This window comes from Salinibacterium sp. CAN_S4 (genome assembly GCF_015752305.1).
GTDB lineage: Bacteria > Actinomycetota > Actinomycetes > Actinomycetales > Microbacteriaceae > Rhodoglobus.
Genome location: NZ_JADOVB010000005.1, coordinates 170,654 through 226,072, shown reverse-complemented (window position 1 = coordinate 226,072; position 55,419 = coordinate 170,654). Strand labels below are relative to the sequence as shown.

Annotated in this window: 59 protein-coding genes (2 of these 59 only partly in view); 33 read left to right on the top strand and 26 right to left on the bottom strand. The window is 67.7% G+C overall.

The annotated features are described in order from the left end of the window. A protein-coding gene (locus tag IWX81_RS13330; RefSeq protein WP_199281807.1) for a TetR/AcrR family transcriptional regulator crosses the window boundary here: on the top strand, positions 1–393 show its 3' portion. It extends 156 nt beyond the left edge of the window; the window shows 393 of its 549 coding nt (coding positions 157–549); the start codon falls outside the window, past its left edge; it ends in the stop codon at positions 391–393. Between the two features lie 62 nt (positions 394–455). Continuing rightward, positions 456–710, top strand: coding sequence for a DUF6458 family protein (locus IWX81_RS13325; protein ID WP_199281806.1), 255 nt, complete (start codon positions 456–458; stop codon positions 708–710). 84 nt (positions 711–794) lie between these two features. On the opposite strand, the gene serA is transcribed toward IWX81_RS13325, so the two are convergent. From serA to IWX81_RS13300, 5 genes are all read right to left on the bottom strand, one after another. After that, positions 795–2,387: a phosphoglycerate dehydrogenase gene (gene serA / locus IWX81_RS13320; RefSeq protein WP_199281805.1), complete on the bottom strand. Its 1,593-nt coding sequence runs from the start codon at positions 2,385–2,387 to the stop codon at positions 795–797. 114 nt (positions 2,388–2,501) lie between these two features. Further along, the gene (locus IWX81_RS13315) at positions 2,502–3,464 is read right to left on the bottom strand and encodes an iron-siderophore ABC transporter substrate-binding protein (protein WP_199281804.1); all 963 of its coding nucleotides are present in this window, start codon (positions 3,462–3,464) and stop codon (positions 2,502–2,504) included. Positions 3,465–3,577: 113 nt separating this feature from the next. Beyond that, positions 3,578–4,399 (bottom strand): ABC transporter ATP-binding protein, encoded by an 822-nt coding sequence (locus IWX81_RS13310; RefSeq protein ID WP_334594212.1) that lies wholly within the window; start codon positions 4,397–4,399, stop codon positions 3,578–3,580. Continuing rightward, the gene (locus tag IWX81_RS13305; protein WP_199281803.1) at positions 4,396–5,445 is read right to left on the bottom strand and encodes a FecCD family ABC transporter permease; all 1,050 of its coding nucleotides are present in this window, start codon (positions 5,443–5,445) and stop codon (positions 4,396–4,398) included. Before IWX81_RS13305 ends, IWX81_RS13310 begins: the two co-directional genes overlap by 4 nt. After that, positions 5,442–6,479: a FecCD family ABC transporter permease gene (locus tag IWX81_RS13300; protein WP_199281802.1), complete on the bottom strand. Its 1,038-nt coding sequence runs from the start codon at positions 6,477–6,479 to the stop codon at positions 5,442–5,444. Before IWX81_RS13300 ends, IWX81_RS13305 begins: the two co-directional genes overlap by 4 nt. Before the next feature lie 52 nt (positions 6,480–6,531). Between IWX81_RS13300 and IWX81_RS13295 the strand changes: the two genes are divergently transcribed. Continuing rightward, on the top strand, positions 6,532–6,930 hold the full coding sequence (locus tag IWX81_RS13295) for a DoxX family protein (protein WP_334594208.1): 399 nt from the start codon (positions 6,532–6,534) through the stop codon (positions 6,928–6,930). Positions 6,931–6,966: 36 nt separating this feature from the next. Here the strand turns inward: IWX81_RS13295 and IWX81_RS13290 are convergent, their stop codons facing one another. The 3 genes from IWX81_RS13290 to IWX81_RS13280 form a co-directional block, all read right to left on the bottom strand. Further along, a complete protein-coding gene (locus IWX81_RS13290) occupies positions 6,967–7,302 on the bottom strand; it encodes a hypothetical protein (RefSeq protein WP_199281801.1) in 336 nt (111 codons plus the stop codon). Continuing rightward, positions 7,299–7,589 (bottom strand): hypothetical protein, encoded by a 291-nt coding sequence (locus tag IWX81_RS13285; protein ID WP_199281800.1) that lies wholly within the window; start codon positions 7,587–7,589, stop codon positions 7,299–7,301. Before IWX81_RS13285 ends, IWX81_RS13290 begins: the two co-directional genes overlap by 4 nt. A 118-nt stretch (positions 7,590–7,707) precedes the next feature. After that, on the bottom strand, positions 7,708–8,835 hold the full coding sequence (locus IWX81_RS13280) for a mannitol-1-phosphate 5-dehydrogenase (RefSeq protein ID WP_199281799.1): 1,128 nt from the start codon (positions 8,833–8,835) through the stop codon (positions 7,708–7,710). Between the two features lie 244 nt (positions 8,836–9,079). On the opposite strand from IWX81_RS13280, the gene IWX81_RS13275 reads away from it, so the two are divergent. Continuing rightward, entirely contained in the window at positions 9,080–9,856 is a 777-nt protein-coding gene (locus IWX81_RS13275; protein ID WP_199281798.1) for an FAD binding domain-containing protein, read from the top strand. Then, complete coding sequence (locus IWX81_RS13270; protein ID WP_199281797.1) at positions 9,853–12,465, top strand: molybdopterin-dependent oxidoreductase; 2,613 nt, start codon at positions 9,853–9,855, stop codon at positions 12,463–12,465. The genes IWX81_RS13275 and IWX81_RS13270 overlap by 4 nt, the downstream gene beginning before the upstream one ends. Before the next feature lie 21 nt (positions 12,466–12,486). On the opposite strand, the gene IWX81_RS13265 is transcribed toward IWX81_RS13270, so the two are convergent. Together IWX81_RS13265 and IWX81_RS13260 are read right to left on the bottom strand one after the other, a co-directional pair. Beyond that, positions 12,487–13,416 (bottom strand): XdhC family protein, encoded by a 930-nt coding sequence (locus IWX81_RS13265; RefSeq protein ID WP_199281796.1) that lies wholly within the window; start codon positions 13,414–13,416, stop codon positions 12,487–12,489. 34 nt (positions 13,417–13,450) lie between these two features. After that, positions 13,451–14,275, bottom strand: a complete 825-nt coding sequence (locus IWX81_RS13260) for an SDR family NAD(P)-dependent oxidoreductase (protein WP_199281795.1) — start codon at positions 14,273–14,275, stop codon at positions 13,451–13,453. A 103-nt stretch (positions 14,276–14,378) separates the two neighbouring features. Between IWX81_RS13260 and IWX81_RS13255 the strand changes: the two genes are divergently transcribed. Next, entirely contained in the window at positions 14,379–15,647 is a 1,269-nt protein-coding gene (locus tag IWX81_RS13255; protein ID WP_199281794.1) for an amidohydrolase family protein, read from the top strand. A gap of 8 nt (positions 15,648–15,655) precedes the next feature. On the opposite strand, the gene IWX81_RS13250 is transcribed toward IWX81_RS13255, so the two are convergent. Further along, complete coding sequence (locus IWX81_RS13250; protein WP_199281793.1) at positions 15,656–16,609, bottom strand: PDR/VanB family oxidoreductase; 954 nt, start codon at positions 16,607–16,609, stop codon at positions 15,656–15,658. Between the two features lie 259 nt (positions 16,610–16,868). Between IWX81_RS13250 and IWX81_RS13245 the strand changes: the two genes are divergently transcribed. From IWX81_RS13245 to mmuM, 10 genes are all read left to right on the top strand, one after another. Further along, entirely contained in the window at positions 16,869–18,125 is a 1,257-nt protein-coding gene (locus tag IWX81_RS13245; protein ID WP_199281792.1) for an amidohydrolase family protein, read from the top strand. A gap of 13 nt (positions 18,126–18,138) precedes the next feature. Then, entirely contained in the window at positions 18,139–18,921 is a 783-nt protein-coding gene (locus tag IWX81_RS13240; RefSeq protein ID WP_199281791.1) for an ABC transporter ATP-binding protein, read from the top strand. Further along, positions 18,921–19,754 (top strand): ABC transporter permease, encoded by an 834-nt coding sequence (locus IWX81_RS13235; RefSeq protein ID WP_199281790.1) that lies wholly within the window; start codon positions 18,921–18,923, stop codon positions 19,752–19,754. The genes IWX81_RS13240 and IWX81_RS13235 overlap by 1 nt, the downstream gene beginning before the upstream one ends. A 94-nt stretch (positions 19,755–19,848) precedes the next feature. Continuing rightward, entirely contained in the window at positions 19,849–21,018 is a 1,170-nt protein-coding gene (locus IWX81_RS13230) for an ABC transporter substrate-binding protein (RefSeq protein WP_199281789.1), read from the top strand. 35 nt (positions 21,019–21,053) lie between these two features. Beyond that, positions 21,054–21,800 (top strand): SDR family NAD(P)-dependent oxidoreductase, encoded by a 747-nt coding sequence (locus IWX81_RS13225; protein WP_199281788.1) that lies wholly within the window; start codon positions 21,054–21,056, stop codon positions 21,798–21,800. Between the two features lie 48 nt (positions 21,801–21,848). After that, complete coding sequence (locus IWX81_RS13220; RefSeq protein ID WP_199281787.1) at positions 21,849–23,165, top strand: FAD-binding oxidoreductase; 1,317 nt, start codon at positions 21,849–21,851, stop codon at positions 23,163–23,165. Further along, complete coding sequence (locus tag IWX81_RS13215; RefSeq protein WP_199281786.1) at positions 23,162–23,932, top strand: creatininase family protein; 771 nt, start codon at positions 23,162–23,164, stop codon at positions 23,930–23,932. The genes IWX81_RS13220 and IWX81_RS13215 overlap by 4 nt, the downstream gene beginning before the upstream one ends. Beyond that, entirely contained in the window at positions 23,929–24,474 is a 546-nt protein-coding gene (locus IWX81_RS13210; RefSeq protein WP_199281785.1) for a pyridoxine/pyridoxamine 5'-phosphate oxidase, read from the top strand. Before IWX81_RS13215 ends, IWX81_RS13210 begins: the two co-directional genes overlap by 4 nt. A 289-nt stretch (positions 24,475–24,763) precedes the next feature. Further along, the gene (locus tag IWX81_RS13205; RefSeq protein ID WP_199281784.1) at positions 24,764–26,395 is read left to right on the top strand and encodes an ABC-F family ATP-binding cassette domain-containing protein; all 1,632 of its coding nucleotides are present in this window, start codon (positions 24,764–24,766) and stop codon (positions 26,393–26,395) included. Beyond that, complete coding sequence (mmuM, locus tag IWX81_RS13200) at positions 26,392–27,306, top strand: homocysteine S-methyltransferase (RefSeq protein WP_199281783.1); 915 nt, start codon at positions 26,392–26,394, stop codon at positions 27,304–27,306. The genes IWX81_RS13205 and mmuM overlap by 4 nt, the downstream gene beginning before the upstream one ends. 12 nt (positions 27,307–27,318) lie before the next feature. Here the strand turns inward: mmuM and IWX81_RS13195 are convergent, their stop codons facing one another. After that, positions 27,319–28,335: a methylenetetrahydrofolate reductase C-terminal domain-containing protein gene (locus IWX81_RS13195; protein ID WP_199281782.1), complete on the bottom strand. Its 1,017-nt coding sequence runs from the start codon at positions 28,333–28,335 to the stop codon at positions 27,319–27,321. A gap of 47 nt (positions 28,336–28,382) precedes the next feature. Here IWX81_RS13195 and allB point away from each other — a divergent pair, with 47 nt between their 5' ends. The 4 genes from allB to IWX81_RS13175 are packed head-to-tail and all read left to right on the top strand — an operon-like array spanning position 28,383 to position 31,791. After that, positions 28,383–29,699, top strand: a complete 1,317-nt coding sequence (allB, locus tag IWX81_RS13190) for an allantoinase AllB (RefSeq protein ID WP_199281781.1) — start codon at positions 28,383–28,385, stop codon at positions 29,697–29,699. A 40-nt stretch (positions 29,700–29,739) separates the two neighbouring features. Further along, on the top strand, positions 29,740–30,633 hold the full coding sequence (gene pucL / locus IWX81_RS13185; protein WP_199281780.1) for a factor-independent urate hydroxylase: 894 nt from the start codon (positions 29,740–29,742) through the stop codon (positions 30,631–30,633). Beyond that, a complete protein-coding gene (locus IWX81_RS13180; protein WP_199281779.1) occupies positions 30,630–31,103 on the top strand; it encodes a nucleoside deaminase in 474 nt (157 codons plus the stop codon). The genes pucL and IWX81_RS13180 overlap by 4 nt, the downstream gene beginning before the upstream one ends. A gap of 49 nt (positions 31,104–31,152) precedes the next feature. After that, a complete protein-coding gene (locus IWX81_RS13175; protein ID WP_199281778.1) occupies positions 31,153–31,791 on the top strand; it encodes a DUF1294 domain-containing protein in 639 nt (212 codons plus the stop codon). 7 nt (positions 31,792–31,798) lie between these two features. Here the strand turns inward: IWX81_RS13175 and uraH are convergent, their stop codons facing one another. Continuing rightward, a complete protein-coding gene (gene uraH / locus IWX81_RS13170; RefSeq protein ID WP_199281777.1) occupies positions 31,799–32,122 on the bottom strand; it encodes a hydroxyisourate hydrolase in 324 nt (107 codons plus the stop codon). Beyond that, entirely contained in the window at positions 32,119–32,601 is a 483-nt protein-coding gene (locus IWX81_RS13165) for a 2-oxo-4-hydroxy-4-carboxy-5-ureidoimidazoline decarboxylase (RefSeq protein WP_199281776.1), read from the bottom strand. The genes uraH and IWX81_RS13165 overlap by 4 nt, the downstream gene beginning before the upstream one ends. Positions 32,602–32,620: 19 nt before the next feature. Between IWX81_RS13165 and IWX81_RS13160 the strand changes: the two genes are divergently transcribed. Next, the gene (locus tag IWX81_RS13160; RefSeq protein WP_199281775.1) at positions 32,621–33,178 is read left to right on the top strand and encodes a nucleotidyltransferase family protein; all 558 of its coding nucleotides are present in this window, start codon (positions 32,621–32,623) and stop codon (positions 33,176–33,178) included. Positions 33,179–34,341: 1,163 nt separating this feature from the next. Here the strand turns inward: IWX81_RS13160 and IWX81_RS13155 are convergent. Next, complete coding sequence (locus IWX81_RS13155) at positions 34,342–35,562, bottom strand: allantoate amidohydrolase (protein ID WP_334594196.1); 1,221 nt, start codon at positions 35,560–35,562, stop codon at positions 34,342–34,344. Between the two features lie 5 nt (positions 35,563–35,567). Next, entirely contained in the window at positions 35,568–36,785 is a 1,218-nt protein-coding gene (locus IWX81_RS13150; RefSeq protein WP_334594194.1) for a pyridoxal-phosphate-dependent aminotransferase family protein, read from the bottom strand. 126 nt (positions 36,786–36,911) lie between these two features. On the opposite strand from IWX81_RS13150, the gene IWX81_RS13145 reads away from it, so the two are divergent. Then, positions 36,912–37,595, top strand: coding sequence for a GNAT family N-acetyltransferase (locus tag IWX81_RS13145; RefSeq protein ID WP_334594254.1), 684 nt, complete (start codon positions 36,912–36,914; stop codon positions 37,593–37,595). 13 nt (positions 37,596–37,608) lie between these two features. Here the strand turns inward: IWX81_RS13145 and IWX81_RS13140 are convergent, their stop codons facing one another. Both IWX81_RS13140 and IWX81_RS13135 read right to left on the bottom strand, forming a co-directional pair. Continuing rightward, entirely contained in the window at positions 37,609–39,132 is a 1,524-nt protein-coding gene (locus IWX81_RS13140) for an AtzH-like domain-containing protein (RefSeq protein ID WP_199281773.1), read from the bottom strand. Next, on the bottom strand, positions 39,125–40,180 hold the full coding sequence (locus tag IWX81_RS13135; protein WP_199281772.1) for an acetamidase/formamidase family protein: 1,056 nt from the start codon (positions 40,178–40,180) through the stop codon (positions 39,125–39,127). The genes IWX81_RS13140 and IWX81_RS13135 overlap by 8 nt, the downstream gene beginning before the upstream one ends. Positions 40,181–40,236: 56 nt before the next feature. Between IWX81_RS13135 and IWX81_RS13130 the strand changes: the two genes are divergently transcribed. Further along, positions 40,237–40,929, top strand: a complete 693-nt coding sequence (locus IWX81_RS13130; protein WP_334594188.1) for a YoaK family protein — start codon at positions 40,237–40,239, stop codon at positions 40,927–40,929. Between the two features lie 408 nt (positions 40,930–41,337). Here the strand turns inward: IWX81_RS13130 and IWX81_RS13125 are convergent, their stop codons facing one another. From IWX81_RS13125 to IWX81_RS13110, 4 genes are read right to left on the bottom strand one after another with little or no spacing between them, the layout of a single operon-like run. After that, complete coding sequence (locus tag IWX81_RS13125; protein ID WP_199281771.1) at positions 41,338–42,060, bottom strand: ATP-binding cassette domain-containing protein; 723 nt, start codon at positions 42,058–42,060, stop codon at positions 41,338–41,340. Further along, entirely contained in the window at positions 42,057–42,869 is an 813-nt protein-coding gene (locus tag IWX81_RS13120) for an ABC transporter permease (RefSeq protein WP_199281770.1), read from the bottom strand. Before IWX81_RS13120 ends, IWX81_RS13125 begins: the two co-directional genes overlap by 4 nt. Continuing rightward, a complete protein-coding gene (gene modA / locus IWX81_RS13115) occupies positions 42,847–43,611 on the bottom strand; it encodes a molybdate ABC transporter substrate-binding protein (RefSeq protein WP_199281769.1) in 765 nt (254 codons plus the stop codon). Before modA ends, IWX81_RS13120 begins: the two co-directional genes overlap by 23 nt. Then, positions 43,608–44,027, bottom strand: coding sequence for a TOBE domain-containing protein (locus tag IWX81_RS13110; RefSeq protein ID WP_199281768.1), 420 nt, complete (start codon positions 44,025–44,027; stop codon positions 43,608–43,610). The genes modA and IWX81_RS13110 overlap by 4 nt, the downstream gene beginning before the upstream one ends. A gap of 96 nt (positions 44,028–44,123) precedes the next feature. On the opposite strand from IWX81_RS13110, the gene IWX81_RS13105 reads away from it, so the two are divergent. From IWX81_RS13105 to IWX81_RS13085, 5 genes are read left to right on the top strand one after another with little or no spacing between them, the layout of a single operon-like run. Continuing rightward, a complete protein-coding gene (locus IWX81_RS13105; protein WP_199281767.1) occupies positions 44,124–45,191 on the top strand; it encodes a ThiF family adenylyltransferase in 1,068 nt (355 codons plus the stop codon). A gap of 15 nt (positions 45,192–45,206) precedes the next feature. After that, a complete protein-coding gene (locus IWX81_RS13100) occupies positions 45,207–46,409 on the top strand; it encodes a molybdopterin molybdotransferase MoeA (RefSeq protein WP_199281766.1) in 1,203 nt (400 codons plus the stop codon). Continuing rightward, complete coding sequence (moaCB, locus tag IWX81_RS13095) at positions 46,406–47,347, top strand: bifunctional molybdenum cofactor biosynthesis protein MoaC/MoaB (RefSeq protein WP_199281765.1); 942 nt, start codon at positions 46,406–46,408, stop codon at positions 47,345–47,347. Before IWX81_RS13100 ends, moaCB begins: the two co-directional genes overlap by 4 nt. After that, positions 47,340–47,753: a molybdenum cofactor biosynthesis protein MoaE gene (locus tag IWX81_RS13090; RefSeq protein ID WP_199281764.1), complete on the top strand. Its 414-nt coding sequence runs from the start codon at positions 47,340–47,342 to the stop codon at positions 47,751–47,753. The genes moaCB and IWX81_RS13090 overlap by 8 nt, the downstream gene beginning before the upstream one ends. Before the next feature lie 10 nt (positions 47,754–47,763). Then, positions 47,764–48,213 (top strand): nitroreductase family deazaflavin-dependent oxidoreductase, encoded by a 450-nt coding sequence (locus IWX81_RS13085; protein WP_199281763.1) that lies wholly within the window; start codon positions 47,764–47,766, stop codon positions 48,211–48,213. Between the two features lie 597 nt (positions 48,214–48,810). Here the strand turns inward: IWX81_RS13085 and IWX81_RS13080 are convergent. Both IWX81_RS13080 and moaA read right to left on the bottom strand, forming a co-directional pair. Next, entirely contained in the window at positions 48,811–49,047 is a 237-nt protein-coding gene (locus IWX81_RS13080) for a MoaD/ThiS family protein (RefSeq protein ID WP_334594182.1), read from the bottom strand. Beyond that, positions 49,040–50,119: a GTP 3',8-cyclase MoaA gene (gene moaA, locus IWX81_RS13075; protein ID WP_199281761.1), complete on the bottom strand. Its 1,080-nt coding sequence runs from the start codon at positions 50,117–50,119 to the stop codon at positions 49,040–49,042. The genes IWX81_RS13080 and moaA overlap by 8 nt, the downstream gene beginning before the upstream one ends. Positions 50,120–50,165: 46 nt before the next feature. Here moaA and IWX81_RS13070 point away from each other — a divergent pair, with 46 nt between their 5' ends. Beyond that, positions 50,166–50,759, top strand: a complete 594-nt coding sequence (locus tag IWX81_RS13070) for a molybdopterin-dependent oxidoreductase (protein WP_199281760.1) — start codon at positions 50,166–50,168, stop codon at positions 50,757–50,759. A 21-nt stretch (positions 50,760–50,780) separates the two neighbouring features. Further along, on the top strand, positions 50,781–51,476 hold the full coding sequence (locus IWX81_RS13065; protein WP_334594179.1) for a ferredoxin reductase: 696 nt from the start codon (positions 50,781–50,783) through the stop codon (positions 51,474–51,476). Here the strand turns inward: IWX81_RS13065 and IWX81_RS13060 are convergent. Continuing rightward, positions 51,473–52,150: a Pr6Pr family membrane protein gene (locus IWX81_RS13060; RefSeq protein ID WP_334594177.1), complete on the bottom strand. Its 678-nt coding sequence runs from the start codon at positions 52,148–52,150 to the stop codon at positions 51,473–51,475. The two genes, IWX81_RS13065 and IWX81_RS13060, sit on opposite strands and share 4 nt — an antisense overlap. Positions 52,151–52,299: 149 nt before the next feature. Here IWX81_RS13060 and IWX81_RS13055 point away from each other — a divergent pair, with 149 nt between their 5' ends. Genes IWX81_RS13055 through IWX81_RS13045 form a run of 3 tightly spaced genes read left to right on the top strand, consistent with a single transcriptional unit; the run spans position 52,300 to position 55,137 of the window. Further along, complete coding sequence (locus IWX81_RS13055) at positions 52,300–53,373, top strand: LolA family protein (RefSeq protein ID WP_199281758.1); 1,074 nt, start codon at positions 52,300–52,302, stop codon at positions 53,371–53,373. Then, positions 53,370–54,314, top strand: a complete 945-nt coding sequence (locus IWX81_RS13050) for an ABC transporter ATP-binding protein (RefSeq protein ID WP_199281757.1) — start codon at positions 53,370–53,372, stop codon at positions 54,312–54,314. Before IWX81_RS13055 ends, IWX81_RS13050 begins: the two co-directional genes overlap by 4 nt. Then, positions 54,301–55,137: an ABC transporter permease gene (locus IWX81_RS13045; protein WP_199281756.1), complete on the top strand. Its 837-nt coding sequence runs from the start codon at positions 54,301–54,303 to the stop codon at positions 55,135–55,137. Before IWX81_RS13050 ends, IWX81_RS13045 begins: the two co-directional genes overlap by 14 nt. A 3-nt stretch (positions 55,138–55,140) precedes the next feature. Here IWX81_RS13045 and IWX81_RS13040 read toward each other — a convergent pair whose 3' ends face one another. Next, positions 55,141–55,419, bottom strand: partial view of a Pr6Pr family membrane protein gene (locus IWX81_RS13040; protein WP_199281755.1) — the end only. Its footprint extends 369 nt past the window's final position; only the last 279 of its 648 coding nucleotides appear in the window; its start codon lies off the right edge, out of view; the stop codon is at positions 55,141–55,143.

The following is a 55,419-nucleotide window of genomic DNA, read 5'->3' as shown; positions in this document are numbered from 1 at the left end:
CTCGTCGACGGCGAGATCCAGCGGGTCATGACGCTGGCCGAAGAAGAAGTGGCCGAGTTGATCGCAGCTCCCGACGGGATGGTCTCACGGTTCATGCGCCTCTCGGTAGCCGAGAACACCCCACTCGACCGCGCCTTCACCATTGCCAGCCGCCTCGCACAGTCCGGCCAGTATCCCGGCATCATCGCCGCCCTCGAGACCGTGGAGAGCTCCTGGCTCAGGATGCTCACCGACGCGCTCGGGGACCCGGTGGTGGCGCGCATCGTGCTGCTGATGAGCGACGGACTGTATTACCGCTCTGCGCTGTTTCCGAGCGGAGAGAACGTGACACCCGACACCGACGAACTGCTGGCCGCCGTCGACCAGTTGATCGCCGCGAGATCACGCCTCTAGCGCACTCCAGACAGGCGACACAAGCCCCTGGCGCCAGCCTGCCAGCGGCCTAGGCTGTGCGCATGAGTATCGGAACCGGAATCGTCCTTTTTGTCATCGGCGCAATCCTCGCCTTCGCCGTCAACCTGCAGGTCGACTTCATCGACCTCCAGCTGGTCGGTTACCTGCTGATGGGAGCCGGTGCGCTCGTTTTCATCCTCGGCCTCGTGCTGATGCTGCGTAAGCGCCAGTCGGTCACGACCGTGCACTCCGGCGTCGACGGCAGCGGCCGCTCTGTCCAGGAGCGTCGCACCAGCACCACCCCTGACGAGATCTAAACTCCGCAGTCTTCACAACTCAGGCCCGGCTCGTTCTTTCGAACGAGCCGGGCCTGAGTGCGTGTGGCCCTGGAGCCTGTCGGGCTAGGCCTCGACGATGTCGATCTCCGTAAGAAGTGTCGCGTCGATCGCGGTGCGCACCGTGTCGAGAAGCTCAGTGGGCACCGGCGAATCCACGGTCAGGACGCTTAGTGCCTGGCCGCCAGCCTTCCGACGGGCGATCTGCATGCCGGCGATGTTGATGTTGGCGTCGCCGAACTCCTGGCCGTACACAGCCACGATGCCGGGGCGGTCGACGTACGTCATCACGATCAGGTGCTCAGCGAACGGCACCTCCACGTCATAGCCGTTGATCTCCACGATTTTCTGCGCCTGCTTGGTGCCCGTGAGCGTGCCAGAGACCGAGACCTGCGTTCCGTCGGCAAGGGCGCCGCGGATCGTGAGGAGGTTGCGGTATTCCTCGCTGACGGCATCCGTGACCAGTCGCACGGTGATGCCGCGCTGCTCGGCCAGAAGGGGAGCGTTGACGTAGCTGACCGACTCGCTGACGATGTTCGAGAAGATGCCCTTGAGCGCAGCGAGCTTGAGCACATTGACGTCGAACTCGACGATCTCGCCGCGGACCTCGATGTCGATATTGGTGATCGGGTCGTCGGCGAGCGCCGAGAAGACCTGGCCGAGCTTCTCCATGAGCGGGATGCCGGGACGCACGCTCGGGTCGATGACCCCACCGGCGACGTTGACGGCATCGGGCACGAGCTCACCGTCGAGGGCGAGCCGCACGGAACGTGCGACCGAGACCCCGGCCTTCTCCTGCGCTTCATCGGTCGAGGCACCGAGGTGCGGCGTGACGACGACGTTCTCGAGCGCGAGAAGCGGCGAATCGGTCGGCGGCTCGTTCACGAAGACGTCGAGCCCTGCTCCGGCGATGCGCCCGGACTTGAGCGCCGTATAGAGGGCATCCTCGTCGATCAGGCCGCCGCGGGCGACGTTGATGATGAACGCCGTCGACTTCATCCGCGCGAGCTGATCGGTCGAGATCATCCCGGTCGTCTCGGGGGTCTTCGGCATGTGGATGGTGATGAAGTCGGACTGGGCGAGCAGTTCATCCAGCGGCAACAGCGTCACGCCGAGCTGCTGGGCGCGAGCCGAGGTCACATAGGGGTCGTAGGCCACGACGTTGGTGCCGAAGGCCTGCATCCTGGCGGTGATGAGGGCGCCGATACGACCGAGCCCGATGATGCCGATGGTCTTCTCGTAGAGCTCGACGCCCGTGTACTTCGAGCGCTTCCAGAGACCCTGGGCGAGCGCGCCGTGCGCCGCGGGGATGTGGCGGGCGAGGCTCAGGATGTGACCTACGGTCAGCTCGGCTGCCGAGATGATGTTCGAGGTCGGGGCGTTCACCACCATCACGCCGGCGGCCGTTGCCGCCCTGATGTCGACGTTGTCGAGACCGACGCCTGCACGGGCGATCACCTTGAGCGTGGAGCTGGCCGCAATGGCCTCCTCGTCCATCCTCGTCGCGGAACGGATCAGCACGGCGCTGGCCCCCGCGAGTGCGGCGAGCAGCGCTGGCCTGTCGGTGCCGTCGACGGAACGCACGTCGAAATCGGGGCCGAGGGCCTCGACGGTAGCTGGGGAGAGTTCTTCGGCAATCAGCACGATCGGCTTGGCCACGGGATCGAGTCCTTCGATGGGGTGGAAGTTGGATGGCGCGATGACCGCAGCCCCAGCAAACTTTACTGCAGGCCGAGTGGGTGTCCCGGCGCGCTACGCCGGGCGACCCTCGCTTCAGCTTGCGGCGGCAGCGAGTTCGGGCACCAGCTGGTCGAGTACGACCGGGATGCTCAGCACGCTCGCGGCGCTGTACGCACCCGACAATTCCGAGTCGGGGTCGATGAACACGGCGCGGTCATCCTTCACGACCTGGAGGCTCGCGATCAATGGATCCGACTCGGTCTCGGCCAGGGTGTATCCGATCGGGAGCATGACGATGACGTCGGCGTCGAAGGCCGGCACATTCTCGGCTGACACGGCCACGTAGAAGCCCTCAGAGCCCAGGGCTTCGATGGCGGGGTTACTCACGAACCCGAGATCGGACAGGATGTCGAACCGGCCATCACCGGAAAGGTAGGCCCCGTAGGCGTCGCCGAACTTGGCGGCAGAAGCCGTGGTCTTCCCGGCGAATTCCGGATGAGCCGCAGCGGCATCGGCGATCGACTGTTCGGTCGACTCGATGAGCGACTGCCCGTCGTCGGCCAGCCCGAGCGCCTCTGAGACGCTCGAGAGCTGGGTCGCCCAGTCCGTCGCAAACGCTGCAGTGCCCTCCGGCGCGGAGACGGTGGGAGCGATCTGGCTCAGTCGCTCGAATTCCTTCTCGTCGTTGCTGCTCCTGGTGTTCAGGATGAGGTCGGGCTCCAGCAGCTCGATCTGCTCGAAGTTGAGGTTGTCCGAGCTGCGTTCGATGATCTGCGGATCTGTGTCGCCGAAGAGGGACGTGGCCCACGGACCGACGCCCTTGTTCTCTGCGCCGAAGCCCTGCCAGTCGTAGACCGCGACGGGCACGACACCGAGGGAAAGCGCCATCTCGGCGTCAGACCATCCGAGAGCAACCACGGTCAGCTCCCCATCGGCGGGGGTGGGAACGTCGACGGTGCCGAACATCGTGTCGACAGAGCCGAGCAGGTCGCCCTGCGCGCTCTCGGGTGACGGCGTTGCCGCGCATCCACTCAGGACAAGGATCGCTGCGGCCACGGCGGCAGCCGCGGAAAGGGTGTGACGGGACGTCGAGCGCAAGAGGGGCCTCCGGTTGATGGGCTTGGTATTAGTTAGGTTAGCCTATCCAAACTAAATTCGCGACCCAGCCTCTACCGCCGGCTGGCCAGCGGGATCACCAGCGGAGTGCCGGACTCGGGATCCGAGATGATGCGGGCACGCAGTCCGAAGACGTCCTCGACCAGCTCGGCCGTGACCACCTCCGCTGGCGCGCCCTCGGCGACAACGGCGCCGTCTTTCATGGCGATGAGGTGCGTGGCGTACCGGGCGGCCTGGTTCAGGTCGTGGAGCACGGCCACGAGAGAGTGCCCGCGCTCGCGGTTGAGCCTGTCGAAAAGATCCAGCAGCTCGACCTGGTGGGCGATATCCAAAAAAGTGGTCGGCTCGTCCAGGAGCAGGATCGACGTCTCCTGCGCGAGCGCCATCGCGACCCATACCCTCTGCCGCTGGCCGCCCGACAGCTCGTCGACGTGGCGCAGCGCAAGCTCGGTCACATGGGTCGCTTCCATCGCCGCGGTCACGGCACGCTCGTCGGACTCGCTCCACTGGCGCAGGAATGACTGGTGCGGATACCGGCCGCGCGACACGAGGTCGACCACGGTGATGCCCTCCGGCGACACCGAGGATTGCGGCAGCAGCCCGACCCTCTTCGCGACCTCCTTCGACGGGAGCCGGGCGATATCGCTGCCGTCCAGCAGCACCGCTCCGGCCGACGGCGTGAGCACCCGCGCGAGTGCGCGCAGCAGCGTGGACTTGCCGCAGGCATTCGGCCCGACGATGACGGTGAATGCGTGATCAGGAATCCGCAACGACAGCGCGCTGATGATCTCCCGCTGGTCGTAGCCGACGCTGAGCCCGTCGGTCTCGAGCCTGGCGGGAGACGACGCCTGCGGGTTCGAAGCTGGCACTGTCACAGCGATGACCTCCTGGCCTGGGATATCAGCAGCGCGACGAGATAGACGCCCCCGACGACGACGGTGACGATTCCGACGGGCAGTTGCGTCGGCGCGAGCAGCCGCTGCGCGATGATGTCGCTCCCGAGCGTCAGCAGGGCTCCGGTCATCGCCGCGGGGATGAGCACGACGGAGGGCGAGCCCGTCATCCGTTTGGCGATCTGGGGAGCCGCGAGCGCGATGAACGCCACCGGGCCGACGGCTGCCGTGACAACCGCCACCAGTGCGATCGCAGCCAGCAGTGACACTATGCGCGTGCGTTCCGCCGACACTCCGAGGGCTATGGCGGCGTCATCACCGAGTTCCAGCACCCGCAAGCGGCGACTCGACCACAGCAGGGCGGGAATGGTCAGCACGATGACGGCCGCCACCACGAGGTTCTCGCGCCAGTCGACGAGGTTGAAGGAGCCGGCACCCCAGCTCGCCGCGGCGAGCGCGCTGTTGAGATCGGCCCGGATGATGAGCCAGCCGTTGATCGCCTGCAGGAAGAATGACGCGGCGATCCCCACCACGATGAGCCGGTAGCCGTGCACTCCCCCGCGGCGATAGGCGAGGGCGTACACCACGAGGGCGGTCACGAGTCCGCCGAACAGCGCACCTCCCGCGATCTGCAGGTAGTTGCCGCCCACGACGAGGATCACGACGAGTGCACCGGTGAACGAGCCGGAGGTGAAGCCGATGATGTCGGGGCTTCCGAGAGGGTTGCGAGTGACGGATTGGAAGACGGCACCGCTGACCCCGAGAGCGGCTCCGGCGATCACGGCGAGCACGATGCGGGGAAGGCGGCCCTCGACCACGATGCGGCGGACCGCGTCGGAACCATCCCCGCCGATCGCCGCCAGGATCTGCCCGATGCTGATCGGGTACTCACCCAGGGTCACCGCAACAGCCCCGAGCCCCACGAGGAGCGCGGCGACGGCGACAATGAAGACGATCGGGCGGACACTCACGCGCGAGCTGACCCCACCGATGCGCAGCACCCGGCCGAATATCCTCTGGGCACTCACAGTGACCTGGCCTTCGACGACCGGATCAGGATGACCAGCAGCGGTGCCCCGACGAACGCCGTGACCAGGCCCACCGGCACCTCGCCCTGAGCGAGCACCCGCCCGAGCATGTCGGCGAGCAGGAAGATGATAGGCGCAATGACCGCTGTGAGCGGGATGAGCCAGCGCTGGTCCGGTCCGACCACGGCACGTGCGACGTAGGGCGCCATCAGACCGAGGAACGCGATCGGCCCCGCGGCCGCGGTCGCCGCCCCGCACAACAGCGTGATGGCGAGCAGCCCGATGATCCTGATGCGCAATGGATGTGCGCCGAGGGACGCCGCGAGTTCGTCACCGAGAGCGACGATGTTGAGAGAGCGGGCGAGCACGAGCACGACGGCGATACCGACGGCGAGGAACGGCAGCACGCCGAGCAGGACGTCGAGCTGGCGTCCCTGCAGCGAGCCTGCGCTCCAAAAGCGGATCTTGTCGAAGACCTCGGGGTAGACCAGCGTGATTCCGAAGCTGATTCCGTTGAGCAGGTACGACACGGCGACTCCCGCGAGCACGAGTCGCACCGGGGTGACGCCGGCGCCGCGACTCCACCCGATGAGGTAGACGGCGATGGAGACCACGACCGCCCCGACGAACGACCACCACACGTAGCTGGTGACACTGGTGGCGCCGAACCACGTGATCGCGATCACGACGGCGAGATAGGCGCCGGCGTTCACGCCGAGGATCCCCGGGTCGGCGAGCGGGTTGCGCGTGATGACCTGGATGACGGCGCCCGCGAGACCGAGGGCCGCTCCCACGACGAGGGCGATGAGCATCCTGGGCACGCGGAAATCGTTGATGAGCAGTGCCGTCGTGTCGGTGCCGCCCTCGGTGAGGGCGCGCCACACCTCCCGCGGCTCGATCGCGCCGGAGCCGACGAACAGGCTCGTGGCCGCGATCACAGCGAGCAGCGCCGCGAGACCTGCGAGCCACGACGCGCGCTGCCGGTTCGAGCGGGAGAGGCTTCGAGCGGGCGCTGCAGGGACGCCGGGGCTCATTAGGTAAGCCTAACCTATGTAGGCCCAAGCCTCGATCCAGAGAGAATGGATCGTGCCTCCCACAGTCGTCGACGTCATCCGGTTCATCGTGCTTGCCGCCATCGTCGCCGTGTTCGTGGTGATGGGGCTGAACCACTTCAGGCCGAAACCGGCGCGCATCATGGCGAAGATGATCCCGCCGTTCCTCAGGTTCGAGGGCGCCTTCCGGCCGATCTCCCTCGTCTACATCACGGGAGTCTGCGAAGTGCTCGGCGGTATCGGACTGGCCGTGCCCATCACGCGACCCGCCGCCGCGATCGCGCTTTCACTGTTTCTCGTGGCCGTGTTTCCGGCGAACATCTATGCGAGCCAGCATCCTGACACCTTCAGGTCGCTGTCGATCCCGTTCTGGCCGCGCCTGGCCGCGCAGGTCGCCCTGATCGGCCTGATCATCTGGGTCGGCCTGTTCTAGCGGCGCGGCTCTAGCGCGCGGTTCTCGCGAGCGGTGTTAGCGCGGCACCAGCAGGATCGTCGGCCGCAGCACGTCTTCGAGGCCGATCACCCCGAGACCGAGGGCCGAGGTGACCGCGAGTCCCACCACGAGCAGGATTGCCTTCACGAGCAGCGGTCGGCCCCGACCGAGCAGCAGCGCCGCGGCGAACACGACCACGGGAATCGCCACACCGATGATCAGCAGCCACCACGGCACATTCTCGCTGCCGAATCCCGCGTAGTCGTAGAAGCCGGGAAGCGCGACGAGGTTCGAGACGGCCTCCCAGGTGTCCCAGGCGAAGAACAGCCCGAACACCACGGCGAGCGCCACGGCCGGAATCACGCGCCTCATGCCGTCCACGCTCCCAGCACGAACGGCCATGGTGCGACCACCACGAGCCCGGCCAGCAGCCACAACAACCTCACGATCGGGCGGCGACCCCTGGTGAGCATGAACGCGGCGGCGAACCACGCGACCGGGCTGACGATCGCGAGCGCCTCCCCCAGCTGGAACATGATTTCCGTCAGCGCGTCGTTCGACGGCACGCTCAGGGCATTCAGTCGCTGCAGGGCGACCACCCAGCCTGCGAGATAGATCAGGTGGATGCCCCCCAGGATGCCGTACGTCACGAGAAGCACGGCGGGCAACTGTGGCGCGGCCTCGACCTGCCGTCGAACGCGAGCCGGGGTGGGTTCCGGCTTCTCGTCGCCCGCCCAGGCGAAGGCGTCTTCCTCGGGCTCGGACGGCCCGGAGCCGCTAACGGGCCAGCCTCAGTTCGATGACCTCGACCACGTGAGGAAACAGCGGATGCGTCGGCTCGAGCCCGGTGATCGACCCGGCCAGGGCATCCGCCGCCGCTCCGCCGTCCAGCATCGCCTGCAGTTCGACGCTCTCTGCGTCGGCCTCCACGTCGAAGCGGAGTGCTGCGCCGACCGCGTTGAGCAGGTTCCAGACCTCGAGGCCACGCTCCGCGAGCTCTGCGGCCGGCCCGATGAAGCGCTCGTGGCGGCTGAGTTTGCGCAGCGGGCTGCGGCCCACCCGCTCGCAGGTGTCGGGCAGCGCGGGATTGGAGATGCGCATGAGGGTCTTCTCGATGTACGCCTGCTGCTCGTCGGGGTCGAAACCGTGTTTGACGACCAGCAGTTCCTTCGTCTCCGCCAGCACGGCACGGATCTCGGCCTGAAGTTCGGGGGTGGCCAGCGCCTCACGAATCGAGACCCAGCCACGGTCGATGCCGTGATAGGCCGCGGCGGCATGAGCCGTGTTCACGGTGAACAACTTGCGCTCGATGAACGGCTCGAGGTCGTCGACCCAGGTCACGCCGACGATGTCGGGGGTCGAACCGTGGAACGGGGTGCGGTCGACCACCCATTCGAAGAACGATTCGATCGTGACATCCAGCCCGCCGTCCTGTTCGGGCACGATGCGATCGATGGCACAGTTCGCGAAGATCGCGTTCGTCGCGGGGTCGTGTTTGCGCACTTCTGCCGCCAGCAGGTCTGTGCCGCCGATGGCGTTCTCGCAGGCGATGACGGCCAGCGGCTCGGGATGGGTGCGGGCGGCGAGGCCTTTCGCGATCACCGGTGCGACGAACTGCAGGATGCGCGCTCCCACGGCCGTCGTCACGATGTCGGCGGCCGCGATCTCGGCGATCACGTCGGCCTCGTGCGTCTTCGAGTTGATGGCGCGGTAGTTGTCGACGACCCTGGTCCTGGCGCCATCGCCGACCTCGATCACCTCGTAGCTGTCGCGGTGCTGGAGCGCGCCGATGAGCTCTTCGCTCACATCGGCGAACACGACCTCGTATCCGCTCTCATGCAAAAACTGCGCGACAAAACCGCGCCCGATGTTGCCTGCCCCGAAATGTACAGCCGTCTTCGCCATGCCCCCGATCCTATTCTCGTGGGCTGGGTGTTGGTGGGCCGGGCCCCGCGCTGCTGTCGGAAATTCAGGAACCGCGGGCACTGATACCGGCTCCCGCCGCGCGCCGTGACGCGCTTCGCGCTGAGTTCCTGAATTTCCGAAAGGGGAGGTCGCAGGAGGTTGGCAGCAGACACGCACCACGGCGTTACACCGGCGACACATCCATGCTGTTGACTCGGAGGCCATGCTGTTGACTCGGAGGACTATGGATCTGATCGACGTTCGCGAGGTGCGGGTGGCCCACTCCCGCGCCGACGTGGTGCTGGGCCCGGGCGAGCGCGCCATGGGCGGCGGCACCTGGCTGTATTCCGAGCCACAGCCCGGGCTGACCGGGATCCTCGACCTCACCGGCATGGGCTGGGAACCGGTCACGCGCACTACGGACACCCTCACCATCGCCGCGACCTGCACGATCGAGACGCTCAGGGCGCTGCCCGAGCCGCTGTTCGAGCAGTGCGCGGACTCCCTGCTCGCATCCTGGAAGATCCAGCGCACAGCGACAGTCGGCGGCAACATCGCCCTCGCCCTGCCCGCCGGCCCGATGACCTCCCTCGCCTCGGCCCTCGACGGCGTCGCCGTGATCTGGACCGCGGACGGCGGCGAGCGCCGCGAACCCGTCGCCGAGTTCGTGACCGGGGTCGTCACAACCACGCTCGCTGCCGACGAGATCCTGCGCGCCATCGAGATTCCGGCGGCATCCCTTCATCGCACAGCCTTCCGGCGCATCTCCCGGTCGTCGATGGGGCGCACCGGCACGCTCGTGATCGGTCGGATGGATGCCTCGGGCGAGACGGTCATCACCGTGAGCGGTGGCACGACCCGACCCCGGCAGCTGAGGTTCGGCGTCGCACCGAGTGCTGAGGATGTGGCATCCTCCGTCGATGCGATCGACGACTGGTACGACGACCCGCACGGCTCCCCCGACTGGCGCCGGGCGATGAGCCTGCTCTTCGCCGAGCAGATCCGGCAGGAGCTGTCATGAAGTTCAGCGTGAACAATGAGCCCGTCGAGACCGTCGCGCAGCCGGGCCAGGTGCTGCGCAGCCTGCTTCGAGAGCTCGACCACTTCGAGGTCAAGAAGGGCTGCGACGCCGGCGACTGCGGCGCGTGCACCGTGCTGCTCGACGGCGGCCCCGTGCACTCCTGTTTGGTCCCCGTGCACAGGCTCGAGGGTTCCAGCGTCACCACGGTGTCCGGGCTCGGAACCGTGGATGCTCCACACCCCATGCAGCAGTCGTTCGTGGCGGCTGGCGGGTTCCAGTGCGGATTCTGCACGGCCGGGCTCGTGGTCACGGCATCCACCTTCACCGAAGACGATCACGACGACCTGCCGCGGCTGCTGAAGGGCAACCTCTGCCGCTGCACCGGCTACCGGTCCATCCACGACGCGATCACCGGGGTCTCCAACACCGTCACGGCGAGCGCGGGACACGCGGCAGGGACATCCATCGCTCCCCCGGCAGCCATGCGCGTCGTCACCGGCACCGAGCCGTACACGCTCGACGTGAAGACGACGGGGCTCGTGCATCTTGCGGTGCTCGGCAGCCCCCATCCGCACGCCAGGATCGAATCGATCGATGCGACGGCCGCCGAAGCCATGGACGGCGTACATGCCGTGCTGACCCACCTCGACTCTCCCGGCGTGCACTTTTCGACGGGCCGACACGAGGATCGCAACGATGATCCGGATGATTCGCTCGTCTTCGACCGGGTGCTGAGGTTCCGCGGCCAGCGGGTCGCCGCAGTGGTTGCCGACACCGTCCGCATCGCCGAGCTCGCTCTTGCGGCCATCGCTGTCGACTACGAGGTGTTGCGCGCGGTCTTCGATCCCCGGCTCGCACGGGAGCCCGGCGCACCGCTGGTGCACGGCGATAAGGGACCGGAGGCGCGCATCGCTGCCCCCGAACGCAATACCGTGGCCGAGTTCCACGGCGAGCTCGGTGACGTCGACGCCGCGGTCGCAAGCGCCGCGGCCTCCGTCAGCGGCACCTGGACCACCCAGCGCGTCAACCATGTCGCGCTCGAGACCCACGCCGCGAGAGGGTGGATCGACGGGGACGGCCGGCTCGTGCTGCGCACGTCGAGCCAGGTCCCCTTCCTGGTCCGCGACGAGTTGTGCCACATCTTCGGGCTCGAGCCGGAGGGTGTGCGCGTGTTCACGGCCAGGGTCGGGGGCGGATTCGGCGGAAAGCAGGAGCTGCTCACCGAAGACCTCGTCACCCTCGCCGTGCTGAAGACCGGGAGGGCCGTGCAGTACGAGTTCACCCGCGAGGACGAATTCACCCTGGCTCCGACGCGGCATCCGATGCAGGTCTCTGTGACCGTCGCCGCGACCGCCGACGGCACGCTGACCGCCCTCGCCGTCGACCAGCTCATGGATACCGGTGCATACGGCAACCACGGCATCGGCGTCATGTTCCACTCGATCCATGAATCAGTCGAGGTGTACCGCTGCGCCAATAAGCGGGTGGATGCGCAGTCGGTCTACACGAACAACCTGCCGTCGGGTGCCTTCCGCGGCTATGGGCTCGGGCAGGTGATCTACGCGATCGAGTCGGCGCTGGATGAGCTGGCCCGGGAGCTCGGCATCGATCCGTTCGAGCTCCGCCGCCGCAACGTGATCGTCCCCGGCGACAACTTCGTCGTGACCGACGCCGAGGCCCAGAGCGACCTGTCGATGGCCAGCTACGGCCTCGACCAGTGCCTGGATCTCGCCGAGGCCGCACTCGACCACAGTCTCACGGGGCCGCAGGGCTGGCAGGTCGGCACGGGTATGGCCCTCGCGATGATCGCGACCATCGCCCCGCGCGGGCACTTCGCGACGGCGACGGTGACGGTGCTGGAGGCCGGGCCCGAACCCGTCTTCGAGATCGCGGTCGGCACTGCCGAGTTCGGTAACGGCACGACCACCGTGCATACCCAGCTCGTCGCGACGGCGCTCGGAACCACGGTCGACCGCATCCGGATCAGGCAGTCCGATACCGATGCCACGAGCTACGACACCGGCGCCTTCGGCTCGGCCGGGGTCGTCGTCGCGGGCAAAGCCCTGCTGGTCGCGGCGGAGCAGCTGCGCGACGCGATCGCGAGCGACGGTCTCTCCGTCGGGCTGTCTGCCACGGCGGATCACGACGGCACCCCGCGCAGCGTCTCCTTCAACGTGCACGCGTTCAGGGTGGCCGTGAACCCGGCGACCGGCGAGGTGCAGATCCTGCAGTCGATCCAGGCGGCGGATGCCGGGGTGGTGCTCAACCCCGAGCAACTGCGGGGGCAGATCGAGGGCGGCACGGCGCAGGCCATCGGCAGCGCGCTGTTCGAGGAGGTGCTGCTCGACGGCGAAGGCCGGGTCACGACCACCGCCCTGCGCAACTACTACGTGCCGAGATTCGTCGACCTGCCGGTCACCGAAGTGCTGTTCGCCGAGACCTACGACCCCCTGGGACCGCTCGGGGCGAAGTCGATGAGTGAAGCTCCGTACAACCCGGTAGCGCCGGCCCTCGCCAACGCGATCAGGGATGCGATGGGGGTACGCAGCTTCGAGCTGCCCATGTCCCGCGATCGGCTCTGGCGGCTGGCATCCACTCAGCAAGGCTGAGACGCGCAGCAAGGCTGACTCTCAGGCGCTGACCTCGCGCGAGACTGTGTGGATCGCTCCGGTCGTCACGGCCAGCGGCAGGGCCGTGCTGTCGGTTCGCGCGACGAGCACCTCGGCGAGGATCGATACCGCCGTCTCCTCGGGGGTGCTGGCACCGAGGTCGAGCCCGATCGGCGAGTGCAGGCGCAGCATCGCAGACTCGCTGACACCGCGTTCGTGCAGCGAGGCCACGCGACGGTCGTGAGTGTTGCGGGAGCCCATGGCGCCGACATAAGCGACGGGGAGTTCGAGCGCGAGCGCGACGAGTTCGGCGTCGAACCTGGCGTCGTGGCTCAGGATGCAGATGGCAGTGTGCTCGTCGACCTCTGTCGCCGCCAGGTAGTCCGTAGGCCACGAGACCACGACCTCTGCCGTGGGGAACCTGGCGGATGTCGCAAACAGCGGCCGGGGGTCGCATACCGTCACGCGGTAGCCGAGTGCCGCCGCTGCCGGGGCCAGGGCAACCGAGAACTCCATGGCCCCAAAGATGATCATCCTGGGCCTGATCGGAGGGTGCTCGACGAACACGTCTGTGGTGTTCCCGTCGCTGTCGCACACGATGGTGGTGATGCTCGTACGGTCGCGGAGCGCGGCAACGATCGCCGCCGTGACGAGCTGGACGTGGATGCGCAACGCCCCGCCACACGTGAGACCCACGCTGAACGCGGTCTCGTCACTGACGCCGAAGTCGATGGTGCGGGCCACGCCATCCTCGAGCACGAGCTCGCAGGTCTCGACCACGGAACCCTCGACGCAGCCCCCGGCGATGCTGCCGATGACCTCGAGGCCGTCGAACGCCATCGACGTTCCGACGGTGCGGGGCGCGCTGCCATCGATCGCGACGGCCGTCGCCACGACGAGCGTGCGCCCGGCATCCACTGCGGCGAGAAGACGATCGGCGATGTCGAACATGCGCCAAGCGTCGCACATTCGCGTTTCGTTGTCGTTACGAAAGCCCCACCATGTCGGCGCTGCGCTCCCACAGTCCGTTCGCGAGGCCCGATTCGTAGGCCTGGGGATTGGCCTTCGTCACCCGACGCTTGCTGAAGTACTCCCCCAGTGGCCAGTCCACGCCGGGGCGGGTGGTGGCGAGCCACACCAGGGTGTCGGCGCCGGTCTCGGCAGACCCGAGGAACCTGTTCAACACCGAGCGGTAGACGATGCGCAGGGGGCTCGAGCTGTCGGCGGCGAAGTTGGTCGCGATCACCCCGGGGTGGAAGGACGCAGCGTGGATGCCCTGCTCGCGGTAGCGGAAATCCAGTTCCCTGGCAAACAGGATGTTGGCCAGCTTCGCGTCGCCGTACGCCTTGTTCGGCGAGTATTTCCTGGCGTTCTGCAGGTCGTCGATGTCGATCTTCGCATAGAGCTTGTTCGCGATACTCGCCGTGCCGATCACCGTGGCAGTGCTTGCCACCAGGGTGGGCATGAGCAGGTTGGTGAGCAGGAACGGTGCGAGGTGGTTGACCTGGAAGGTCTTCTCGAAACCGTCGACCGTGATCTCCCTCGCGCCCATGATCCCGCCGGCGTTATTCGCAAGAACATCGATGCGGGGGAAGGCGGCTTCGAGGGTCTCAGCGAGCTGGCGCACGTCATCCAGCTTCGAGAAGTCGGCGACGTGAAAGGGAGCGCCGAGTTCTTTCGCGATCGCCTCGGTCTTCTGCGGCGAACGCCCGACGAGCACGATCGTGTCGCCCGTGCCAGTCAGCTTCCTCGCGGCGGCTGCCCCGATGCCATCGCTGGCGCCGGTGATGATGATGGTCCTGCCTGGCATTCACGTGCTCCTGTCGTAGCGAGCTTTCAGCGTAAGCGTTCGCGTCACCCCCACCTGACTGCCCGTCATACGCCCGACACATCACGGTGCTAGAAACGACACCATGCTCTCCCTCACGAATGCGGCAGCGATCGTCATCGACGTCGTCACGGAATCGAGCGGCGACCTGCACTTCGCCGAGGCTCCGGATGAGGTCATCGACGCGACCGGCTGCGTCGTCACCCCTGGCCTCGTCAACGCGCACCACCATCTTCTGCAGAGTGCGTTCCGCACGCTGCCCGGCACTCGCGGGGTGCCGATGGCGCACTGGTTGCCGACGATGGCCGCAGCGTACGCGCGAGTCGGAGTGGATGCGGAACTGGCCGCCGCCGCCGCCTCCGTCGGGGTCGCTGAAGGGCTCCTGAGCGGGGTGACCACCGTGGCAGATCACCACCTCACGTGGCCGGCCGGTGCAGATTCCGTCGCCATCGCGACCGCGGTCGCCGACGCGGCCCGGTCACTCGGCGGCCGGCTCGTGTTCGTGCGCGGCGCCGCCCGCGACGACCCGCAGGAGGCAGCGGCATCGTCCGAGGCCATAGTTCGGGCGCTCGTGCCGGGTTCGGGCGGAGTCAGTGGCGACGGAATGTTGCAGCTCGCCGTCGGCCCGGCCGGTGTGCACAGCGACCCCCGCGAGACCTTCGAACTGCTCGGCGAGGTGGCGCTGAAACACGGGCTGCGCCGACGCACGCAGGCCAACGAACAGGTGGATGTCGCGATCGCGCTGGAGAAATACGGCAGGCGACCGATCGAGCTGCTCGAGGAGTGGGGCTGGCTCGCCGCCGACGTGACTCTCGCGCACCTCTGCGACGTGACGGCCGACGAGATCCTCAGGTTGGCGGCATCCGGGATCACGGCGACCCACGCACCGGGCTGCGACCTGCCGATGGGCTGGGGAATCGCTCCCGTCGCCGCCCTGCAGGCTGCAGGAATCACGGTCGGTCTCGGAACGAGCGGCGGTGGCAGCAATGACGCCGGGCATCTTCTCGCCGATGCGAGGCTCGCCATGCAGGTGGCTCCGCTGGTCGGTGCGCCGCTGCCGGCTCGCACTGTGCTTGCGATGGCGACCGCGGGCTCGGCCGCCGGGCTCGGGCGCCAGGAGCTCGGGCACCTGCGCGAGGGCTCGGCCACCGACCTGTGCGTCTGGGACGTCTCCGGGGTGGCGGATGCTGGAGTAGCCGACCCCGTTGCCGGGCTGCTGTGGGCGAATCCGGGCAGGCGCCCGAAGCATGTCGTGGTCGCCGGTCGGGTCGTCGTGCGCGATTACCGGCTGGTCGCTGCGGACGAGAGGGACATCGTCGATGCCCTCGATCGACGCCTCGCGCGCTGTGCCTGAAGCGAGGCCTAGAGCTCGAGCGTCAGCTTCGGCCCCGCCGAGCGCGAGACACAGATGTACATCACGTCGTTGGCGGCCTGCTCGTCGGGCGTGAGAATCGAGTCGCGGTGATCGATCTCGCCATCCATCACCCGCACCTCACAGGTGCCGCACGTGCCCTCACGACAGCTCGACAGCACGAGCACGCCAGCCTCCTCCACGACGTCCAGGATGCTGCGCTCGGGTGGCACCGTCAGTTCCAGTCCCGAGAACGCGAGTTCCACCTCGAACGGTTCAGCCAGCACCGGCTCGCCCAGCTCCTTCGGCTCGAAGCGCTCCACCTTCAGCTGCCTGCCGGTCGCGGCGACTTCGACGGCGTCGATCAACCGGGCGGGGCCGCAGCAGTACGTGGTCGTGAAGGGCGGAAGATCGGCGAACAGGGTGGCGAGATCCATCCGCTGGCCCTCGTTTCCGGCGTAGACGGTCACCCTGCCGGCATACGCCTCCACGAGTTCGTCGACCAGCGCCATCGTTTCGCGCGAACGCCCGGCGTACTCGAGCCTGAAGTCGACGCCGACGGCCGCGGCCGAGGCCAGCATCGCCGAGAGCGGGGTGATGCCGATGCCACCGGCGATGAACAGATACCTCGTGCCGCGCTCCGGAATGAATTCGAAGTGGTTGCCCGGGCCGGATACCCGCACGGATGCCCCGACGAGCAGTGAATCGTGCACCCAGAGTGATCCGCCGCGCCCGTCAGGCTCGCGCAGTACACCGACGCGCCACGTGTCAGAACCCGGTATGCCGCACAGGGAATATTGGCGAGAATCTCCATCCGGAAGCAGGAGGTCGATGTGCGCACCGGGCTGCCAGCGGGGAAGCGGGCCGCCGTCCGGCAGCTGGAGGTCGATGAATTCGACCTCGGCCGCGCCCTTCGTGCGGGCGGTCACGACCATGTCGAATGCGGAATCGTCGAGAGCGTTCATAGTGGGTGTGGTTTCTCCTTGAGAGCACACGGCCGGAATGCGGTTGCACACCGGAGTCCATCTTCGTCGAGAACGCATGCTTTTTTACCACGGAGTATTGTGGCCAGAGCCGGGAATTAATACGTGGAAATGATCGCGTCACACGCCAGAAACGTGACCTCCGTAGATTCGCTCCTGTTGAACACATCAACATTCGCGCGCAGCCAACCCGACGGTGAGGGGGCTGCGCTTCCGCCCGCTCCCCCAGAGACGATGTACCGTGACCTCACTTCCTCGCCAGCTGTCCGTGCTGAGGAACGCCACGCTGTCGGACGGCTCGATCGTCGATGTGGAGCTGAGCGGCGACATCGTGGGCGAGGTGCGACCCGCGACCGGTCGGCCGGTCATGGAAGGGCAGCTCGACCTCGAGGGCTTCGTGCTTCTCACCGCGCCGGCGGAACCACACGCCCACCTCGACAAAGCTCTCTCCTGGGACCTCATCAACCCTCCGGCTGGCGACCTGGGCCGCGCCATCGAATCGTGGCGCGCGTATTCCAGCGTCATGACGGTGGAGAGCATCGCCGACCGGGCCCGCGAGCAGGCGCTGGCGATGCTGCGCAACGGCACGACCGCCATCCGGTGCCACGTCGACATGCTCGTCGGCGCAGAACCGCTGCGCGGCGTCGAGGCTCTCGTGCAGGTGCGCGCAGAGCTTGCCGACCTCATGGACATCGAGCTGGTGGCGCTTGCCGGCCCGGATGCCACGGATGACACGGTCGAGGCCGCACTCGACCTCGGGGTCGACCTCGTCGGCGGGGCACCGCACCTCGCACCGTCGCCGGGCCACGATCTCCGGCGCCTGCTGGCGATCGCTGAGCGCCGCGGAGTCGGCGTAGACCTGCACACCGACGAAGGACTGGGCGGTACGCCGACGATCGTCGAGCTCGCGCGGATCGTGCGGGACTGGACGGTTCCGGTGAGCGCCGGCCACTGCGTTCGTCTCGGCACCCTCGAACCTGACGAGCTCGCCGAGGTGATCGTCGAGATCCTCGCGAGCGACATCGGCGTCATCAGCCTGCCGATCACCAACCTCTACCTGCAGGGCTGGGATCACCCGGTCTCCACACCGCGTGGCATCACCGCGTTGCGCAGCCTGATCGATGCCGGGGTGCGGGTGGGAGCCGGCGCAGACAACGTCCGCGACCCCTTCAACCCGGTGGGCCGCAGTGATGCGCTGGAGACGGCATCGCTGCTTGTCACGGCGGCACATCTCTCGCTCGATGAAGCGTACGATGCGGTGTCGACTGGCTCGCGCTCGGTGATGTCACTTCCGTTCGCCGGAGTCGAGGTCGGCGCCAGGGCGGAGCTGCTCGCGGTGCGCGGGTCCAGTCTCTCCGAGGTGATCGGTGCGGCATCCGCCGACAGGTTCGTCATCCACGCCGGGCGGCTCGTCTCGCAATCCCGCGTGACGCACGACATCGCAGCCCCCAGGCTGATCGACACCCTCGCACTCGAACTATCCCCCACATCGAATTGAGGTGACATCACACATGTCTTCCACCACCACCATCGCCAGTGACGCGATGCCGGCCACAGACCCAGCGACGCTTCTCGACTTCCGTGACGTGGCCATGACCTTCCCTGATGGCACGGTGGCGCTTTCAGGCGTCGACCTGACCGTCAAACGGGGAGAGTTCGTGACCGTCGTGGGTCCATCCGGCTGCGGAAAGTCGACCCTGCTGCGCATCGCGTCGGGGCTGGAGACGGCATCCCACGGCTCGTTCGAGCTCAACACCGACCGGATCGGCTACGTGTTCCAGGACGCGACGCTGCTGCCGTGGCGGCCCGTGCAGGCCAACGTGGAACTGCTCGCAGAGTTGCACGGCGTGCCCAGGGCGGCTCGCGCCGCGAAGGCGAAGGAAGCCATCGACCTTGTCGGGCTCACCGGATTCGAGAAGCACCTGCCCAGGGCGTTGTCCGGCGGAATGCGGATGCGCACCTCGCTCGCCCGCTCGTTGACGCTCGACCCCGAGATTTTCCTGTTCGACGAGCCCTTCGGTGCGCTCGACGAGATCACGCGCGAACGACTCAACGACGAGCTGCTGAGGTTATTCGCCGAGAAGCAGTTCGCCGGGCTGTTCATCACGCACTCCGTGACCGAGGCCGTCTACCTCTCGACGAAGGTGATCGTGATGTCCGGTCGACCCGGCAGGATCGTCGACACCTTCGAGGTGCCGTTCGACATGCCGCGCGATCCCGAGATCCGATTCACCGGGGAGTTCGCCGAACTCGTCGGCAAGGTCTCGCACGCCCTGAGGGAAGGACACCGCTGATGGCCGACACTATGGCTGACACCGTGACCACGCAGCGCCTGCGACGCCGCGGCAGGAACTTCGGCCCGGCGAAGGTGGGGCTGTGGGCCCCGCCGATCGCCCTGCTCGCCGCGCTCGTCGGAGCGGCCTACCTCGGCAACGCGCTGCTCGGCCAGCGTGCTTTCCTGCTCCCGCAACCGCACGTCGTGCTCGGCAAGCTCATCGAACCGAAGACCGCGCCGGACATCTTCGAGGCCCTCGGCAACACGGCCCTCGTCGCACTCGTCGGCCTCGTGCTCGCCTCGGCGATCGGCATTGTGTGGGCGATCGCGATGAGCCAGGCGCGCTGGGTGGAACGCACACTCTTCCCCTACGCGGTCGTGCTGCAGGCCATCCCGATCATCGCGATCACGCCGCTGATCGGCTTCTCCCTCGGCTACGATTTCCCGTCGCGCGTGGTCGTTGCCGTGATGATCTCGCTCTTCCCGATGGTGGGCAACACGCTGTTCGGCCTGCAGGGCGTCGACCGATCCCATCGCGAGCTGTTCAGGCTGCAGGGGGCATCCCGCTGGACCATCCTGACCAAGCTCGAACTGCGCGCCGCCACTCCGGCGATCTTTGCGGGACTGCGCATTTCGGCCGGCCTCAGTGTCGTCGGAGCGATCGTCGGTGACTTCTTCTTCCAGCGCGGTACGCCCGGAATCGGCGCCCTCATCGCCAAGTACAGCGCCCGACTCAACTCCGCTGAGCTGTACGCCTCGGTCCTGGTCGCCTCGCTCTTCGGTGTCGTGATCTTCCTCTTCTTCGGATGGCTCGGTCGACGCGCCGTCGGCAAATGGTACGACTTCGGCTGATCGACTCGATCAGCCCACGACCTGACCCAATGATGCGTCGGACCCTGCACCACCCATCACATTCCCAGAAATCACATCCACAGAAGGAGATTCCATGCGCATCACCCGTACGCGTGCGATCATCGTGACCGGCCTTGTCGCCGGCTCGCTGGCGCTCACTGCTTGCAGCTCCCCCGCAGCCGAGGAGCCGGCCAGCCCCACAGCCGCTGGCGCAATCGACCTGGCCGCCGCTGGCTGCCCGGCCGATATCAAGATCCAGACGGACTGGAACCCCGAGGCCGAGCACGGCCACCTGTACGGACTCCTGGGCTCCGACTACACAGTCGACACCACCGACAAGACCGTCACCGGCCCGCTCCTGGCCAGCGGCGAGCCCACCGGCGTCAACGTGACCATCCTCGCGGGCGGCCCGGCCGTCGGGTTCTCGCAGCCCAACGCGCAGCTCTACAGCGACGACTCGATCTTCATGGCGTATGTCGGAAGCGACGAGGCGATCGCACACTCGGTCGACCTGCCGACCGTGGGCGTCTTCCAGCCCCTCGAAAAGGACCCGCAGATGATCATGTGGGATCCGGAGACCTACCCGGACGTCGAGACCATTGCCGACCTCGGCAAGACGGATGCCCCGATCCGCGTCTTCCCCGGCGGCGTCTACATCGACTACTTCGTCGGTGCCGGCATCCTCTCGGCCGACCAGATCGACTCCACGTACGACGGATCCCCGGCAGTGTTCGTGTCTGAAGCCGGCAAAACGGCACAGCAGGGCTTCGCCTCGGCCGAGCCGTACATCTACAAGAACGAGGTGCCGGAGTGGGGCAAGGACGTCAAGTACGAGCTGATCAACGACGCAGGCTTCCCGAAGTATGCGGCCATGGTCTCGGTACGTCCGGATGACGTCACCGCGTACGCCGACTGCCTTACCGCTCTTGTGCCGGTCATGCAGCAGGCCGAGATCGACTACTACGACGGCACCACCCTCGACGCCACCAACGCGCTGATCCTCGACCTCGTCGACCAGTACGACACCGGATGGGTCTACAGCCAGGGCGTCGCGGACTTCTCGGTCGAGACCCAGCTCGCGGACGGCATCGTCTCGAACGGGCCTGACGACACTCTCGGCAATTTCGACGACGCCCGTGTCGCCGAACTGTTCGACATCGTGGAGCCCATCTTCACCGCACAGGACATCACGATCGCCGAGGGACTCGCCCCGACCGACCTGTACACGAACGAGTTCGTGGACATGTCCCTCGGCCTGAAGTAACCCGCACACAGCAACAGCAGCAAGGAGCCCCGCCAGTGACATCGACCGACCGCCTTTCGGGCAAACGCGTCATCGTCACTGGCGGGGCTCGCGGCATCGGCGGCGAGATCGCCTCCCGGTTCGCGAGCGAGGGCGCGACAGTCGCCATCCTGGACCGGCTCGTCGATGAGGGAACGGCCCGAGCCGCCTCGATCGGCGGAACGTTCCATCTCGTCGACCTGCTCGATCCCGTCGCTACCGCGAGCGTCACGCAGTCGGCGGTGGATGCCATGGGCGGCATCGACGTGCTGGTGAACAGTGCAGGCATCCTGCGGTTCACTCCCCTGCTCGACCTCACGGTGCAGGACTGGAACGAGACGTTCTCCATCAACACCAGGGCGATGCTCACCACGATGCAGGTGTGCGTGCGCTCGATGATCGCCGCCGGTCACAGTGGCAAGATCGTCAACCTCGCGAGCATGGCCGCCAAGAAGGGCGGTGCCGGCGAGGGAGCGTATCCGCCCTCGAAGGCCGCGGTCGTCGCCCTCACGAGGGTGGCGGCGCTGGAATGGGGATGCCACGGCATCACGGTGAACAGCCTGTGCCCCGGTTACATCCTCACGGAGATGGGCGCGGCCACACGCACACAGGACGACATAGACACCTGGTCGTCGTATTCACCGCTCGGCCGCCTCGGCTGCACCGAGGATGTGGCCGCCGTCGCGCTCTTTCTTGCGTCATCCGACGCCGACTATCTCACCGGGCAGGCGATCAACGTCACCGGTGGGATGCTGATGCATTGACCCCCAATGAACCTGACCCGCAGCGAATGAGCACCAGAGGACCAGACCATGACTTCCCCCGTTGAGGCACTGCACGCCGAACTTCTCGACCTGCTCGGAGAAAAAGGGGTCAGCATCGAGCTCGCCGCTCGGGAACGCGCATCGGTCGACGGCTCCCGAATGTCACCGGTGATCAGCGAGCTGCTCCCGCTCGGGCTCGCCGACCTCGTGGCGTATCCGTCGAACGCCGAGCAGATCGCGGCCACGATCGCCGCGTCAGTGCGCCATGACGTGCCGGTCACCCCGCGCGGTAAGGGCACCGGCAACTACGGCCAGGCCATCCCGATGTCAGGGGGGCTCGTGCTCGACATGAGCCGGGCCCGCGCCATCACCGAGGTCGGAGATGGCTTCATCACCGCCGAGGCCGGCGCCACCATGGTCTCGGTGGAACTCGCCGCGAATAAGGCAGGGCAGCAGATCCTGATGTACCCGTCGACCGCGCAGTCCTCTCTCGGCGGATTCATCTCCGGTGGCTCGGGAGGCACAGGGTCGATCAAGCACGGCATGCTCCACCAGGGGTTCGTGCTCGGGCTCGACGTGGTGCATGCCATGCCGGATGCCGAGCTGCTGCACGTCGACGGCGAGGCTGCTGAGCCGTACATCCACAACTACGGCACCGCCGGCATCATCGCCAGGGCGACTGTCGCGCTCGAGCCGTTGCAGGACTGGTACGGGTTCTTCGCGAGCTTCGACACCTTCGAGCAGGCGCTCTCGGTGATCCGCCCGTTCGCTGACCTCGAACCGACCCCGCGCCTGGTCTCGGCAGACCTCGCGACCCTCGCCAATGCGCTGCCGGCCGACCCCGGCATTCCCGCCGACCGGGCGTCGCTGCGCGCGATCCTGGATGTCGCCACCCTCGATGAGGCCCGCGCCATCGTCGAGGCGGCCGGCGGCAGGGTCGACGACATCCGCGACGGCGCACAGACCTCCATGAAGATCAGCATGATGAGCTACAACCACCCCATCGAGTGGCTGCAGAAGGCCTACCCGAACACCTACTTCCACGTGGAGGTCGCCGGGGATGCCCTCATCGACCGCATCGACGAAGTACACGCGGTCTACCGTGGGGGCATGTTGCACATCGAGGCCCAGAAGGGTCGCCCGATCGGCATGCTCGCCGGCATCTACGAGTCCGCCGAGGAGGTCGTGGCCGGGTTCGACAGGCTCACGGCGCTCGGCGTCGGGTATCACAACCCCCACCAGTGGAACGTCGACTTCGAGCCCGAGCGCACCGCAGCGCACGCGGCGGTCACAGACCCCGGCCGCCTCCTGAACCCCGGCAAGCTGCTCGCCAGGCCGAGCGTCGCGACGGGAAGCCAGGTATGAGCACGCGCGAACTCGCCGAACTCTCGGGGCCGGCCGCGGCATCCACGCTCACCGCCGACTCGATCATCGTGCTGCCGACGGGTTCGATCGAACACCACGGCCCTCACCTGCCGCTCGCCACCGACCTGATCATCGCGGACATGCTGTCGTCGATGGTGGTGGATGCCGCTGCGAGCACCGGTCTCGACGTGTGGAGACTCGCGCCCCTCGCGTACACCAAGTCCAACGAACACCACTGGGCCGTCGGCACGATGTGGATCGGCTGGGACACGCTGATGCGCACGCTCCTGGACATCGGACAGTCCGTCGCAGCGACGCCGGCGAAGACCCTCGTGTTCTACAACGGGCACGGCGGCAACACGGCGCTGCTGATGGTGGCGCTGCGGGAGATCCGGATCGCGTACGGGCTGCGCACCTTTCTGATGAATGCGAGCGTGCCCGCGGGCGACGGAACTGACGGGCCGGATGAGCGCGGATTCGGCATCCATGGCGGCCACGGCGAGACCTCGATCGTGATGGCGCTCAGGCCTGACCTCGTCGACCTTTCGCCCGCCGAGCGCTGGGTGCCCGACCAGATCGCGGACTTCGAGCACGTGAAGTTCAACGGTGGTGCCGTCGCGTTCGGCTGGACCTCTGACGACTTCGGCCCCTCGGGTGTGATCGGCGACCCCACGGTGTCCACGGCGGAATGGGGCGCGGAGCTCGTCGAGCGGTCCATCGCGAAAGGCGTGGCAGAGTTGGGCGAGATCGCGCGGTTCAATCGATGAGCTTCCCGCTTCTCGACGAGTGGCTGCCCGCCAACTCCGAGCCAGAGCGGCCGCAGATGATCCTGTCCACGGTGTCCGGCAGCGGAATCCCCGATGCGCGCACCGTGCTGCTGACCGAATTCGACAGCGACGGGCTTTACTTCCACACCGACTCCCGCTCACGGAAAGTCGCGGATATCGCGGCCAATCCTGCCGTGGCGCTGACCTTCCTGTGGCCGGGATTCACCCGCCAGCTCGTCGTGCAGGGGCGGGCGGAGATGGCTCCGGCCCCCGAGCTCGTTGCCGCCTTCGAGGCCAGGTCGCCCTATCTCAAGCAACTCGCGTGGCTGAATTCTGCCGAGTTCGCGCAGCTCGAGCTCGACGAACGGCTATCGCAATGGGCAGCATTCGAGCTTCCCGCCGAGGCGCCGAACACGTGGATCGGCTTCCTCGTGCGACCCACGCGCCTCACCTTCTGGCGCAGCAACCAGGACGCCGCGTCCCGCCGCGAAGAGTTCACCCTCGTCGGCGGCGACTGGGTGTCGAGCTACCTCCCCGGCTGAACCCGCTGTGCGGTCGCCATCCGCCGCGCACCGTTCATAACTCCTGCAGATCGCGGGGCATCGGGCGTTACGCTCCCGGGTTTCCGGACGTGCGGGTCGGGATCCACGTGCTCCTGCAGGAGTTATGAACGCAGGGTGCCGCGTTCCGTCGGATGCGGCACCGGCATCCCCGAATCGACAGACCGGCGCCGACCCGCGTAAAGTAGACCTGTGAAGCTCTGACTCCTGCCATTCCCGCGTCCGTGGCTATGCCCGGCGGGATTCGTTCACACGAACAGGAACCAACACCGTGTCACCCAAAACCGTCATCGCGCTACGCGCCCGTGAACTCTCCCACGCCTACGGAGACCACACCGTCTTCTCCGACATCAGCCTGACCGCGAGCGCTGGCCAGCGCATCGGCCTGCTCGGCGAGAACGGCGCGGGCAAATCGACCCTGCTGCGCATCCTCGCCGGCAAGGAGCGCGCCGACCGGGGCAGCCTCGTGCGCCCCCGACGCACCGGACTTCTCGAGCAGGAGGTGCGCATCGACCCCGCCAAGCCCCTCTCGGCGATAATCGAGGCCGGCATCGGCTACTACCGGGGCATCGAAACGACGCTGCAGGATGCCGCGGCCGCCATGACCACGGATCCCACCGCCGAGGCGCGCTACACCGAGACGCTCGAGCTCGCGGATGCGGCGGATGTCTGGGCCATCGACAGGCGCCGCGACGAGTTGCTCACCGGTCTCGGGGTCGCCGGCATCCCTCTCGACACCCCCATCGGCGATGTCTCGGGCGGCCAGCGCTCGAGGTTCGCCCTTGCTGCTCTGCTGCTCGGCAAGCCGACCGCGGTGCTGCTCGACGAGCCGACGAACCACCTCGACGATGCATCGGTCGTTTTTCTGGAGCAGATCCTGCTCGAGTGGAAGGGCGTCGTCATTTTCGCCTGCCACGACCGGGCCTTCCTCGACGAGGTGGCGACCGACCTGGTCGATATCGATTCGTCGGGCAAGGGAGCCACCCGATTCGGCGGAAACGGGCGCGGCGGTACGTTCACGGCGTACCTCGCCCAAAAGGCGGCGGATCGTCGGCGCTGGGAGGCCCAGTTTTCGTCCGATGAGGCCGAACTCGAAGCGCTCGAGGAGGTCGTGTCGGTCAGCGGGATGGCGGTGTCCCATAACCGCGGGGCCCGCGATAACGACAAGCTCGCCCATAAGTCCAAGGGCGGCAAGGTCGAGAAGCAGGTCGCCCATCGCCTGCGTGACGCGCGCGGCCGCATCCACGTGCTCGAGGAGACGCGGGTCGAACAGCCTCCCGAGCTGCTGACCTTCGCCGGTATCCCGGTCGATTCGCTGTCGACCGACGACACGGAGCCCCTGCTCGAACTGCACGACATCCGGGTGGGCGCGCGACTCGCCGTCGACTCGCTGTCGATCCACCCGCAGGAGCGACTGCTCGTGCTCGGCCCGAACGGCGCCGGAAAATCGACTCTCCTGGGCGTGCTCGCCGGTCGCATCACACCGGACTCCGGATCACTCTCCCGTCGCGAGGGCACGAGGTTCGCGCTGCTGGAGCAGGATGTGCGCTGGAGCGACCCCCGCGTGACACCCCGGGCGCTGTACACGCGATACCTCGGTGACGAGCGGGCGGAATCCACTCCCCTGTCGGCGCTCGGATTGCTCAGCGAGCGGGAACTCGACAGGCCCGTCGGCGCTCTCTCCATCGGCCAGCAGCGGCGCACGGCCCTTGCTCTCATCATCGCGCGACCACCACACCTGCTGCTGCTGGATGAACCGACCAACCATCTCTCGTTGATGCTGGCGACCGAGCTCGAGGACGCCCTCGGGACGTATCCGGGTGCCGTGGTCATCGCCAGTCACGACCGCTGGCTGCGTCGTCGATGGTCGGCGCCGGTGCTGCACGTGCGCGCTCCGGCATGAGCACGGTCGACCTGAAACAGCCGTTCACCGTCGTCGACGGTGGGCTGTCGACGGTGCTCGACGCGCACGGCTTCGACCTGCGGCATCCGCTCTGGACGGGCCGGCTGATCACGGAATCTCCCGAGGACCTCGTCGAGGCCCATCTCGCCTATCTGCGCTCGGGCGCCGAGGTGCTCATCACGGCGAGCTACCAGGCGACCGTCACAGGCCTCGAACAGATGGGGCTCGACCGCACGGCCGCCGAGGTCGCGCTCGCGTCGACCACCGCTCTCGCCAGGGAGGCGGTCCGTCGCCACGGCTCCCCGGCGCTGGTCGCGGCCTCGGTGGGTCCGTTCGGTGCGACCCGTGCCGACGGCTCCGAGTATCACGGTGACTACGGCGTCAGCGCGCAGCACCTGCTCGACTTCCACCGCAGCCGGCTGGAGGTGCTGATCGGTTCACGCCCCGACCTGCTCGCGATCGAGACGATCCCGAGCGTGGCAGAGGCCACCGCCATCGCCGGCGCCCTCTCAACAGCGCAGACCGTCCCCTCGTGGTTCTCCTTCGTGTGCCGTGATGAGCGGCACACCGCGAGTGGCGACAGCATCGAAGCCGCGATCGAGGTCGCTGCGGGCATCCCCGGCATCGTCGCGATCGGAGTGAACTGCACAGACCCGCGGTTCGTGGGCGAACTGCTCGAACGCGCCGCCACCGTCACCGACCTGCCCCTCATCGCCTACGCCAACAGCGGCCAGTCGTGGAACGCCGCGGATGCCGAGTGGCAGGGCGAGTTCGTTCCGGTCGACGATCCTGCCCTCGTGGGCCGGTGGATCGCCGCCGGCGCGAGACTGATCGGTGGATGCTGCGGCGCGGGCCCCGCGCAGATCGCGAGCCTCCGCGCCCAGCGTGACGCGCTCGCGTCGCAGGGCTGATCCCGTCCGCGATCAGCGCAACTGCCGCGAGATGGTCGCGAGAGCCTCCGCGAACCATGCCGAGCGACCGGGAGCTGCGCCACCCGAGAGGTTGACGCCGGCGACACCCTCGATGTGCAGTAGCTCGCGGCTGAGCTCGACGGCGGCGGCGATTCCCTCGGTGAACGGGTCACGGGAGTCGAGGATGCGGTCGAGGTAGCCCTCGGGAAGCGCCATGGTCGTGAACGACCTCAGTAGCTCCGCGCTGCCGCGATCCACCACGATCGGGATGCACGGCACGTACGCCATGCTCACGCCGAGCGCGGCCGACCTGGCGATGAACTCCGCGACGGGAGCCGCGCCACCGCTGTGGTTGACGAAACAGACCTCGGCCCCGGCGCGCATCTTCTCGAGCAGCCGCTCCGGCCTGCGCTCGGTGGGCGGGGTCAGCGGGGCTTCCCCCACCGAGACCAGATGGCCGAGCGACCTCGCGAGGGCGGCCGCCTGGGTGGAGTCCAGGTCGAACACCGGTGCGGCATCCGGTCGCTCCCCCGTCTCGGTGTGATCCCCCGTTACGCAATGCACTGCGGCGACCCCGACGTCGAGCAGCGCCGCGAGCTCGCCTTCCATCGCCACGCGGTTGCGGTCGCGGCAGGTGAATCCGCTCCAGGCCTGGAGCCCGCCGGCCTGGATCAGAGAAGCCCGGTACGCCGGGGGAAACTGCACTCTCGCGTTGCCCGCGTCGCCCGCCAGCACCGCATCCACCGATCCGCGCATGATCGCAGCACATTCCGCGATGGATGCCGCGTCGATGGCGGCCGCGGGAAAGTCGGCGACCACGATCGGCCGGGTGCGCATGAGCTCTCTCATCGCGACCGCTCCGCTCGAGTGCGCGACCGGGGCTGCGACCGCACTTCCACGCCACGGCACAGTCGGCAGGCCGAGGAACGTGCACGGGTCTGGGGAGACTTCGCAGGAGCCGTCGAAGTTCACACCGCCGCAGGGGCCGAACTCCATGTGCTTCGGGCATTCGAGGAGGGGCTGGGGCATGACTGATTCTACCGGGAGGCAGTGCCTCGCCCCGGGATAATGGGCAGATGGCAACGTCGTATGAAGTGGTGGTCAGGGCAGCATCGGCTCTCATCGACGGGAGGTTCCGTCCGGCCGAACTCGGCATCGACGCGGGCACGATCGTCGAGATCTCGGACGGCCCACTCGACGGCGCACGGATTCTGACCCTCGCCGACGACGAAGTTCTGATCCCCGGAATCGTCGACACCCACGTGCACGTGAACGAGCCGGGGCGCACAGAATGGGAGGGTTTCGCGAGCGCCACCCGCGCTGCCGCTGCGGGCGGGGTCACGACGATCATCGACATGCCGCTCAACAGCATTCCGGCGACCACAACAGTCGATGCCCTCGAGGCCAAGCGTGCCGTCGCGACGGTGAGCGTCGACACCGGATTCTGGGGCGGAGCCGTTCCCGAGAACCTGGGGTCGCTGCGGCCCCTCCACGACGCCGGCGTGTTTGGATTCAAGGCGTTCCTCGCTCCCTCCGGAGTCGACGAGTTCGGCCACCTCGACGCGGAGCAGCTGTCGGCAGCGCTCGACGAGATCGCGGCCATCGGCAGCGTGCTGATCGTGCACGCCGAAGATCCCGGCGTGCTCGACGCCCACGAGAACCACGGCGGCGCCGACTATCACGCGTTCGTGCAGTCGCGACCCGACGAGGCCGAGACCACCGCCATCGAGCGCGTGATCGCCGGGGTACGCCGCTCCGGAGCGAGGGCGCACATCCTGCACCTCTCCTCGGCCGCCGCCCTTCCCGCGCTGCGAGCCGCCCGCGCAGAAGGGCTACCCATCACCGTCGAGACCTGCCCGCACTACCTCACCATCGTGGAGGAGTCGATTCCCGACGGCGCCACCCAGTTCAAGTGCTGCCCGCCCATTCGCGACGAGGCCAACCGGGAAGCGCTCTGGCGGGCCCTGCTCGATGGCGACATCGACCTCGTGGTCACGGACCACTCCCCCAGCACCGCGGAGCTGAAATTCGCGGGCGCCGGGGACTTCGGCCAGGCCTGGGGTGGCATCGCGGGGCTGCAGCTCGGCCTCGCGGCGGTGTGGAGCGAGGCGTCGCGCCGCGGCATCCCTCTCGAAACGGTCGTGGGGTGGATGTCACGGGGCCCGGCCGATTTCGTCGGCCTCAGCCGCAAGGGCCGCCTCGAGGTCGGGGCAGATGCCGACCTCGTCGCGTTCGCCCCGGAGGCCACCTTCACTGTCGACGCACGGCAGCTGTTGCACAAGAATCCGGTGAGCGCCTACGACGGCCGCACCCTGCGGGGAGTGGTGCGTGGCACGTGGCTCAGGGGGGAACGCGTCGGCGATTCACCCCGGGGTCACCTGCTTGAGCGCTGACCGAAACACACCAGCAACACCACAGTGCGAGGATTCGGACATGGCAATCATCCTGGGTGAACAGCAGTACGGAAAAGCTGAGTCTCGAGTCGTGCGGATCTACCGCGATGGCCCGCGACACGAGATCCGCGACCTCAACGTGTCGACCGCGATGCGCGGGCCGTTCCACCCCGCGCACCTCGTGGGCGACCAGTCGAATGTGCTGCCGACAGACACCCAGAAGAACACGGCTTTCGCGTTCGCCAAATCGCATGGCATCGACTCGATCGAGCACTACGGGCTGGAACTCGCCCGCCACTTCGTGCGCGATGTCGCACCCGTGGATGGTGCCCGCATCGAGATCGAGGAATATGCCTGGGAGCGTGCCGTCGTGGATGGCATTCCCCACGACCACACCTGGGTCAGGGCCGGCCGCGAGACCCGCACCGCCGCGGTCACGGTGGATGCGACTGGTGAATACGTGATCGGGGGCTTCAAAGACCTCGTCATCCTGAAGTCGACCGGCAGCGAGTTCGCCGGGTTCCTGAAAGACGAGTACACGACGCTGCAGGAGACGAAAGACCGCGTAATGGCGACATCCCTGGTGGCGAAGTGGCGCTTCGATTCGAGCGATGTCGACTGGAACGCCGTCTATCCCGAAGTGAAGGCGATCATGACCACGGAGTTCGCGACCCTCCAGTCGCTCGCGCTCCAGCAGACGCTGTGGCACATGGGCAAGGCCGTCATCGAACAGATCCCCTCCATCGTGGAGGTGCGCCTGACCGCTCCCAATAAGCATCATTTCGTGGTGGACCTCGAGCCGTTCGGCCTCGAGAATCCCGGAGAGGTCTTCATCGCGGCAGACCGCCCCTACGGCCTCATCGAAGCGCAGGTGATTCAGGATGACGCACCGCCCGCTCACGACGCCTGGCGTGCCTCGGCGGGACTCGCGTGAGCGGCTCCGATGCGCAGTGGTTGGAGCGCACCATCGAGCTCGCGACCAGCAACGTGGGATCCGGTGGCGGCCCCTTCGGCGCGCTGATCGTGCGCGACGGCGAGCTGGTGGCGGAGGGGCAGAACCGGGTGACCGCGAATCTCGACCCGACCGCGCACGCCGAGGTCGTCGCCATCCGCGCAGCCTGCCAGGCCGTCGGCGACTTCTCTCTCGCGGGTGCGACGCTCTACACCTCCTGCGAACCGTGCCCGCTCTGCCTCTCGGCCGCTCTCTGGGCGCGGGTCGACCGGGTCGTGTACGCCGCAGACCGGCACGATGCCGCCAGGGGCGGATTCGATGACCGGGAGTTCTACGAACTCTTCTCCCGCGACCGTTCGACCTGGCAGTTGCGCATCGACTCGGCGAGACCGGAGAACGCGAGCGCGCCCTTCGACGCCTGGCTCGACCACGATCACCGCACCGACTATTGAACATGGCCTGCTGAACACGACCCCGGGCAATAAAAGCTAGGGTCGAAGCATGGCCACCGCTGATCAGTTCCGCGACGGCGTCATCACCATCTGGAAAGACGACCGCGGGTTCGGGTTCATCGAGCCGGCCGACGGTGGGGCCAGGATCTTCGTCAACGTCAACGACTTCGCCCTCGGGCTTCCCCGGCCCGCAGTCGGGGACGCGGTGAGGTTCGCGACCGTCAGCGATCCCAACGGCAAGCCGCGCGCAGTGAGCGTGTCACCGCCGGGGATGACGGCCCTGAACGCGCCCATCCCCCGCGTGAGACTGCGCGCACCCGAACTGCTGGGATGGATAGCGGTGATCGTGTTCATCCTGCTGCTCGTCGCGCTCACCGTGTTCTTCGCGCTGCCGATCTGGGTCAGCATCACCTATATCGTGCTGAGTGTCGGCTGCTTCACGGCCTACGCGGTCGACAAGTCCGCGGCGGTGACAGGTGCATGGCGGGTCTCGGAGGCCAGGCTCCTGGCCCTGGGCCTCATCGGCGGCTGGCCGGGGGCCGTCGTCGCCCAACGGGTGCTGCGGCACAAGACCCGCAAGCCCGCCTTCATCTCGATCTTCTGGGTGACGGCGGCGGTCAACCTCATCGCGCTGGTGGTCTTCGGGTGGCCACCGTTGCTGCAGTCCCTGATCGAGCTGGCGACCTGACCCGGCGTCAGCTGCCGCGGTAGGTGGAGTACGCGAACGGGCTGAGCAGCAGGGGCACGTGGTAGTGCTCAGCGTCGCCCACGATGAAGTCCACGGTCACCCTCGGGTAGAACGATTCACGGCCGGTGCGAGCGAAATAGGCCCTGGTGTCGAACTCGAGGCGATAGTCGCCAGCAGCCAGCCTGTCATCGCCGAGCTCGGGGATGCGACCGTCGGCGTTGGTAATCCCCGTCGCGACGACCTCTCCCGTCGGGTCGCACAGTGCGACGGTGACACCGGCGGCGGGCATGCCCAGCGCCGCATCCAGGATGTGCGTGGTGACGTGACTCATGCGGGGGCCTCCGCGCCGAACTGCTTCTCGAGGCGGAGCAACGCGATGTCGCGCAACTGCTCGCCGACGACCTGCAGCTCGGTCGAGTCATCCAGTGTCATGCGGCGGTTCAGTTCATCGACGATCTCGGTTCGCGTGCGACCGGCCGCCCTGATGATGAACACCCTGCCGAACTTCTGCTCGTAGGCGGCATTGCCCGCTGCGAGTTCTTCGGCCAGCTCGGTCGCGTCACCCTGCTCGGCGCGGCTGAACGACTGGGCAGCTCCCGTGCCGACCGGCTTCTCGCCGATGCGCGGATGGTGCGCGATGGCCTCATCGATCTCGGTCGCCGCGAGCGGTGTCGCCTCGGCGTAGGCGACGAGCAGCAGCTCGCTGAGGTCGTCGAAGGGCGCGCGGGAGGCGACATCCTCCACCCAGCGGGGCACGGCGAGGCTCGCCGTCAGTGCGGCGCGCAGGTCAGCATCGGTGACATCCATCATGGTGTGTATAACTGTAGCGATGGCGACACGGGGAAACGGCGAGGTGACGGGCATCGTGCTCGCCGCTGGCGCTGGCACTCGCGCCGGCGGGCCCAAGGCTCTGCGGCGGCTTGCGTCCGGCGAATCGTGGCTCAGCGTCGCGTGCAGCGCACTGCTCGATGGTGGCTGCTCCCGGATCGTCGTGGTGCTCGGTGCGCAGGAGCGAGAGGCACGGCCGCTGGTTCCCGACGGCGTCGAGATCGTCGTCGCGACGAACTGGGAGCTGGGCATGTCGGAGTCCCTGCGGGTCGGTCTCGCGGCGGCGACGGGCGCCGCTGCCCTCGTCACCCTCGTCGATCTGCCGGGGCTTCCCGCATCCGTCGTGCGCCGCGTGCTGGCGGGTGAGGGAGAACTACGACAGGCCACGTTCGACGGCTCTCCGGGTCATCCGGTCTACCTTTCGGCCGAACACTGGATGCCCGCCGCCGACTCCCTCGTGGGCGACACCGGTGCCCGCCGATACCTGGCGGCTCACGGCGTCGTCGAGATCGAGTGCAGCGACCTCTGGGACGGCGCGGATGTCGACGGCCGGGGTTAGGGCTCAGGCCGTTCCCGCGCAGGATCAGGCTTCCTGCCCATCGCGTTCAGGACGCGGTCGCGCAGTGTTGGCAGGCCTGAGGTGGTGACCGGTGACATAACACCCTGTCGAACTTCCAGCGGCAGGACGAACAGTGTTCTCCCGTCACTGAACTGAAACAGTAGCGGTTGGGGTCCGTGCCAACGTCGAGGCTGCGCAACCTCCACTTCAGAAACGTCAGCTGCCTCCATCGAATGGGTGGGGAGCGGCGACTGTGCATCGGCCCAGATCTCCACTTGACTCGCCGAGATGGCCACGACACAGCGTTGACGGTGGAGCGGTTGATAGTCCAAGCTCCAGCGCAACGCGGCTGGGGTTGGCCCTAGTGAGATGATCGTTGCTGCGCCCGGGCGCAGTATCTGCACGTGACGTTCGAACTTTCGGAACCATCGATTGAACAAGACGGATGCGATCGCACCGCCCAAAAAACTGATGGATAGAATTCCCCAGATAATGAGAACCGCAGGCGGGAGTGTGAACAATCGCTCCGGATTTCCAGCTGCCGCCATGACGAGGGCACTCACTGGCCGAATCGAGAAGTATCCCCAGACGGCAACGATCAGAGCCACGATCGCAGCTGGTGTGAATTCTGGAACGTGACGCATTATGCGGGAACCACCCGGTCCTCTCTCCACATTATCTCTTGGCTCTTTGACCTCTGTGCGCCCAACAGCTGACGTCAGCCACTAAGTAAGGGGCCAACCACCGCTCCTACGATGAATCACCCTGCTGCGGGGACACAACAGAACCTCAACCCAGGCGTCAGACGGGGTCGAGGAAGTCAACTCGATGCCTCACCTCGACGATGTTGACGCAGGGGACCCATGAGTGAGTCGGCTTCTGGAAAAAAGCACGAAGTATCGAACGACGAATCTCTACTAAACGGTTGTGGTCAACCCATTCGAGGGACTTTCCTACAGATGCCCAGTCCCGAATAAACCAGTAAGCACCAACAACCCAAATGATCGTTGCGACGGGCACGACAAGCCAGAGCAGAAACCCACGAACGAACAAGAGACACAGCCATGCCAACGGATTCGCTCGATGGTGGTTCACGGTGACCTCCTTGAAAGCCAACTATGTCACCGTGAATAAACCGTGGAAAAAATCCAGAGAAAGCGAGACTAGGCCGCGGCGACGGCGCGCACGGCCGCCTCGAACGCGGTGAGTGCCGCTGCGACATCCTGAGCCGTCACCGACTCGTCGGGGTGGTGGCTGACGCCGCCCTTGCAGCGCAGGAACAGCATGGCGATCGGGGTGACGGCGACGATCGCGACACCGTCGTGGCCGGCCCGACTCCACAACGCTATCGGCTCGTCGTCTCCGGTCGCGCGGATGCCCGCCTCGAAGGCCGCACGCAGGTCGAGGTCGCACACCACAGCATCTGCGCGGTAGAACTCGTGCAGTCGGAACTGCAGTCGGCGCCTGGCTGCGATCGCGTGCCCGGCCTCCTCGATGATCCTGAGGGCGTCGTCGCGATCCTCGTCGAACTCGGCGCGCAGGTCGAGGCTGAACTCCACGAGACCGGGGATCACGTTCACACCGCCAGGATGTACCTCGAGCCTGCCGACCGTGCCGATGACCCCGCGCTCGCGTGACAGCCGCTCGATCTCGACGACGAGCTCGCTCGCACCCACGAGCGCATCCTGCCGGCGCTCGAACGGAGTGCCGCCGGCGTGCCCGGCCTTGCCGAGCATGCTGAGCTCGAAGCGCCTGGCTGCGGCGATGGATGTCACCACGCCGAGCTCGCGGCCGGCATCCTCGAGCGCCGGCCCCTGTTCTATATGCACCTCGAGGTATCCGATGAGCTCCTCGGGGCGGCGAAACGCGCCGGGGAGTCTCGCCGGATCCAGCCCGAAGTCCTGGAAGGCCTCGAACAGCGTGATGCCGTCGTCGTCAGTGAGGTTCCACCACTCGTCGTCCCACGTGCCGGCGACGGCCCGGCTGCCCAGTAGCGCCGTTCCGAACCTCGTGCCCTCCTCGTCACTGAACGCGACGACCTCGAGGGCGAACGGCAGGGTACCGGCCTCGATGCGGCCGGCGACGGCGATCGCGAGCAGCACCCCGAGCATCCCGTCGTATCGTCCGGCGTCCGGCACCGTGTCGATGTGGGATCCGAGCAGCAGGGCGGGCAGCCCCGGCTCACGACCCTCGAGTCGACCGCACTGGTTGCCTGCGGCATCCTGCCACGTCGTCAGCCCAGCCTCGGCCATCCAGCGTGCCACGAGCTCGTTCGCCGCGGCGTGCTCTTTGCTCAGGTGCACGCGCTTCAGGAATTCTGGTTCGCTGGAGAGCGCCGCGAGCTCGTCGCAGCGTTCCAGGATCAGGTGGGCGTCAGTCTGCACCAGTCTCACTCTCCATAAGACTCCAGGGCAGCCCCGACTCCGCTCCCCGCGGTGATCGTCATGCCACCGCGACGCAGCATCTGCTCGAGCGCCGCGAGGGTGGTGAGTACCGTGTCGCGCCGGGCGTTGTAGCCCATGGTGCCGATGCGCCAGACTTTGCCGGCGAGCGGGCCGAACGAGGTGCCGATTTCGATCCCGTAATCCGTGAGCATCGTGGTGCGGCCGCCGTCGGGGTCGATGCCGCTCGGCACGAACACCCCGATCACGTTGTTCATGCGCACGGATTGATCTCCGAAGAGTTCGAGACCGAGACCGGCGAGCCCAGCAGCCATGGCGGTGCCGTGAAACCGGTGACGCTCGACGGCCTGCGGAATGCCCTCCTCCATCAGGATTCGCGCGCACTCCCTCGCGCCGTAGAGCATGCTCGTGGCCTCGGTGTGATGGTTGAGTCGCTTCGGGCCCCAGTAGTCGAGAATCTGGCTGAGGTCGAAATAATTGCTCCGGATGGGATGCTCGCTGACCGCGTCCCCGTCCGAGCGGATGCCCGCCTCGATGCTCTTGCGGCTGTTCACGACGTCGACAGCGCGGGGTGAGAGCGTGATGGGGGCACTTCCGGAGGGACCGGCCAGGCATTTCTGCAGGCCGGAGGTCACGGCATCCAGCCCCCAGGCGTCGGTCTCGAAGGTGTTGCCCGCAAGCGACGCCGTGACGTCACTGTAGAAGAGCACGCCGTGCTTCTCGCAGATCGGCCCGATCTCGTCGAGGGGCTGGGCGAGAGTCGTCGAGGTGTCGCCGTGCACGACGCCGAGCAACACGGGCTTGTGTTCGACGATCGCCGCCTCGATCTCGGCGGGGGTGAAGACCGTGCCCCATTCCCGCTCGATCACGCGCACGTCGGCCTGGCAGCGCTCGGCGATCTCGCGGAGCAGGTGGCCGAAGCGGCCGAAGATCGGGATCAGCACCACATCGCCCGGCTTGACGAGGCTGACGAAGGCCGCCTCGATGCCCGCGCGCGAGGTCCCATCGACTACGAGCGTCGCCTCATTCGAGGTACGGAAGACTCCGCGATACAGCTCCATGGTCTCGTTCATGTAGCCCGTCATGACCGGGTCGTACTGGCCGACGAGCTGGGCAGACATCGCTCTCAGCACGCGGGGATCGGCGTTGATCGGGCCAGGGCCCATGAGCAGTCGTGCTGGCGGGTTGATCGGCTCTACTGGCATGAGTCCATGGTACGGATCTCGTGCTTCCGGCATGTTTCAGCGGAAGTCGAATTGCACGAGGGTATCTCAAGTTCATGCGTTCAGATGGAATTCATAGGTTATGTGCTTAGGGTGAATCCAGTGAACATGCTCACGAACTACCTGACGACCGATTCCCGGAGAAATTCCCTCCCCATGACAAGCCGGTTTCGACGACGTCTCTCTGTGCTCGGATTGAGCACTCCCCGCCTCCTTCGCGGGCCCCGACTAGAAGAGCCGCTCGAGGCGCCGGTCGTACGGACCGAGCGTCTGGTCATCCGACCGCACCGGCTCTCCGATGCCGATGCCTGGTACGAGATGCAGTCGGATGAGGGCATCGTCCGCTTCCTCTCGTGGCCGATCCGCACTCGAGCCGAGTCGCTGCAGCATCTGAAGGATCGCACCCAGCACACCGTTCTTTCGCGGGCCGACGACCTCCTCGCACTCGCGATCGAACGCGACGATGCCCTCGTCGGCGACCTCTCGGTGCACCTGCGCACCGTGCATCCCGACTTCCGCTCGGCGGAGATCGGCTGGATTCTCGGCTCCGCCCACGGCGGGTCAGGACTTGCCACCGAGGCGGTGTGTGCCGTCATCGACATGCTGTTCGACCGCATCGAAGCGAGGTGGATCTTCGCCGTGGTCGACGAGCGCAACGCGAAGTCGCTGTCCCTGGCGACGAGGCTCGGGTTCACCGTCGTCAACCGCGACGGGCCGCTGATCACCATGATGGTCACCCCCGAATCCAGCATGACCTGCTCCCACCGTTCCGAGCGCCGCTCCGACTCCTGATCAGCGACCCACGTTATTCCGTGGGCGTGAGGCCATCCGCGAGGCCGATCACGGCAAGGTCAGCGAATCGCGGCCCGACCGGGGCCGGCAAGAGCGCTCCCGGCTGAGGCACTCCCAGCAGCGGAGCGCTCACCGCCGGCCGACCCGTCAGCCCGGCGATACAGGTCAGTCGAAGCGTGTCCTGCCTCGTGCGTTCGATGAGCGCAGCGTCAGCCTGCACCGACGGAGCGATGGATGACGCTGACGGCACGAGCAGCACGCTGTCGCCGAGCACCGACTCGAGTCTCGCCCTCGCGGTCGCCAGCGCTGCCCGGCCAGCCGACTCCTGCTCGGCAGTGATCGTGGACGCGAAGGCGAACCGGGCAGCGACATCCTCTCCCAGCGCGCCGGGGTGGGCCTCGATCCACGCTCCGTGGGTGCGCCAGGCTTCAGCCGCCTGGACCGTGCGGAACGTCCGGAACAGGTCGTCGATGTCGCCCAGGTCGACCTCGGTCGCCTCCAGCCCGGCAACGGCGACGCCGAACGCCTCGCCGACTCCCGGCTCGACGTGGGCTGCCAGGGCTTGAGCGATGACGAATCGCGGCTCCACGGCGCGCTGCCGTTGAGCGTCGAGACTGGAGCCGGCCGCCGCCAGGAGGGTCGCGGCATCCCGTGTGATCCAGCCGACGGTATCGAAGCTCGGGGCCAGCGCGACGAGCCGATCCATGCTGACCGCGCCGTGCGTCGACCGGAGGCCCCATAGCCCCTGGTATGACGCGGGAACCCGGATGGATCCCGCGGTGTCGGTGCCGAGGCCGATCGAAGCCTGCCCGGTGGCGACCGCCGACACCGGTCCGCTCGACGACCCGCCGGGCACGGCGCCGTTAACGGCAGGATTCGGCGGGGTGCCGTAGTGCGGACTCCGGCCGGCGATCGAATACGCGAACTCGTCGGTGCGGGCGATCCCGGTGATCGATGCCCCGGCCGCGAGCAGCGACGCGACGGCCGGGGACGTTCCTGTCGCGGGCATGGACTCGGCCAGGTAAGCCGGGATTCCGGCGCCGACAGGGAAGCCCTCGACCTCGAAAAGGTCCTTCACCGCGACAGTCTCACCGAGGAGGGCACCGGTCGGGGCACCGGCGACGAGCGGAGTGCCGACCGTGCGCCAGATGGACGAGTTCACGGCGGGCGCGGGCAGGGACACGTGCGCGGCGGCGACCACCCAGGATCCGGCCACACGCCTCCACAGTTGCGACTGCTGGCCCCGACCGCCCGTGAGCGGTGCCGTGACCGCGATAACCAGAGCCGCGTCATCCGCGATGTCGATGACCTGCACGTGCAGTACGTCGCGGGCCGGCGCTCCCCCGCGGCCCTTCCTGAAGCCCGAGATCGCGTCGTGGCCGACGAGGATGCCCGCCGCATCGCCGCGGATCGTGCCGTCCCCCGGCGCGAACAGCACGTCAAGCGCGTCGAGGTCGTTGCTCATGAGCGCCCGTTCGTAGCGCCAGAACGCGTCGAGAAGCGCCTCTCGCACGGGCTGCTGCAGGGACTCAGGCAAAGTCGGCCTTTCGGATCCTGGCGTGCACGCCCTTGACGAGGTCGACGACCTGGGAGATGTTGAAGTCCGTCGCGGCGCTGAGGTAGGCGTAGGCGTGAGCCGCATCCATCCCATAGCGGGCCCTCAGCATCGCGATAGCGGCCCGGACGCAGTCCTGCATGGCGACGTCGAGGTCGGCATCCATCCCCGTCGGCACCAGGAATTCGTGGGTCTCGGCGAGCGGCCCCGCCAGTTCGCCGAACTCCTTCACCGCGGTTTCGTGGGCGACGACCTCGAACCTGATGGTCGCCCGCAGCGAGGCCTCCATCGCGGTCAGCGCGACTTCGCCGTCCCCTTGCGCGAAATGAGGATCTCCGATGTAGGCGAGAGCGCCATCGACCTGCACCGGGAGGTAGAGGGAGGCGCCGACCGTCAGCAGGTTCACGTCGATGTTGCCGCCGTGGGGGCCGGGCGGCACGGAGTGCGGGCGCTCGGTACCGGCGACAGCCACGCCCATGATTCCAAGGAATGGATGCAGCGGAAACCGCACATCGTGCGCACCGCCGAGCACCCGCGGCATAGTCCCGTGGTCGCCGTCGACCCCGGCAAACACGCTCACGAGGTCACCGCGCTCCGGATATTCGCCGGGCAGGGCGCCGCGGCCGTGTCGGTTCGAGATGATGCCGTACGGCACCCTCGGGAGGGTCTCGAGCACGGTCATCCTGAGCAGGTCGCCGACGCGGGCGCCGGTGACCCTGATCGGGCCGGAAATCACATGCGGGCCGCCGTCGGCGCGGTCGTAGTCAGAGGCGGCGAGCGCCACGGCATCATCGAGAACCTCGGCGGCACCGAAGCCGCCGAAGAAGGCGCGGGGATCCCTGCCCTGGTCTTCGAGGATGCCCTCGTGGCTGATCGTGTCGATCGTGACCTCGGTGCCGGAGTCGACCGTGAGCACCGCAGAATCCGCGGCGCACGGGAGCCTGCCCCACAGCGTCGTGGCGGGATCGACGGGGAGGTAGGTGGCTGCACGGATGGGGCCGTGGCCGGGTTGCAGGGCATCCATGGTCATCAATACCCCTCGCGATTCAGTAGTGTCTCAAACACTATCTAGTCCTGAGGAGACCCGTGATCAAGCGCCTGCGCCGCAATCCTGACCGACTGCACCTCGCGCTCATGCTCGCGCTCACGTTCTCGACCGGCGTCATCGATGCCGTCGGATATCTCGGCCTCGACCGGGTGTTCACCGGCAATATGACCGGCAACGTCGTGATCCTGGGAATGGCACTGACCGGTGCAGACGGACTTCCCATCGTGGGCCCGATCATCGCCCTCGTGCTCTTCATGCTCGGCGCGGCGGTCGCGGGCAGAACACTCAGGCCGGTTGCCGCGGGCTGGTCGGGCCGGTCCACCGCGCTGTTCGCCGTCGTTGGGCTCGTGCTCGCCGCATCCGCTGTGCCCATGCTTGTCATCGCCGACCCGAGCGAACCGGTCAAGTTCGCCGTGACGGGTGCCCTCGGCCTCGCGATGGGGATGCAGGCCGGTGCCGCCAGGCACATCGGCGTGAAGGATGTCACCACCGTCGTGGTCACGTCGACCATCGTCGGCCTCGCCTACGACTCGGTGTTCGCCGCCAGGAGCAAGGGGCACCCGTGGCCGCGCCGCGTGCTCGCGATCGCCCTGATCGGCGCCGGAGCCGCGGTCGGCGCGCTCCTGCTGCAGATCTCCCTTCCGGCCGGGATCCTCGTTGCCGCCGGCATCACGCTCATCGCTGCTCTTCTGGGTCACCTCGGTCGCCCACACGCGACCGCCGCCGAGTAGCTTCTCCGCACGGCGCACCCCCGCCGCGGCATCCACCCCGCCGCTCCGTCCCGCCGCCGCTCCCGCTGCCGCTCCCGCCGCTCCCGCTCCCGCCGCTCCCGCCCCCGCCGCTCCCGCACCTCCCGCTCCCGCCGCTCCTACCTTCCGAAACGACGGAGTTTCGCCCCCGCGCGGTGCTGCTCCCCCCGCTCCCACCTTCCGAAACGACGGAGTTCCGGCCCCGCGGCCTGCCACTCGCCCCACTGTCACGTGGAAAACCGGGGCCAGGACGTCATCGTCGCGCGAGAACTCCGTCGTTTCGGAAGGTAGGTGGCGGGGCGGAAGGTGCGAGAACTCCGTCGTTTCGGAAGGTGAGGGGCGAGTCAGCGAGAGCGTCGACCAGGCAGTGCGAGGGAGGTGGATGCCGCGTCAGTCGTCCGACCAGCTGGCGACGAGTCTCGACACGTAGGAGGTCGCGGGCGCCTGCACCAGCTCGCGGACCGTGGCTCGTTGCGTCGCGCGACCGCGTTCGATGACGACCACGTCATCGGCGAGGGCGACGACATCGTCGAAGAGGTGGGTGACGACGATCGTCGGTCCGCCCCACTCCCGGATGTGCCGGGCGAGCTCCGCGCGCACCTCCTCGCGGATCTCCACGTCGAGGGCCGCGAGAGGTTCGTCGAGCAGCAGGAGTTCGGGATCGCTCGCGAGCGCCCTGCCGAGCGCAACGCGCTGCGCCTGCCCTCCGGAGAGCTGGGGAGGGCGGCTCGACGCGAGATCGGCGATGCCGAGCCGGTCGAGCCACTGGAGCGCTACGGCTCGGGCCGCGGCCCGCGGCACACCCGAGGAACGCGGGCCGAACGCGACATTCTCGAGCACGCTCAGGTGGGGAAAGAGCAGGTAGTCCTGGAACATCACGCCGACGCGACGGTGCTCGGTCTCGACGTGCGTCGAGTCGTCGTCGAGCACGCGGCCGCCCACGACGATCGAGCCGGAGTCGAGGTCGATCGTGCCCGCGAGCAGCCCGAGGGCCGTCGACTTCCCCGCGCCGTTCGGCCCGAGCAGGGCGAGCGTGCGGCCGGCGGTGACCGCGAGGTCCAGGTCGAGGGTGAAGGCTCCGCGCGCGAGCTCGAGTCGGGCAGCAACGCTCACGCCGTTACCCCCGGCACCCAGCGGTCGCGCAGGCTGATGAGGGCGACCGCGGAGATGATCATGAGCACGAGCGAGAGGGCGATGGCGGCATCCGGATCCGTCTGCAGTTGCAGGTAGGTCGCGATCGGCAGCGTCTGGGTCACGCCGGGGAAGCTGCCGGCGAAGGTGATCGTCGCGCCGAACTCACCGAGCGCGCGGCAGAAGCAAAGCAGCGCGCCGGCGGCGACCCCGGGCGCCACCAGCGGAAGGGTGATGCGGCGGAAGATGGTGAACCTCGACGCGCCGAGCGTGGCCGCGGCCGTCTCGAACCGTCGGTCCGATGCCCGGAGCGCGCCCTCGACGGCGAGCACGAGGAACGGCATGGCGACGAAGACCTGCGCGATGACGACTGCCGCCGTCGTGAACGGAAGCTGGAACGGCAGGAACTGGCCGAGCAGCCCCCTGCGGCCCAGCAGGAGCAGCAGGGCGACTCCGCCGACAACGGGAGGCAGCACCAGCGGGACGGTCACGAGCGCGCGGAGCAGCCGTCTCGGCACGGCGCGCCACTCGGCCGACCTCGCGAGCACGAGCGCTAGCGGGATGCCCAGCACCAGTGAGATGGCGGTCGAGGCCAGGCCGGTCGTCAGCGACAGCACGAGCGCCGACACGACGGTCGGCTGGGCCAGCAGTTCGGGCAACTGCGACCAGGGCGCGCGGACGACGAGGGCCACGAGCGGCAGCCCGAGCAGCGCGAGCGCCAGCCCGGCGGGAATCCACAGCGCCGGCGTCAGGAAGCCGCGCCGCTTCCTACGGCGTTCCGAAACCGGCATCGTCCAGCACTTTCTTTCCGGCCGGTGACAGCACGTAGGCGATGAAGGCCGCCGCGGCATCCTGATTCGTGGATGCCGCCAGCTGCGCGATGGGGTACTTTCCGAGGGCGGTGGATGCCTCGGGGAACGCGATTCCGTCGACCTCGGGCCCGGCCGCCAGCACGTCGGTCCTGTAGACCAGGCCCGCGTCGACCTCACCGAGTTCGACCTTCGTCAGGACTGCCTTGACGTCCTGTTCGAGAGTGTCGGGGGCCGGAACGATCCCGGCACCGTCGAACACCGTCGCCGAGGCCGCGCCGCAGGGCACCTCGGCGGCGCAGATCGCGATACTGAGCGCGGGGTTGGCGAAGTCGCTGAGCCCGGTGACGCCAGCAGGATTGCCTGCGGGCACGGCGATTTCGAGGGTGTTGGTCACAAAGACTGTCGGGTCGCCGTCGACGAGCGCGGCATCCGCGACCGGGGTCATCGTCGACTCGCTCGCGGCCGCGAAGACGTCAGCGGGAGCCCCCTCCACGATCTGCGTGGCGAGGGCCGAGCTGCCCCCGAAGTTGAGTGCGACCGCGACTCCCGGGTGCTCCCGCTCGAACGCGTCGGCGATGGCCCCGAACGTGTCGGTGAGGGATGCCGCGGCGAACACGGTCACGGTGCCACTCAGCGTGCCATCCTCCTGTTCCTGGGCTGGCTGGGCCGAACATCCGGCCAGCAGTCCCGCACCGACCAGGACTGCCAGAACCCGCGTCATCTATGCGCCTCAAGAGTCTCGACGACCACCGTGGTGGCTTTCACGCTGGCGGTCGCGAGGGTGCCGGGTTCGAGCTCGAGTTCATCTGCCGCTTCGCGGCTCATGAGCGACACGATCCGGAACGGCCCGGCCTGCAGTTCGACCTGCGCCATCACCCCGTCTTTCGTGACCTTGGTGACGATGCCCGTGATGCGGTTGCGCGCCGATGCCTTCGAGGTGGGGAAGGCCGCAGCGAGCGCCGATTCCGCGGCAAGCTCCTGTGCGAGAGCCGCGAGGGCGCGCCCGTCGACGAGGGCCCGACCGTTCGGGCCTGTACTGAGCTCGAGCCTTCCGCCGTCGGCCCAGCGGCGCACGGTGTCGTCGCTGACGCCGAGCAGGGCCGCGGCTTCGGCCACCGTGAATTGCGTTGCCGCCATTCGAGCCTTCTTCCGTATTCGCGTTCAGATCATGCTATCGGATCCGCTAATGCGGTCAGCTGCGGCAGGAGCGGTCGCAGGAGCGAGAATGGAGCCATGGATCTCCGCTACTCGCGCCAACTCGCGCTGCCCGGCTTCGGCCCCGACGAGCAGGCCAGGCTCGCGGCATCCAGGGTGCTCGTGATCGGAGCAGGTGGGCTCGGCAGCAGCGTGATCCCCTCCCTCGCGGCGGCCGGTGTCGGAACCATCGGCATCGTCGACGACGACACGGTCGAGCTCAGCAACCTGCACCGGCAGCTCATGCACGGCATGAGCGACGTGGGCCACCGCAAGGTCGCCTCTGCCGTCGCCACCGTCGGTGCGCTCAACCCGTCGACCACCGTCATCGCGGTGCCGGAACGACTCACGGCCGCGACCGCTCTCGACCTGTTCTCCGCCTTCGATCTCGTGCTCGACGGCAGCGACAATTTCGCCACCCGCTACCTCGCGAGCGACGCTGCCACGCTCACCGGCATCCCACTCGTCTGGGGCTCGGTGTCGCAGTACGGCGGCCAGGCGAGCGTCGCCCTTCCCGGCGGCCCCGGCTACCGCGACCTCTTCCCGGCGCCTCCCCCACCCGGATCCGTGCTCTCGTGCGAGGTCGGCGGCGTGATGCCGACCGTCGTCGCACTGATCGGGTCGATCATGTCGACGGAAGCCATCAAACTCATCACCGGCATCGGAACCCCCCTCACCGGTCGCGTCACGATCGTCGATGCGCTCACGGGGTCGTTCCGCGAGCTGTCGTTCGCGAAAGACCCGACGGCGGCACCCATCACGGGCCTCATAGACTACGAGGCGTTCTGCGAGGCATCCACCGCCGACGGCATCAGCCCGGCCGAACTCGCCGGCCGAACCGACGACTTCACCCTGCTCGACGTCCGCGAGCCGTGGGAGGCAGTGCTCGTCGCGCTTCCGGGGTCGACGCTCATCCCCCTCGGCAGCCTCGCGCAGCGCCTCTCGGAGATCGACCGGTCGAAGCCCGTCGTGGCCTACTGCCACCACGGCGTGCGATCGGCGGGAGCGCGCGACATCCTCGCCGCCGCCGGTCTCGACGCCACCCACCTCACCGGCGGAATCGACGCCTGGGCGGTCGACCTCGACTCTGAGATGGCGCGATACTGACATGGCGCGATACTGATGGCCCACGCGACGGTCGCCGAGCACGCCGCCCACGTCGCCGCGATGCTCATCGCGGCCCTCGAACCCCGCGTCGAGACTGTCGCGATCGACGAGGCGCTCGGCAGGGTGACGGCGACGTCCGTGGCATCCCCCGTCGACCTCCCCCTGTTCGACAATTCCCAGATGGATGGATTCGCCGTGCGATCCGCCGACCTGGCGACCCTGCCCGCGATGCTTCCGATCGCCGGCGAGATCGCGGCGAGACCGAGTGATCCGCTGCCGCTGCTGCCGGGATCCGCGGTGCGCATCATGACCGGCGGCGTCGTGCCCGCGGGGGCGGATGCCGTGGTCCCGGTCGAGGACACCACGGTTGAGAACAGCACCGATGATGGCGCCTACGTCACGATCTCGCGCGCACGGTCTGTCGGCGAATTCGTGCGCTACCGGGGCAGCGACATCCGCCGGGGCCACGAGCTCCTGCCGGCGGGGCTCAGGCTCGGCTCTCGCCATCTCGCGGTGCTGGCCGCCGCCGGGCTGACCTCGGTTCCGGTGCTCGAGCGAGTGCGGGTCTCGATCATCACCACCGGGTCAGAGCTCATCCAGCCGGGCACTGAGCCGTCGCTCGGGCAGGTCTACGACTCGAACGCCACGGCGCTGGCCGCCGCTGTGCGTGCGACGGGCGCGGTCGTCACGTTTCGGGCACACGTCGTCGACGACCACGAGTCGATGCGTGGCGCCCTCACCGTGGCCGCGTCGGAGGCCGAGGTGATCCTGACGTCCGGCGGCATCTCGATGGGCGACTATGAGGTAGTGCGCGAGACCCTCGAGCCGCTCGGCGCGAAGGTCGGGCACGTCGCCATGCAGCCGGGCGGCCCGCAGGCCACCGCCGAGTTCGACGGGGTTCCGGTGATCTGCTTCCCGGGCAACCCGGTCAGCACGCAGATCTCGTTCGAGGTGTTCGTGGCACCACTGCTGCGCGAGGTCGGCAGGGTCGCGCCACCCGCGCGGCGCAGGCGCACGCTCACGGCGGGCACCGCGTCCATTGCCGGGAAGCGACAGTTTTTGCGGGGAACGGCGGTGGGTGATGAGTCTGTGACCCTGGCCGGTGGGCCCAGTTCGCACCTCGTTGCCGGGCTCGCGGCATCCGACCTCCTGGTCATCGTGCCCGAGGATGTGACGGAACTCAGCGCGGGCGATTCCGTGGAAACATGGGAACTATGACCGACGCGACCCTCAGCCACCTCGACGGCGACGGGCGCGCGCGCATGGTCGACGTGAGCGATAAAGCCGTCACGAAACGCACGGCGACCGCCACCGGGAGGTTTTCGAGCACGGCCGAGGTGATGGCCCTCGTGCGCGCCGACGACCTGCCCAAGGCCGACGTGCTCTCGACCGCCCGCATCGCCGGGATCCAGGGCGCCAAGCGCACGAGCGACCTCATCCCGCTCTGCCACCAGCTCGCGCTGAGCTCGGTGACCGTCGACTTCTCTATCGACGACACCTCCATCGAGATCACCGCGACCGCGACCACGACCGGCAAGACCGGCGTGGAAATGGAGGCGCTCACCGCGGTCGCCATCGCCGGGCTCACGCTGCACGACATGACGAAGGCCGTGGATCCGTTCTCCGTGCTCGGCGACATCAGGCTGCAATCCAAGACCGGCGGCAAGAGCCGCAGTGCCGTGCGCGCGTCGACGGCAGCGGTCGTCGTCGCCTCGACGGGTGGCGCCGCCGGCACCCGCGACGACACCACGGGCCCGCAGATCGCCGACTGGCTGCGCGAGCGCGGCTACCAGGTCGATCACTCGATCATTGCCGATAAGGATGTCGCGGCAGAGCTCGCCCGGGTCGTCGCAACGTCACCCGCCGTCATCATCACCACGGGCGGCACGGGCATGAGCCCGACCGACCAGACCCCGGAGGCCACCCGAGCTCTTCTCACGAGGGAGCTTCCCGGAGTCGCCGAGGCGATCAGGGCTCGCGGAATCGCGAAGGTCCCCAGCGCCGCGCTCAGCCGAGGGCTCGCCGGAACCGCGGGGAACACCGTCATCGTCAACCTTCCGGGGTCCGCCGGCGGTGTCAAAGACGGGCTTGCCGTGCTCGACGAGCTGCTGGATCACCTCGTCGCGCAGGTCGCGGGCGGAGGCGCACATGAGTGACGTGCTGGCCCTCATCACCGGGGAACCGCTCGACCAGGACAGCTTCGAAGCCTTCGTACTCGACAGCGCGAACGGCGCCATCGTGACCTTCCGCGGGGTCGTCCGCGACCACGACCACGGGCAATCCGTGTCAGCGCTCGACTACCAGTCGCATCCCGATGCACAGCGGTTCCTCGAGGAATGCTGCGCGGCCGTGGCGGCCGAGTCCGGGTTGCGGGTGGCTGCCGGCCACCGCACGGGATCGCTCGTCGTCGGGGATGTCGCGCTCGTGGCATCCGTCGCCGCACCGCACCGCGCAGAAGCCTTCGCCGCCTGCGAGAAGCTCGTGGAGTCGATCAAACTCACGGTGCCGATCTGGAAGCGCCAGCACCTCGCCGACGGCGCAACCGAGTGGGTCGGGCTGTAGCGTGAGACGTATGTCCCGCAACTCGAAGGCTCCCTCGCAGGGTGCGATGAACGCCATGAACCGCGTGCACCGGGCGCTCATCCGGCTCACCGGCGGACGGGTCGGGTGGCACCTCAGCGGGATGCCCATGCTCGAACTCACGACGACCGGTCGCACCTCGGGCGAGCCGAGGTCGACCATGCTGAGTTCCCCGCTGCAGCCTGGACGCAGTTACGTCGTCGTCGCCTCGCGCGGTGGCGACGACAAGCACCCCGCCTGGTACCTCAACCTCGTCGCGAACCCTGCCGTCGAGGTCGACTGGAAGGGTAGCGGGAAGAAGAAGCGGATCGCGCGGGTGGCGACCCCGGCGGAGCGCGCCGAACTCTGGCCGAAGATCACGGCTGACCATCAGAACTACGCCCAGTACCAGTCGAAGACCGACCGGGAGATCCCGTTGGTGTTCCTCGACCCGATCGCGTAGCGAGCGTCGCTCCCTGGCGCCTACAACCCTCGCGACGGCCCCAGAACAGGAGCTTCTGGGGTTCCTGCCACTGAGCATCCGATCACTGAATCGATGACTCCCACCGGCGCGCCCATGTCGGTTGTTCCGGGGACGAGGACGTCCCATACCCCGTCAGCCGCCAGCGTGGCGTCCACCTGTGCGGGCGAATTCGGCACGTAACCCGTTTCGGGACTCTCGCCTGTTCGAACCCGCTCGTCGAAATATGCCAGACAGACACTTTCGAGCATGTCGACCGTCCAGACGGCATTCGGCCCGTCCGTGATGTCAGGTCCGGGTGCCGGTGGCGAGGTCTCACCGGACGGGCTCTCAGGAGAGCGAGTGGACGACGGGGTTTGGATCGCGCCATCGTCCGGGAGGCCAGGCACGCAAGCCGAAACCAGCAGGGCCACACTTGCCAGGGCACAGGTGGAGACTAAGTATCTCGCTGCTCGCATGGTCAGTTCACAGAAGTCGAGTGAGACCGGAGGGCCGGCACCGAGAGTCGGGCTGCAGAATCCTGAGGCATGCTTCAGTCTGATGCGCACGGGGCGCACGGCGCAAGTGGCCCAGCGCGGGTCAGCCGCCCGCGAACGGCGGCAAAACGTCGACGCGTGCGCCGAGCACCCGCGAATCGTCGCGGCTCACGACACCATCGACGAGAAACGATCCGGCAGCCAGCACCCTGGCCATCGCATGGCCGTGACGCTCGATGAGCACCGCCCGCAACTCCCCGACGGTCGCGACAGCGGGAAGCGCTTCCTCGAGAACGCCCGCCGCATCCGCTGCGGCAGCGAAGTAGCGCACCTCAACCACCGATCGCCCCCATGCTCCGCTGAGGCCTGACGAAGTCGGCACGCTCCATGCCGTGGCCCTTCTGCTTGCCCCACATCGCGGCCCGCCACCACTCGGCGATCGTGGCATCCGTCGATCCATTGCGCAGCAGCGCACGCAGGTCGGTCTCGTCGTCACCGAACAGGCAGGAGCGAACCGTGCCCTCCGCCGTCACGCGAGTGCGGTCGCACGCCGCGCAGAAGCTGCGGGTCACCGAAGCGATGATGCCGACGGTGGCAGGGCCGCCGTGGTAGCTGTGCCCCTCGACGAGCCATTCCTCGGCCGGATCTGACGGGTCATCGCGGTGCGGTTGCGTGAGAGTGAATCTGGATCCGAGCACGTCGAGCAGTTCGGCGGCATCCACCATGTTGTCTCGCGCCCAGGCCTCGTCGGCATCCAGCGGCATCTGCTCGATGAAGCGCAGCTTCGCGTCATGGGCGAGCGCCCACTCGAGGAGGTCTGCCGCGCCGCCGAGGGTGTCGCGCATGAGCACGGCGTTGATCTTCAGGGGTGCGATGCCCGCCCGCTTCGCCGCGTCGATCCCGGCGAATACCGCCGGAAGCCTGTCGCGGCGCGTGAGCCTCGCGAAGTGATCGCGGTCGACGGTGTCGAGCGAGATGTTGAGCCTGGTGAGTCCGGCTGCCACGAGCTCGTCGACTCGCTTGTCAAGGCCGATCCCGTTGGTCGTCATAGAGATGGATGCCCCACCGGCGACCGCGGAGCTCAGGCCGATGATCTCCACCAGGTCCGCACGCATCAGCGGCTCACCGCCCGTGAAGCGGATGTCGTGCACGCCCAGGTCGCGCACGGCGATAGCGACGAGCCGCGCGATCTCCGTCGGCGTGAGCAGGTCGTTCCGGGCGATGGTGGGGAGGCCGGCCTCCGGCATGCAGTACGTGCAGCGCAGCGAGCATTTCTCCGTGACCGAGATACGGAGGTCGCGGGCGGTGCGCCCATGAGTGTCGACGAGCCCCGTGACATCCGGCCGCCCCTCGGTCGACGGCATGCGAGCGGGGTCGCGCCGGATCGCGGGCAGTCCGAGCGACAAGGTCATTGCGTAAGCCTACGTGTGTACGCCTGACGGTTCGGTACCCTGAAGCATGGCCATCTTCTCCCGCGGTTTTACGGGGCGCCCCCGCGAGGCGCAGCCCGACCTGCCCCCGGGTCAGTTCCTCACCGAAGACTTCCCGGTGCTCTCCGCCGGCCCCACCCCGACGATCGCCGAAACCGACTGGTCGTTCACGATCAAGACCGAGCTCGGTGCGACGCATTCCTGGACCTGGGATGAGCTGAACGCGCTGCCCTTCGAAGACATACACACCGACATCCACTGCGTCACCCGCTGGTCGAAACTCGCGACGAACTGGCGCGGAGTGTCCATGGACACCCTGTTTGCCGACGTCGAATCGAGCTACGACTACGTGATGGTGCACTCGACCGGCGGTTACACGACGAACCTGCCGCTCGAAGATATCCTCGACGGCCAGGCCTGGATCACCACCGAGTTCGAGGGCGAGCCACTTGAGCCCGACCACGGCGGCCCGGCCCGCATGATCGTGCCGCACCTGTACTTCTGGAAGAGCGCCAAATGGGTGCGCGGCATCACTATGCAGCGCAGCGACTCCCCCGGATTCTGGGAGCAGAACGGCTATCACACCTACGGTGACCCGTGGCGTGAAGAGCGCTACAGCTGAATGAGCCCTCGAGACTGGCTCGTGGGCACCGTCGTGTCCACGACGCAGCAGACCCCGAACGCGAAGAGCATCGTGCTGGATGTGCCGGGCTGGCGCGGCAGCACCGCTGGCCAGCACGTCGACGTGCGCCTCACCGCGCCCGACGGCTACAGCGCTGTCCGTGCATACTCGCTCGCCTCGACCGGCCCTGGATCCCGGGTGGAGCTCGCCGTCGACCTCATCGATGACGGAGAGGTCTCGCCCTACCTCGTGGAGGAGCTGCGCGCCGGCGACCAGCTCGAGTTCCGCGGACCCCTCGGTCGCTGGTTCGTGTGGAAGCCTGAGCACACCGCCCCCGTGCAGCTCATCGCCGGTGGATCCGGCGTCGTACCCCTGCTCGCGATGATCCGGGCGCACACCGCGGCGGGCAGCTCCGTGCCCATGAGGCTGCTGTACTCGGTACGCTCGCCCGCCGACCGCTTCTTCGCCGACGAGCTGGCCGCGGCATCCGGAGTCGACGTCACCATCGTCTACACGCGTGAGGTTCCGGATGGATGGCCCACCGCCCCCGGTCGCGTCACGAAAGAGCTCATCACCTCCGCCACCACGCCCGCGACCGAAAGCCCCGCAGTGTTCGTGTGTGGCCCGACCGGATTCGTGGAGGCCGTCGCGACCGCCCTCGTGGAACTCGGCCACGACCCCGTCGCCGTGAAGACCGAACGCTTCGGCGGAAGCTAGATCCTCGCTCTACCGCCGCGCCGACTGTACGCGATGCACAGCGCCGCGATCGCGAGGATGAACACGGTCAAGCCGACGATATACGCGACGACGCTCCCCCACCCCGCGGTCGCAGGGTCGATGAACGGATACGGGTAGATGCCGGTGAACGCGCCGCGCCCCAGGGTGAATGCGAGCCACAGCACGGGGTAGATGATCGGGATGCGAAGGGCCCGCCACGGCAGCGGTGGTCGACCGGGCGAGAAGAGCCAGTCGAGGGCGATGACGATCGGCACCCAGACGTGCAGCACCTCGTTGGGCCATTGCAGCCCCTGGAATCCCTCGTAGGGAACGCCGCGCAACAGCAGGTTGTAGACGCCGGCCGTGACGACGGCGTAGGTGACGATCGACATCCTGATCGAGGTGTAGAGCACGGTGTCGCGGCTATGGCGCAGCGCCATTGCACCGCCCACGAGCAGGACCACGATATTGATGAGGCACGACTGGATCGTGAAATAGCTGAAGTACTCCGTGGGGTCGAAGGCGTTGTTGAGCAGGCGGTCGGTGATCTGCACGATCACCGTCACCAGCACGAACAGGCCGACGGCGATCCGGATGGCTCCGAGCATCCTGCGACTGCGCATGGATGATCCGGTGCTGACTGCGCGACGTCGCGCGTGCTGAAGGGTGTTCACGAGAGGTATTCGGAGCCGTGGGTGGCCGGGATGGTCACCTCTTCGGGGGTGCGCGGTGACCGATCCTGCGCGACTTTCCCAGCCGCCACACGGCGACCCGGGAGTACCGTGGGTGACAGCAGTAGAGCGTTCGTCGAAAAGGAGCTGTCATGCCATCGAAGTGGACCCGCTGGATTCCCGCCGCCCTCGTCCCCGTCGTCGCCGCCGCCGGCGTCGTGCTGATCCCGATGGCTGCGGATGCTACGCCGGCACTGCCCGAGAAGTCGCCGGAACAGCTGCTCGAGTTCATCGCCGGCAGCGCGGACGCCCAGTACTCCGGCACCGTGGAGCAGAGCTCGAACCTCGGTCTGCCCGACTTGTCATCTCTCGGATCGAGCTACGGAGGCGGAGCCGGGTCAGACTCTTCCGTCTCGGCTGCGATGGAACTTCTCACCGGCTCCAACTCGGCCCGCGTCTTCGTCGGCGGAGCAGACACGGCGCGCATCCAGGTCACGGACACCCTCGCCGAGCGCAACGTCATCCGCAACGGTGCCGAGGTGTGGACCTACGATTCGAAAACGAACGAGGTGCAGCACGTCACGGCCACGCCCGGCACGAAGCCAGACACCGGTGTCACCACGACCCCCGCCGAGCTCGCCACCCGGCTCATCGACGGCATCGAGCCGTCGACGGACGTCACCGTGACCGAGACCGCGAGAGTCGCCGGTCGTGCCGTGTACCAGCTGGTGCTCACCCCCGACGATGACGCCACCCTCGTCGGCTCGGTCATCCTCTCCGTCGACTCGGAGACCGGACTCCCGCTCGATGTGCGCGTCTTCGCCGACGGCCAGAGCGACGCCGCCTTCTCGGTCGGGTTCAGCTCGATCGACTTCGGCGCGCAGGATGCCGCGCTCTTCAGCTTCACACCTCCGGCCGGCGCCACCGTTACGGAGAAAGAGATCACCGAGAACGAGCTCGATGGACACAGCGAGACGGCCCCGGACGAGTTCACGAAGCCGGAGGTCACGGGTGCCGGCTGGAGCAGCATCATCGAACTTCCCGCGGGCACCGCGAGCGACCTCGGTGACTCGTCGGCGGCCGCGATGCTCGGCCAGGTACTCGTGCCGGTCACCGGCGGCCAGGCGCTCGAGACCTCCCTCGTCTCCGTGCTGATCACCGACGACGGCCGCGTGCTCACGGGCGCCGTCGGCATCGACCAGCTCCAGGCTGCAGCAGCTCAGTGACGCATGGCGCGTTCGCCATCGAGACGCACGGGCTGACCAAGAGGTTCGGCTCACAGCTCGCGGTGAACCAGCTCGACATCGCCGTTCCCAGCGGATCGGTCTTCGGCTTTCTCGGGCCGAACGGCTCGGGCAAGACCACGACGATCCGCATGCTGCTCGGGCTCGCGTCAGCGACATCCGGTGAGATCAGGATGCTCGGCTCGGCGATGCCCCAATCGCTGCAATCGGTGCTCCCCCGCGTCGGTGCTCTCGTCGAGGGGCCCGCGATCTACCCGTTCCTCTCGGGGCGAGCGAACCTGGCCCGCCTTGACTCCGCCGATCGCTTCGCGTCGTCCCGCACCAGGGCGGCGAGAGTGGATGCAGCACTCGACCGTGTCGGGCTCAGCCATGCCGCGCGAAAGAAGGCGCACGCGTACTCGCTCGGAATGAAGCAGCGACTCGGCATCGCTAACGCGCTGCTCACGCCCCGCGAGCTGCTGATCCTCGACGAGCCGACCAATGGACTCGACCCCCAGGGCACGCGCGAGGTGCGCAACCTCATCCGGTCGCTCGCAGCCGAGGGCACGACGGTGTTCGTGTCGAGCCACCTGCTCGCCGAGATCGAGCAGACCTGCAGCCATGTCGCGGTCATGAGCGCAGGGAAACTGGTGGCCCAGGGCACGCTGGACGACCTGCGCGCCGCCGGTGTGACCCGCGTCGAGGTGCGCACTCCGGATGTCGCCCTCGCCCGGGAGGTTCTCGCACGCTGGGGGCTCGATGCCCAGCCGGGACCGATCGACTCTTCCCTGACGGCGGTGCTGACGACGAACATCCCCGTCGAGCAGCTTTCCGAAGCACTCGTCACGGCGGGCGTCCGCCTCCGTGGCTTCACGGCGGAGGGCGCGAGCCTCGAAGACCGGTTCGTCGCGCTCACCGGGGAGGGTTTCGATGTCGCAGAGTGACACGCGGCGCAACCTCGGCCTCGCGCTGCTGTGGTCTGAGATCACGATAGTCTTCCGCCGCAGGCGCAACCAGGCGATGCTGCTCGCCCTGGCCGCTGTCCCGATCCTCATCGCCGTCGCCGTGCGGCTGTCGAGCAACACCTCGGGCCGCGGCCCAGCCTTCCTGGCGAGCATCAGCGAGAACGGGCTGTTCGTCGCTCTCACCGCGCTGACCGTCTCGATCCCGCTTTTCCTGCCCCTGACGGTGGGTGTCGTCGCCGGCGACACGATCGCCGGTGAGGCGAACCTGGGCACGCTCCGCTACCTGCTCATCTCTCCCGCCGGTCGGTTGCGGCTGCTCCTGGTCAAGTACGCGGGAGCCGCCGCCTTCTGCGTTGCGGCCACGGCCGTCGTCGTCATCGCCGGTGTCGCGATCGGGGCGGCCCTGTTCCCCGTGGGGGCCGTGACCCTGCTCTCCGGCGACACCATCGATGGCGGCGAGTACGCGATCCGGTGCCTCCTGCTCGTGGCGTATGTGTCGATGTCGATGCTCGGGCTGAGCGCGATCGGGCTGTTCCTCTCGAGCCTCACCACGGTGCCGGTCGGGGCGATGGCGGCGACGATAGTGCTGTCTGCGGCATCCCAGATCCTGGATGCCCTGCCCCAGCTCGACTGGCTGCATCCGTGGCTGTTCAGCCACTACTGGCTGGGGATCGCCGACCTGCTCACGAACCCCGTCTCATTCGATTCGTTCCAGAACAATGCGCTGCTGCAGCTGGGCTACATCGCCGTGTTCGGCGCCCTCGCCTATGGGCGGTTCGCCACCAAGGACGTGCTGAGCTGACCCTCAGGCCGTAACAGCCGCCGGTCGTCCCGCGCGCGCCCGGCTCCACGCGATGCCGATGGACGCGAGCCCGACGATGAACACGGAAATCCCGACCACGTAGACGGCAATGCTGAGCACACCGGTGGATGGCTCGAGGAACGGGTACGGGAACCACCCAGTTGCTGCTCCGCGCAGCATGGTGAACGCGAGCCACGCCAGCGGGTAGATGACGACGAACCTGAGCCCGGTCCAGCGCAGGGCCGGGCGGCCGGGCGACAGGAACCAGTCGAGCGCGATGAA

What these genes read in the sequence shown, in the direction of transcription:
- IWX81_RS13325 (WP_199281806.1), top strand. Translation starts at nt 456, where the DNA reads ATGAGTATCGGAACCGGAATCGTCCTTTTTGTCATCGGCGCAATCCTC.
- IWX81_RS13300 (WP_199281802.1), bottom strand. Translation starts at nt 6,479, where the DNA reads ATGAGCCCCGGCGTCCCTGCAGCGCCCGCTCGAAGCCTCTCCCGCTCG.
- IWX81_RS13290 (WP_199281801.1), bottom strand. Translation starts at nt 7,302, where the DNA reads ATGAGGCGCGTGATTCCGGCCGTGGCGCTCGCCGTGGTGTTCGGGCTG.
- IWX81_RS13280 (WP_199281799.1), bottom strand. Translation starts at nt 8,835, where the DNA reads ATGGCGAAGACGGCTGTACATTTCGGGGCAGGCAACATCGGGCGCGGT.
- IWX81_RS13275 (WP_199281798.1), top strand. Translation starts at nt 9,080, where the DNA reads ATGGATCTGATCGACGTTCGCGAGGTGCGGGTGGCCCACTCCCGCGCC.
- IWX81_RS13270 (WP_199281797.1), top strand. Translation starts at nt 9,853, where the DNA reads ATGAAGTTCAGCGTGAACAATGAGCCCGTCGAGACCGTCGCGCAGCCG.
- IWX81_RS13265 (WP_199281796.1), bottom strand. Translation starts at nt 13,416, where the DNA reads ATGTTCGACATCGCCGATCGTCTTCTCGCCGCAGTGGATGCCGGGCGC.
- IWX81_RS13260 (WP_199281795.1), bottom strand. Translation starts at nt 14,275, where the DNA reads ATGCCAGGCAGGACCATCATCATCACCGGCGCCAGCGATGGCATCGGG.
- IWX81_RS13255 (WP_199281794.1), top strand. Translation starts at nt 14,379, where the DNA reads ATGCTCTCCCTCACGAATGCGGCAGCGATCGTCATCGACGTCGTCACG.
- IWX81_RS13250 (WP_199281793.1), bottom strand. Translation starts at nt 16,609, where the DNA reads ATGAACGCTCTCGACGATTCCGCATTCGACATGGTCGTGACCGCCCGC.
- IWX81_RS13240 (WP_199281791.1), top strand. Translation starts at nt 18,139, where the DNA reads ATGTCTTCCACCACCACCATCGCCAGTGACGCGATGCCGGCCACAGAC.
- IWX81_RS13235 (WP_199281790.1), top strand. Translation starts at nt 18,921, where the DNA reads ATGGCCGACACTATGGCTGACACCGTGACCACGCAGCGCCTGCGACGC.
- IWX81_RS13230 (WP_199281789.1), top strand. Translation starts at nt 19,849, where the DNA reads ATGCGCATCACCCGTACGCGTGCGATCATCGTGACCGGCCTTGTCGCC.
- IWX81_RS13220 (WP_199281787.1), top strand. Translation starts at nt 21,849, where the DNA reads ATGACTTCCCCCGTTGAGGCACTGCACGCCGAACTTCTCGACCTGCTC.
- IWX81_RS13215 (WP_199281786.1), top strand. Translation starts at nt 23,162, where the DNA reads ATGAGCACGCGCGAACTCGCCGAACTCTCGGGGCCGGCCGCGGCATCC.
- IWX81_RS13210 (WP_199281785.1), top strand. Translation starts at nt 23,929, where the DNA reads ATGAGCTTCCCGCTTCTCGACGAGTGGCTGCCCGCCAACTCCGAGCCA.
- mmuM (WP_199281783.1), top strand. Translation starts at nt 26,392, where the DNA reads ATGAGCACGGTCGACCTGAAACAGCCGTTCACCGTCGTCGACGGTGGG.
- IWX81_RS13195 (WP_199281782.1), bottom strand. Translation starts at nt 28,335, where the DNA reads ATGCCCCAGCCCCTCCTCGAATGCCCGAAGCACATGGAGTTCGGCCCC.
- allB (WP_199281781.1), top strand. Translation starts at nt 28,383, where the DNA reads ATGGCAACGTCGTATGAAGTGGTGGTCAGGGCAGCATCGGCTCTCATC.
- pucL (WP_199281780.1), top strand. Translation starts at nt 29,740, where the DNA reads ATGGCAATCATCCTGGGTGAACAGCAGTACGGAAAAGCTGAGTCTCGA.
- IWX81_RS13175 (WP_199281778.1), top strand. Translation starts at nt 31,153, where the DNA reads ATGGCCACCGCTGATCAGTTCCGCGACGGCGTCATCACCATCTGGAAA.
- uraH (WP_199281777.1), bottom strand. Translation starts at nt 32,122, where the DNA reads ATGAGTCACGTCACCACGCACATCCTGGATGCGGCGCTGGGCATGCCC.
- IWX81_RS13165 (WP_199281776.1), bottom strand. Translation starts at nt 32,601, where the DNA reads ATGATGGATGTCACCGATGCTGACCTGCGCGCCGCACTGACGGCGAGC.
- IWX81_RS13160 (WP_199281775.1), top strand. Translation starts at nt 32,621, where the DNA reads ATGGCGACACGGGGAAACGGCGAGGTGACGGGCATCGTGCTCGCCGCT.
- IWX81_RS13150 (WP_334594194.1), bottom strand. Translation starts at nt 36,785, where the DNA reads ATGCCAGTAGAGCCGATCAACCCGCCAGCACGACTGCTCATGGGCCCT.
- IWX81_RS13145 (WP_334594254.1), top strand. Translation starts at nt 36,912, where the DNA reads ATGCTCACGAACTACCTGACGACCGATTCCCGGAGAAATTCCCTCCCC.
- IWX81_RS13135 (WP_199281772.1), bottom strand. Translation starts at nt 40,180, where the DNA reads ATGACCATGGATGCCCTGCAACCCGGCCACGGCCCCATCCGTGCAGCC.
- IWX81_RS13120 (WP_199281770.1), bottom strand. Translation starts at nt 42,869, where the DNA reads ATGCCGGTTTCGGAACGCCGTAGGAAGCGGCGCGGCTTCCTGACGCCG.
- modA (WP_199281769.1), bottom strand. Translation starts at nt 43,611, where the DNA reads ATGACGCGGGTTCTGGCAGTCCTGGTCGGTGCGGGACTGCTGGCCGGA.
- IWX81_RS13110 (WP_199281768.1), bottom strand. Translation starts at nt 44,027, where the DNA reads ATGGCGGCAACGCAATTCACGGTGGCCGAAGCCGCGGCCCTGCTCGGC.
- IWX81_RS13105 (WP_199281767.1), top strand. Translation starts at nt 44,124, where the DNA reads ATGGATCTCCGCTACTCGCGCCAACTCGCGCTGCCCGGCTTCGGCCCC.
- IWX81_RS13100 (WP_199281766.1), top strand. Translation starts at nt 45,207, where the DNA reads ATGGCCCACGCGACGGTCGCCGAGCACGCCGCCCACGTCGCCGCGATG.
- moaCB (WP_199281765.1), top strand. Translation starts at nt 46,406, where the DNA reads ATGACCGACGCGACCCTCAGCCACCTCGACGGCGACGGGCGCGCGCGC.
- IWX81_RS13090 (WP_199281764.1), top strand. Translation starts at nt 47,340, where the DNA reads ATGAGTGACGTGCTGGCCCTCATCACCGGGGAACCGCTCGACCAGGAC.
- IWX81_RS13085 (WP_199281763.1), top strand. Translation starts at nt 47,764, where the DNA reads ATGTCCCGCAACTCGAAGGCTCCCTCGCAGGGTGCGATGAACGCCATG.
- moaA (WP_199281761.1), bottom strand. Translation starts at nt 50,119, where the DNA reads ATGACCTTGTCGCTCGGACTGCCCGCGATCCGGCGCGACCCCGCTCGC.
- IWX81_RS13070 (WP_199281760.1), top strand. Translation starts at nt 50,166, where the DNA reads ATGGCCATCTTCTCCCGCGGTTTTACGGGGCGCCCCCGCGAGGCGCAG.
- IWX81_RS13055 (WP_199281758.1), top strand. Translation starts at nt 52,300, where the DNA reads ATGCCATCGAAGTGGACCCGCTGGATTCCCGCCGCCCTCGTCCCCGTC.
- IWX81_RS13045 (WP_199281756.1), top strand. Translation starts at nt 54,301, where the DNA reads ATGTCGCAGAGTGACACGCGGCGCAACCTCGGCCTCGCGCTGCTGTGG.